This is a genomic window from Streptomyces sp. NPDC059740, assembly GCF_042733155.1.
Taxonomy (GTDB): domain Bacteria; phylum Actinomycetota; class Actinomycetes; order Streptomycetales; family Streptomycetaceae; genus Streptomyces.
Map to the genome: position 1 here is coordinate 55,748 of NZ_JBHWGP010000018.1, position 57,040 is coordinate 112,787.

Annotated in this window: 45 protein-coding genes and 2 pseudogenes (2 of these 47 cut by a window edge); 13 read left to right on the top strand and 34 right to left on the bottom strand. The window is 74.4% G+C overall.

Annotated elements, in window-relative coordinates; translation table 11 throughout:
• From ACFV3R_RS21035 to ACFV3R_RS21055, 5 genes are all read right to left on the bottom strand, one after another.
• A protein-coding gene (locus ACFV3R_RS21035; RefSeq protein WP_385585013.1) for an XdhC family protein crosses the window boundary here: on the bottom strand, positions 1-240 show its 5' portion. It extends 1,008 nt beyond the left edge of the window; the window shows 240 of its 1,248 coding nt (coding positions 1-240); it begins with the start codon at positions 238-240; the stop codon falls past the left edge of the window.
• A 107-nt stretch (positions 241-347) separates the two neighbouring features.
• The gene (locus ACFV3R_RS21040; protein WP_385585016.1) at positions 348-1,805 is read right to left on the bottom strand and encodes an NCS2 family permease; all 1,458 of its coding nucleotides are present in this window, start codon (positions 1,803-1,805) and stop codon (positions 348-350) included.
• 213 nt (positions 1,806-2,018) lie between these two features.
• Entirely contained in the window at positions 2,019-4,454 is a 2,436-nt protein-coding gene (pucD, locus tag ACFV3R_RS21045) for a xanthine dehydrogenase subunit D (protein WP_385585018.1), read from the bottom strand.
• Positions 4,455-4,456: 2 nt separating this feature from the next.
• Entirely contained in the window at positions 4,457-5,053 is a 597-nt protein-coding gene (locus ACFV3R_RS21050; RefSeq protein WP_385585020.1) for a (2Fe-2S)-binding protein, read from the bottom strand.
• Positions 5,044-5,943, bottom strand: a complete 900-nt coding sequence (locus ACFV3R_RS21055) for an FAD binding domain-containing protein (RefSeq protein ID WP_385585023.1) — start codon at positions 5,941-5,943, stop codon at positions 5,044-5,046. The genes ACFV3R_RS21050 and ACFV3R_RS21055 overlap by 10 nt, the downstream gene beginning before the upstream one ends.
• Positions 5,944-6,342: 399 nt before the next feature.
• Here ACFV3R_RS21055 and ACFV3R_RS21060 point away from each other — a divergent pair, with 399 nt between their 5' ends.
• Both ACFV3R_RS21060 and ACFV3R_RS21065 read left to right on the top strand, forming a co-directional pair.
• Positions 6,343-8,064 carry a PucR family transcriptional regulator gene (locus tag ACFV3R_RS21060; RefSeq protein WP_385585026.1) on the top strand — a complete coding sequence of 574 codons (1,722 nt, stop codon included), beginning with the start codon at positions 6,343-6,345 and terminating at the stop codon, positions 8,062-8,064.
• 300 nt (positions 8,065-8,364) lie between these two features.
• A complete protein-coding gene (locus ACFV3R_RS21065) occupies positions 8,365-9,219 on the top strand; it encodes a hypothetical protein (protein WP_385585029.1) in 855 nt (284 codons plus the stop codon).
• Positions 9,220-9,243: 24 nt separating this feature from the next.
• On the opposite strand, the gene ACFV3R_RS21070 is transcribed toward ACFV3R_RS21065, so the two are convergent.
• Complete coding sequence (locus ACFV3R_RS21070; RefSeq protein ID WP_385585032.1) at positions 9,244-9,957, bottom strand: GntR family transcriptional regulator; 714 nt, start codon at positions 9,955-9,957, stop codon at positions 9,244-9,246.
• 342 nt (positions 9,958-10,299) lie between these two features.
• Here ACFV3R_RS21070 and ACFV3R_RS21075 point away from each other — a divergent pair, with 342 nt between their 5' ends.
• Complete coding sequence (locus ACFV3R_RS21075; RefSeq protein WP_385585035.1) at positions 10,300-11,184, top strand: (2Fe-2S)-binding protein; 885 nt, start codon at positions 10,300-10,302, stop codon at positions 11,182-11,184.
• Between the two features lie 60 nt (positions 11,185-11,244).
• Here ACFV3R_RS21075 and ACFV3R_RS21080 read toward each other — a convergent pair whose 3' ends face one another.
• Both ACFV3R_RS21080 and ACFV3R_RS21085 read right to left on the bottom strand, forming a co-directional pair.
• Complete coding sequence (locus tag ACFV3R_RS21080) at positions 11,245-11,793, bottom strand: GNAT family N-acetyltransferase (RefSeq protein WP_385585038.1); 549 nt, start codon at positions 11,791-11,793, stop codon at positions 11,245-11,247.
• Positions 11,794-11,846: 53 nt separating this feature from the next.
• Complete coding sequence (locus tag ACFV3R_RS21085) at positions 11,847-12,578, bottom strand: TioE family transcriptional regulator (RefSeq protein ID WP_385585040.1); 732 nt, start codon at positions 12,576-12,578, stop codon at positions 11,847-11,849.
• Positions 12,579-12,636: 58 nt separating this feature from the next.
• Between ACFV3R_RS21085 and ACFV3R_RS21090 the strand changes: the two genes are divergently transcribed.
• Together ACFV3R_RS21090 and ACFV3R_RS21095 are read left to right on the top strand one after the other, a co-directional pair.
• Complete coding sequence (locus tag ACFV3R_RS21090; RefSeq protein ID WP_385585043.1) at positions 12,637-13,845, top strand: erythromycin esterase family protein; 1,209 nt, start codon at positions 12,637-12,639, stop codon at positions 13,843-13,845.
• Positions 13,846-14,219: 374 nt separating this feature from the next.
• On the top strand, positions 14,220-16,130 hold the full coding sequence (locus tag ACFV3R_RS21095; protein ID WP_385585046.1) for a rhamnogalacturonan lyase: 1,911 nt from the start codon (positions 14,220-14,222) through the stop codon (positions 16,128-16,130).
• Positions 16,131-16,240: 110 nt separating this feature from the next.
• Here the strand turns inward: ACFV3R_RS21095 and ACFV3R_RS21100 are convergent, their stop codons facing one another.
• The 9 genes and pseudogenes from ACFV3R_RS21100 to ACFV3R_RS21140 all read right to left on the bottom strand — a co-directional run bounded on the left by ACFV3R_RS21100 (position 16,241) and on the right by ACFV3R_RS21140 (position 24,598).
• Complete coding sequence (locus ACFV3R_RS21100) at positions 16,241-17,575, bottom strand: polysaccharide lyase family 1 protein (RefSeq protein ID WP_385585049.1); 1,335 nt, start codon at positions 17,573-17,575, stop codon at positions 16,241-16,243.
• Between the two features lie 157 nt (positions 17,576-17,732).
• Positions 17,733-17,966, bottom strand: coding sequence for a hypothetical protein (locus ACFV3R_RS21105; protein WP_385585052.1), 234 nt, complete (start codon positions 17,964-17,966; stop codon positions 17,733-17,735).
• On the bottom strand, positions 17,963-19,306 hold the full coding sequence (locus ACFV3R_RS21110) for an ABC transporter substrate-binding protein (RefSeq protein WP_385585055.1): 1,344 nt from the start codon (positions 19,304-19,306) through the stop codon (positions 17,963-17,965). The genes ACFV3R_RS21105 and ACFV3R_RS21110 overlap by 4 nt, the downstream gene beginning before the upstream one ends.
• A gap of 73 nt (positions 19,307-19,379) precedes the next feature.
• Positions 19,380-20,348: pseudogene (locus ACFV3R_RS21115) on the bottom strand (pectinesterase family protein); the annotation flags it as partial.
• A 171-nt stretch (positions 20,349-20,519) separates the two neighbouring features.
• Entirely contained in the window at positions 20,520-20,735 is a 216-nt protein-coding gene (locus ACFV3R_RS21120; RefSeq protein ID WP_385585058.1) for a hypothetical protein, read from the bottom strand.
• Complete coding sequence (locus tag ACFV3R_RS21125; RefSeq protein WP_385585061.1) at positions 20,732-21,583, bottom strand: PmoA family protein; 852 nt, start codon at positions 21,581-21,583, stop codon at positions 20,732-20,734. The genes ACFV3R_RS21120 and ACFV3R_RS21125 overlap by 4 nt, the downstream gene beginning before the upstream one ends.
• Entirely contained in the window at positions 21,580-22,764 is a 1,185-nt protein-coding gene (locus ACFV3R_RS21130; RefSeq protein ID WP_385585064.1) for a Gfo/Idh/MocA family protein, read from the bottom strand. The genes ACFV3R_RS21125 and ACFV3R_RS21130 overlap by 4 nt, the downstream gene beginning before the upstream one ends.
• On the bottom strand, positions 22,761-23,630 hold the full coding sequence (locus tag ACFV3R_RS21135; RefSeq protein ID WP_385585187.1) for a carbohydrate ABC transporter permease: 870 nt from the start codon (positions 23,628-23,630) through the stop codon (positions 22,761-22,763). The genes ACFV3R_RS21130 and ACFV3R_RS21135 overlap by 4 nt, the downstream gene beginning before the upstream one ends.
• A gap of 26 nt (positions 23,631-23,656) precedes the next feature.
• The gene (locus ACFV3R_RS21140; protein WP_385585067.1) at positions 23,657-24,598 is read right to left on the bottom strand and encodes a carbohydrate ABC transporter permease; all 942 of its coding nucleotides are present in this window, start codon (positions 24,596-24,598) and stop codon (positions 23,657-23,659) included.
• Positions 24,599-25,099: 501 nt separating this feature from the next.
• On the opposite strand from ACFV3R_RS21140, the gene ACFV3R_RS21145 reads away from it, so the two are divergent.
• Together ACFV3R_RS21145 and ACFV3R_RS21150 are read left to right on the top strand one after the other, a co-directional pair.
• Positions 25,100-26,059, top strand: a complete 960-nt coding sequence (locus ACFV3R_RS21145) for a polysaccharide lyase family 1 protein (RefSeq protein WP_385585070.1) — start codon at positions 25,100-25,102, stop codon at positions 26,057-26,059.
• A gap of 196 nt (positions 26,060-26,255) precedes the next feature.
• Positions 26,256-29,750, top strand: coding sequence for a substrate-binding domain-containing protein (locus tag ACFV3R_RS21150; RefSeq protein ID WP_385585073.1), 3,495 nt, complete (start codon positions 26,256-26,258; stop codon positions 29,748-29,750).
• 28 nt (positions 29,751-29,778) lie between these two features.
• Here ACFV3R_RS21150 and ACFV3R_RS21155 read toward each other — a convergent pair whose 3' ends face one another.
• From ACFV3R_RS21155 to ACFV3R_RS21170, 4 genes are all read right to left on the bottom strand, one after another.
• Positions 29,779-29,997, bottom strand: coding sequence for a PLDc N-terminal domain-containing protein (locus ACFV3R_RS21155; protein WP_385585075.1), 219 nt, complete (start codon positions 29,995-29,997; stop codon positions 29,779-29,781).
• 34 nt (positions 29,998-30,031) lie between these two features.
• Positions 30,032-30,661, bottom strand: a complete 630-nt coding sequence (locus tag ACFV3R_RS21160; protein ID WP_385585078.1) for a DUF3887 domain-containing protein — start codon at positions 30,659-30,661, stop codon at positions 30,032-30,034.
• Positions 30,662-30,745: 84 nt separating this feature from the next.
• On the bottom strand, positions 30,746-32,599 hold the full coding sequence (locus ACFV3R_RS21165; RefSeq protein ID WP_385585081.1) for a glycoside hydrolase family 76 protein: 1,854 nt from the start codon (positions 32,597-32,599) through the stop codon (positions 30,746-30,748).
• 233 nt (positions 32,600-32,832) lie between these two features.
• Entirely contained in the window at positions 32,833-36,090 is a 3,258-nt protein-coding gene (locus tag ACFV3R_RS21170; RefSeq protein ID WP_385585084.1) for a carboxyl transferase domain-containing protein, read from the bottom strand.
• Positions 36,091-36,130: 40 nt separating this feature from the next.
• Between ACFV3R_RS21170 and ACFV3R_RS21175 the strand changes: the two genes are divergently transcribed.
• Both ACFV3R_RS21175 and ACFV3R_RS21180 read left to right on the top strand, forming a co-directional pair.
• A complete protein-coding gene (locus tag ACFV3R_RS21175) occupies positions 36,131-36,757 on the top strand; it encodes a TetR/AcrR family transcriptional regulator (RefSeq protein ID WP_385585087.1) in 627 nt (208 codons plus the stop codon).
• A gap of 16 nt (positions 36,758-36,773) precedes the next feature.
• Entirely contained in the window at positions 36,774-38,444 is a 1,671-nt protein-coding gene (locus ACFV3R_RS21180; protein ID WP_385585089.1) for an AMP-binding protein, read from the top strand.
• A gap of 502 nt (positions 38,445-38,946) precedes the next feature.
• Here the strand turns inward: ACFV3R_RS21180 and ACFV3R_RS21185 are convergent.
• Complete coding sequence (locus ACFV3R_RS21185; protein WP_385585092.1) at positions 38,947-39,252, bottom strand: hypothetical protein; 306 nt, start codon at positions 39,250-39,252, stop codon at positions 38,947-38,949.
• Between the two features lie 507 nt (positions 39,253-39,759).
• Complete coding sequence (locus tag ACFV3R_RS21190; protein WP_385585094.1) at positions 39,760-40,635, bottom strand: SAM-dependent methyltransferase; 876 nt, start codon at positions 40,633-40,635, stop codon at positions 39,760-39,762.
• A gap of 247 nt (positions 40,636-40,882) precedes the next feature.
• On the opposite strand from ACFV3R_RS21190, the gene ACFV3R_RS21195 reads away from it, so the two are divergent.
• Complete coding sequence (locus ACFV3R_RS21195; protein WP_385585097.1) at positions 40,883-41,929, top strand: enoyl-CoA hydratase/isomerase family protein; 1,047 nt, start codon at positions 40,883-40,885, stop codon at positions 41,927-41,929.
• A gap of 251 nt (positions 41,930-42,180) precedes the next feature.
• The gene (locus ACFV3R_RS21200) at positions 42,181-42,549 is read left to right on the top strand and encodes a 5-carboxymethyl-2-hydroxymuconate Delta-isomerase (RefSeq protein WP_385585100.1); all 369 of its coding nucleotides are present in this window, start codon (positions 42,181-42,183) and stop codon (positions 42,547-42,549) included.
• A gap of 52 nt (positions 42,550-42,601) precedes the next feature.
• On the opposite strand, the gene ACFV3R_RS21205 is transcribed toward ACFV3R_RS21200, so the two are convergent.
• Positions 42,602-44,332 (bottom strand): thiamine pyrophosphate-binding protein, encoded by a 1,731-nt coding sequence (locus ACFV3R_RS21205; RefSeq protein ID WP_385585102.1) that lies wholly within the window; start codon positions 44,330-44,332, stop codon positions 42,602-42,604.
• A 55-nt stretch (positions 44,333-44,387) separates the two neighbouring features.
• Complete coding sequence (locus ACFV3R_RS21210) at positions 44,388-45,878, bottom strand: sodium:solute symporter (RefSeq protein WP_385585105.1); 1,491 nt, start codon at positions 45,876-45,878, stop codon at positions 44,388-44,390.
• 205 nt (positions 45,879-46,083) lie between these two features.
• Here ACFV3R_RS21210 and ACFV3R_RS21215 point away from each other — a divergent pair, with 205 nt between their 5' ends.
• A complete protein-coding gene (locus ACFV3R_RS21215) occupies positions 46,084-47,595 on the top strand; it encodes a PucR family transcriptional regulator ligand-binding domain-containing protein (protein WP_385585108.1) in 1,512 nt (503 codons plus the stop codon).
• Between the two features lie 347 nt (positions 47,596-47,942).
• Here ACFV3R_RS21215 and ACFV3R_RS21220 read toward each other — a convergent pair whose 3' ends face one another.
• The 3 genes from ACFV3R_RS21220 to ACFV3R_RS21230 all read right to left on the bottom strand — a co-directional run bounded on the left by ACFV3R_RS21220 (position 47,943) and on the right by ACFV3R_RS21230 (position 51,459).
• Complete coding sequence (locus ACFV3R_RS21220) at positions 47,943-49,325, bottom strand: MFS transporter (RefSeq protein ID WP_385585111.1); 1,383 nt, start codon at positions 49,323-49,325, stop codon at positions 47,943-47,945.
• A gap of 122 nt (positions 49,326-49,447) precedes the next feature.
• Complete coding sequence (locus ACFV3R_RS21225) at positions 49,448-50,389, bottom strand: amidohydrolase family protein (RefSeq protein WP_385585114.1); 942 nt, start codon at positions 50,387-50,389, stop codon at positions 49,448-49,450.
• A gap of 44 nt (positions 50,390-50,433) precedes the next feature.
• Positions 50,434-51,459 carry an amidohydrolase family protein gene (locus tag ACFV3R_RS21230; RefSeq protein WP_385585117.1) on the bottom strand — a complete coding sequence of 342 codons (1,026 nt, stop codon included), beginning with the start codon at positions 51,457-51,459 and terminating at the stop codon, positions 50,434-50,436.
• A 325-nt stretch (positions 51,460-51,784) separates the two neighbouring features.
• Here ACFV3R_RS21230 and ACFV3R_RS21235 point away from each other — a divergent pair.
• A pseudogene (locus ACFV3R_RS21235) lies at positions 51,785-52,400 on the top strand (GntR family transcriptional regulator).
• 117 nt (positions 52,401-52,517) lie between these two features.
• Here the strand turns inward: ACFV3R_RS21235 and ACFV3R_RS21240 are convergent.
• The 6 genes from ACFV3R_RS21240 to ACFV3R_RS21265 form a co-directional block, all read right to left on the bottom strand.
• Positions 52,518-53,246, bottom strand: coding sequence for a family 16 glycosylhydrolase (locus ACFV3R_RS21240; protein WP_385585119.1), 729 nt, complete (start codon positions 53,244-53,246; stop codon positions 52,518-52,520).
• Between the two features lie 404 nt (positions 53,247-53,650).
• On the bottom strand, positions 53,651-54,232 hold the full coding sequence (locus ACFV3R_RS21245; protein ID WP_385585122.1) for an acireductone dioxygenase: 582 nt from the start codon (positions 54,230-54,232) through the stop codon (positions 53,651-53,653).
• Positions 54,233-54,374: 142 nt separating this feature from the next.
• The gene (locus ACFV3R_RS21250) at positions 54,375-54,743 is read right to left on the bottom strand and encodes a tRNA-binding protein (protein ID WP_385585125.1); all 369 of its coding nucleotides are present in this window, start codon (positions 54,741-54,743) and stop codon (positions 54,375-54,377) included.
• A gap of 64 nt (positions 54,744-54,807) precedes the next feature.
• Positions 54,808-55,743 (bottom strand): DMT family transporter, encoded by a 936-nt coding sequence (locus ACFV3R_RS21255; RefSeq protein WP_385585128.1) that lies wholly within the window; start codon positions 55,741-55,743, stop codon positions 54,808-54,810.
• Positions 55,730-56,572, bottom strand: a complete 843-nt coding sequence (locus tag ACFV3R_RS21260; protein WP_385585131.1) for a Rossmann-like domain-containing protein — start codon at positions 56,570-56,572, stop codon at positions 55,730-55,732. Before ACFV3R_RS21260 ends, ACFV3R_RS21255 begins: the two co-directional genes overlap by 14 nt.
• 28 nt (positions 56,573-56,600) lie before the next feature.
• A protein-coding gene (locus ACFV3R_RS21265; RefSeq protein ID WP_385585134.1) for a B12-binding domain-containing radical SAM protein crosses the window boundary here: on the bottom strand, positions 56,601-57,040 show its end. 1,501 nt of this gene lie beyond the right edge of the window; 440 of the gene's 1,941 nt are visible here — the last part of the coding sequence; its start codon lies off the right edge, out of view — the gene reads right to left on this strand; it ends in the stop codon at positions 56,601-56,603.

Below are 57,040 nucleotides of genomic sequence, written 5' to 3' on the forward strand. Positions count from 1 at the left end.
GCTGTAGCCGAAGCTCGCGCCGGCGGACTCGCCCGTGCGCAGCGCCTCCTGGCACAGCTCGTAGACGGCTCCCTCGACGCAGCCTCCGGAGACCGAGCCGATCGCGGTGCCGTCCTGGTCGACGGCGAGCGCCGCGCCGGGCTGCCGGGGCGCACTGCCGTGGGTGGAGACGACGGTGGCGACGGCGAAGGCGCGTTGCTGCCGGGCCCACCGGTGGAGCTCCTCGGCGATGTCCAGCATGTGCGGGGTCCCTTCGGTCGGAGGCGGTGGTGGTCGGGGGTGCCCCGCACCGCGCGCACTCTCACGCGGGGTGCGGGGACCGGGCCCGTTCGGGGGGCCGCCCGGCGTCACCTGACGCCCAGCAGGCCTTCGATGGGGTGGAGGGCGAAGTAGACGAGGAAGACGACGGTCAGCCCCCACATGAAGGCGCCGGGTTCCCGCACCCGGCCCTGGGCGGTCCTGATGGCGGTGTAGGCGATGACGCCCGCGCCCACGCCGGCGGTGATGCTGTAGGTGAACGGCATCAGCGCGACGGTGAGGAAGACGGGGATGGCCACGGACCGGTCGCTCCAGTCCACGTGTGCCGCGGTGCTCATCATCATGGAGCCGATGACGACGAGGGCGGCCGCGGCTACCTGGCTCGGCACCAGCGCCGTCAGCGGGGTGAAGAAGAGGCAGGCGGCGAAGAACAGGCCGGTGACGACGGCGGAGAGGCCGGTGCGCGCCCCCTCCCCCACGCCGGTGGCGGACTCGATGAAGACGGTCTGGCCGGAGCCGCCCGCCACGCCGCCGATGGCGCCGCCGGCCCCGTCGACCAGGAGCGCCCGGGACAGCCCGGGCATGCGGCCCTTGGAGTCGGCCAGGCCCGCCTCGGTGCCGACGCCGATGATGGTGGCCATGGCGTCGAAGAAGCCGGCCAGGACCAGGGTGAAGACGATCATCGTGACGCCGATCGCGCCCATCTGGCCCCAGCCGCCGAAGTCCACGTGGCCGAAGAGCGAGAAGTCGGGCATGGAGACGGCGCTGCCGTGCAGGGCCGGGGTCGTGCCGCCCCAGTCCTTGTCGGTGAGTCCGGCGACGTTCGTGACCACGATGGAGGCGAGGGAGCCGACGACGATGCCGATGAGGAGGGCGCCGGGAACGCGCCGGGCCTGGAGCATGAAGATCAGCAGCAGGGTGAGGCAGAAGAGCAGTACGGGCCAGCCGGTGAGCTGCCCGCCGAGCCCCAGGGTGACCGGCGAGCCCTTGCCCACGCCGACGAACCCGGCCTTCACCAGGCCGATGAGGGCGACGAACATGCCGATGCCCATGGTGATGGCGTGCTTGAGGGGCAGCGGGATGGCGTTCATGATCATCTCGCGGAGGCCGGTGACGACCAGCAGCATGATGACCACGCCGTAGACGACGCACATGCCCATCGCCTGCGGCCAGGTCATGTTCGGCACGACCTGGGTGGTCAGCGCGGCCGAGACGTTCAGGCCGGCGGCGAGCGCCAGCGGTACCCGGCCGACGATGCCCATGAGCAGCGTGGACACGGCGGCGGCCAGCGAGGTGGCGGTGACCAGGGCCGCGTGGTCGAGGGTGTGGTGCTCGACGTCCGGGGTGCTGAGGATGAGGGGGTTGAGCAGCAGGATGTAGCACATCGCCATGAAGGTGGTGATGCCGCCGCGCACCTCTGCGGCGAGGGTCGAGCCTCGCGCCGATATGTGGAAGTAGCGGTCGAGCCAGCCGCGGCCGGCGGGCTGACGCGAGCCGCGGCCCGCCTCCTCCGCCGTCGCGCCCGGCTCGGTGGTCTGCTGGGTCATGGTGCCTTCTCCCAAGGTTCACAGGGACACCCGCACGCCGAAGGGCGGGATTTGGGATGTGATTGACGGCCGCACGACCCGGGGGACGGCCCGAGACGAACGTGGGCGCGCAGGGCGCCTGCCGCCGGTACCGCGCTGCGGCAGGTCCGGCGGGGTGGGCCGGTGGGGCCCGTGCTCCGTCGTCCCCCGGAGAACGGGCCCCACCGGGGCGGGTCAGACGCCTGTCAGGTGTTCGGGCCTGACGGGCGTCCGGTTCAGCTCCAGCCCGGTCGCCGCGCGGATGGCGGCCAGGACGGCGGGCGTGGAGGACAGTGTGGGTGCCTCACCGATGCCGCGCAGCCCGTACGGGGCGTGGTCGTCGGCGAGTTCGAGCACGTCGACCGGGATGGTCGGGGTGTCGAGGATGGTGGGGATGAGGTAGTCGGTGAAGGAGGGGTTGCGCACCTTCGCCGTCTTCGGGTCGACGACGATCTCCTCCATCACGGCGACCCCCAGGCCCTGGGTGGTGCCGCCCTGGATCTGCCCGACGACGGAGAGCGGGTTGAGCGCCTTGCCGACGTCCTGGGCGCAGGCCAGTTCGACGACCTTGACCAGGCCGAGGTCGGTGTCGACCTCCACCACCGCGCGGTGGGCGGCGAAGGAGTACTGGACGTGGCCGAAGCCCTGGCCGGTACGCAGGTCGAAGGGCTCGGTGGGGCGGTGGCGGAACTCCAGCTCCAGGTCGACCGCCTCGTCCTCCAGGACGTCGACGAGACAGGCCAGTACCTCGCCGCCGTCGGTGACCACCTTGCCGTCCTCCAGCAGGAGTTCGGCGGTGGCCCACGCCGGGTGGTAGGTGCCGAACTTCCGCCGGCCGATCTCCAGGACCTTCTCGCGCACGGCCTCGCAGGTGTTCTTCACCGCGCCGCCCGTCATGTACGTCTGGCGGGAGGCCGAGGTCGATCCGGCAGACCCGACCTGGGTGTCGGCGGGTTGGATGGTGACCTGCTGGACGCCGAGTTCGGTGCGGGCGATCTGGGCGTGGACGGTGACGCCGCCCTGCCCGACCTCCGCCATGGCGGTGTGCACGGTGGCGACGGCCTCACCGCTGAGGACCTCCAGGCGGACCCGGGCGGTGGAGTAGTCGTCGAACCCCTCGGAGAAGCCGACGTTCTTGATGCCGACGGCGTAGCCCACACCGCGCACCACGCCCTCGCCGTGGGTGGTGTTGGACAGTCCGCCGGGCAGGGCCCGCACGTCGGCCTCGGCGCCGGCGCTCTCCCACTGGCGCTCGGGCGGCAGCGGGCGCGCCTTGACGCGGCGCAGCAGTTCGGCGACCGGGGCGGGCGAGTCCACGACCTGTCCGGTGGGCAGGTGGGTTCCCTGTTCCATCGCGTTGAGCTGCCGGAACTCCACCGGGTCCATGCCGAGTTCGGCGGCCAGCTTGTCCATCTGCGCCTCGTAGGCGAAGCAGGCCTGGACCGCGCCGAAGCCGCGCATGGCGCCGCAGGGCGGGTTGTTGGTGTACAGGGCGATGGCCTCGATGTCCACGTCGTCGATCACGTACGGGCCGGCGGAGAGGGAGGCGGCGTTGCCGACGACCGCGGGTGAGGCGGAGGCGTACGCGCCCCCGTCCAGGACGATGCGGCACCGCATGTGGGTGAGCTTGCCGTCGCGGGTGGCGCCGTGCTCATACCAGAGTTTGGCGGGGTGGCGGTGGACGTGGCCGAAGAAGGACTCGAAGCGGTTGTAGACGATCTTGACGGGTTTGCCGGTGCGCAGCGCCAGCAGGCAGCCGTGGATCTGCATGGAGAGGTCCTCGCGCCCGCCGAAGGCGCCGCCGACGCCGGAGAGCGTCATGCGGACCTTCTCCGGCGGCAGGCCGAGGACCGGCGCGATCTGCCGCAGGTCGGAGTGGAGCCACTGGGTGGCGACGTACAGGTCGACGCCGCCGTCCTCGGCGGGCACCGCCAGGCCCGACTCGGGCCCGAGGAAGGCCTGGTCCTGCATTCCGAAGACGTACTCGCCAGTGACGACGACGTCGGCACGCTCGGCTGCCGCCGCGGCGTCGCCGCGGACGATGGGCTGGCGGTGGACGATGTTGGGGTGCGGCACGTGGCCGGCGTGGTGGTCCTCGCGGCCGGGGTGCAGCAGCGGCGCGTCCTCGGCGGTAGCGCTCGCCTCGTCGGTGAGGACCGGCAGTTCGGCGTACTCGACGCGGATCTTGGCGGCGGCGCGGCGCGCCGTCTCGGGGTGGTCGGCGGCGACCAGGGCGACCGGCTCCCCGTGGTGGCGGACCCGGCCGTGGGCGAGGACGGGGGTGTCCTGGATCTCCAGGCCGTAGTTCTTCACCTCGGTGGGCAGGTCGTCGTAGGTCAGCACGGCGTACACGCCGGGCATGGCCAGCGCCTCGGAGGTGTCCAGGGAGCGGATCTCGGCGTGGGCGACGGTGCTGCGCAGGGTGTGGCCCCACAGCATGTCCTCGTGCCACATGTCGGAGGAGTAGGCGAACTCCCCGGTGACCTTGAGGGTGCCGTCGGGCCGCAGCGTGGAGGCCCCGATGCCGGCGTCGGCGCGGCCGCCCTGGGTGAGTTTGGTGGGCACCCGGCCGGGTGCGGTGGCGGCACGGGGCCCGGTGGCCCCGGTGGTGCGGGTGGTTTCGGTCGCCATGGTCAGGCCCCCTGTCCGGCGGCGGCGCGGCCGGCGGCGAGCCGGACGGCGTCGAGGATCTTCTCGTAGCCGGTGCAGCGGCACAGGTTGCCGGAGAGCGCCTCCCGGATGTCGGCGTCCGAGGGTTCGGTGTTGCGCTCCAGCAGTTCGTCGGCGGCGACCAGCAGGCCGGGGGTGCAGAAGCCGCACTGCACGGCTCCGGCGTCCACGAACGCCTGCTGGATGGGGGAGAGCCGGACGCCCTCGCCGGTCTGTCCGTCCCCTCCCGTGCCGGGACGGGCCTGCCAGCGGGCCGCGGCCTCCGGGGAGGTGCCGCGGGCGGCCTCGGCGTCGGCCGTGCCCTCGCGCTGCTGGGCGAAGTCGGCCAGTCCCTCGACGGTCACCACCTCGCGGCCCTCGGCCTGGCCCGCGGCGACGAGGCAGGAGCAGACCGGCACGCCGTCCAGACGGACCGTGCAGGAGCCGCACTCGCCCTGTTCGCAGGCGTTCTTGGAGCCCGGCAGCCCCATGCGTTCACGCAGGACGTAGAGCAGGGACTCGCCCTCCCAGACGTCGTCGGCGCTGTGCTGCCGGCCGTTGACGGTGAGGTTCACGCGCACTGGGCGCCTCCTTCGGTGACGTGGTTGCCGGACCGGTAGGTCTTCCAGGTCCAGCCGAGGGTGCGGCGGGCCATGACGCCCACGGCGTGGCGGCGGTAGGCGGCAGTGCCGCGGACGTCGTCGATCGGGTTGCAGGCACCGGCGGCCAGCTGGCCGAACTGCCGTACCAGGGAGTCGGGCAGGGCACCGCGCGACTCCCACAGCCCGGCCTCGTCGAGCGCGGCGGTGAGGAACTCCTCGGCTGCGGTGGCCCGTACCGGGGTGGGCGCGGCGGAGCCGATGCCGGTGCGCACGGTGCGGTCGGCGGGGTGCAGGGCGATGCCGAACGCGCAGACCGCGATGACCATCGCGTTGCGGGTGCCGACCTTGGAGAACTGCTGCGGCCCGTCGGCCTTGGGCAGGTGCACGGCGCGGATCAGCTCGTCCGGCTCCATGGCGTTGCGCTTGACGCCGACGTAGAAGTCGTCGATGGGGATCATGCGCCGCCCGCGGACGGACTCGACCTCCACCTCGCAGCCGGCGGCGAGCAGCGCCGGGTGGGCGTCACCGGCCGGGGAGGCGGTGCCCAGGTTGCCGCCGACGCCGCCGCGGTTGCGGATCTGCGGTGAGGCGACGGTGTGGGACGCCAGGGCCAGGCCCGGGAGTTCGGCGCGCAGGTGCTCCATGATGCGGCTGTAGGGGACGGACGCGCCGAGCCGGACGGTGTCCTCCCCCACCTCCCATTCGGTGAGGTCGGTGATGCGACCGAGGTCCATGAGGTGTTCGGGACGGCGGTGGTCGAAGTTGATCTCGACCATGACGTCCGTCCCGCCCGCGATCGGCACAGCCGTGGGATGCTCGGCCTTCGCGGCGAGCGCCTCCTCCCAGCTGGCGGGGCGAAGGAAGTCCATGTGCGGCTCTCTCCTACGAGGTCGGTGTCGTGAACGGTCGGCGCTCGGCCGGTGGGTGCACCGGCGGTGACCGGCTGCGGGAAGGGCTCGGCGGTGGAGCGGTGGTGCGGGCGCGGCGGGTGGGCGGAACGGTGGCGTCGCCCCGGGGAGGCGGCTGGGCCGGTCGGTGCGCGGCGGGCCACCCCGGTCGGGGAGAGGCTCCGGCACTTGGCTTGGTTCATGCGCTGTTCACTTGGTGGCCACCAGTGAACGCGCCCCGGCACCACCTGGTGCAGTCACCGAAACCATGAAGCGGTTGGCTGGTCTCCGGGCGCGTCTTGTAGATTCGAACGAAAGGCGGGGGTAGGGACACCTCGCGGTAATCCACTGGACTCCTGAGCACAGATCGGCTGGCAGGTCATGCGGCTGCGCGCACTTTTGGACACCGACTCGCTGGGCCTGCGTCTGCTCGGCGGCGAGGACGAGCTCGACCGCACCGTGCGCGGCGTGATGACCACCGACCTGCGGGACCCCAGCCGCTACCTCTCCGGCGGGGAGCTGGTCCTCACCGGGCTGGCCTGGCGCCGCTCCCCCGCGGACTCCGAGCCGTTCGTGCGCATCCTGGCGTCGGCGGGCGTGGCCGGGCTCGCGGCGGGCGAGGCGGAGCTCGGCTCGGTCCCGCAGGATCTGGTCGAGGCCTGCGCCCAGCACCGGCTGCCGCTGTTCTCCGTGGTGGAGGACGTCTCCTTCGCCTCGGTGACCGAGTACGTGGTGCGCCGCGTCTCCGGGGAGCGGGCGGGCGACCTGGCGGCCGTGGTCGACCGGCACCGCCGGCTGATGACACCGGGGCCCGCCGGCGGCCCCGAGGTGGTGCTCGACCTCCTGCACACCGACCTCGACCTGCGGGCCTGGGTCCTCTCCCCCACCGGCCGCCATGTGGCGGGCGCGGCGGCGCCCGGCAGCGCCGACGCGCTTCCCCCGCAGGTCCGCGGGGTGCTGGCCGGGGAGCACCTGGCCGCCTCGCGGTCGGGGCGCCGGGGGCCGCACCGGGTGGTCACCGAGGGCCGGGTGTTCTCCCTCTTCGCTGTGCGCAGCGACGGCCGGGCGGCCGGCCGGGAGCGCCCGCTGGCCCGGTTGTCTGAGTGGCTGCTCGCGGTGGAGGCGGACGCCGGGGACTGGCCCGCGCCCCGCGTCGACCTGGTGGAGGGCGTCACCCAGCTGATCGCGGTGGAGCGGGAGCGGCGGGAGGGCGCCCGGGCGGTGCGGCGGCGGCTGGCGGGCGAGGTGCTGGAGCTGGTGCAGGCCGCGGCCCCGCCGGCGGAGATCGCCGCGCGGCTGCGGGTGACGGCACCGGTGCTGCTGCCCGGGCTGCCCGCCCTTCCCGACTGGCAGCTGGTGGTGGCCAGGGTCGAGCGGGAGGAGGGCGGCGAGGGCGACGACGGGCTGGAGGGGGCGGTGGCCCAGGCCGTGCTGGAGGAGGTCCTCGCCGGCCAGGAGGCCGGTGCCGCGGGCGGCCCGGACCCCTCCGACCGCATCGCCGTCTCCCATTCCGGCGGCGAGGCGGTGGCCCTCGTCCCGCTGCCCCCGTACCAGGAGCCGGCCGGTGCGGCGGAGGAGGACGCGGCGCAGGCGCCGTCCGGGGGCGCCGGGGTGCGGGCGGCCTCCCTGCTGTCGGCGATGGCAGAACCCCTGACCCGGGGCCTCGCGGGTGAGGGCCGGCTGACGGTCGGGGTGAGCGCTCCCGTGCACTCCGCCGAGGGGTTGCGCGGCGCCCTGGAAGAGGCGCGGCACGCCCGGCGGGTGGCGGCGGCCCGCGGCGGCCGGGTGTGCGCCGCCGGCCACGAGGAACTCGCCTCCCACGTGCTGCTCCTTCCGTTCGTCCCGGACGACGTGCGGCGCGCCTTCACCGCCCGGCTGCTGGACCCGCTGCGCGACTACGACCGCCGGCACCGCGCGGAACTCGTCCCGACGCTGGAGGCGTTCCTGGCCAGCGACGGCTCGTGGACCCGGTGCGCCTCCCGGCTCCACCTCCATGTCAACACCCTCCGTTACCGGGTCGGGCGCATTGAGCAGTTGACCGGCCGTGACCTGTCCCGGCTGGAGGACAAGCTGGACTTCTTCCTGGCGCTGCGGATGAGCTGACGGGGCGCCGGGCCCTGGTCCGCGCAGGACGGCGACGGGGCGCCCACCGGGGTCCGCGTCGGCTCCGCCCCGGTCACCGGCCGGCGCCCGGGCCCCTGCACGGCCCGGCCCGGTGCCGGGCGCGGGGAGGCCGTCACCCGTCCGGCGCGCCGGCCACCCGTTTGTGAAAAGTTTCACCCACCCCCTTGGCGCCCGCCCCACTTCGTGCTGAGATGCGCCCACAGCTTCCTGTTCCGGCTCGACGGCGCGCTCGGGGAGGGCCATGTGGCGGAATCCGCCATGCCAGATTCTGGGAAGACCGTGACACCGAACGGTCGGTCACGACGGGCCGCAGAGGCCGCCGCCGGGTCCCGCACCCCGGGCATCCCCGTGCCGGCGCCCCCGCCGGAACCCTGGCCGTCCGAGGCGGTGGCGGAGGGTTCGCTGGGCCGCGCGGTGTGGCGCCTGCGGTCCCGGGGCTGCTGGGACGACGCGGCGGCCCTGCTGGAACCCTTCGCCGGCCGCGACGCCCGGGCCGCGCTGCGCCGCACCGAACTCCTGATCGAGCGCTGCGCCTTCACCGGGCAGGGCTGGGCCGCCGCGGAGGACGCGCTGCGGCAGGCCGAGGCCTTGGCGGGGGACGACGACGAGCGGGGCGGGGCGGCGTGCGAGCGCGGCCACCTGGCGTACACCGCGACCGCGCTGCACGTCCGGGACCGTTCGGACGAGGCCAGCGCCGCACTGGGCCGGGCGGCGGCCCTGCTGGCCCCCACCTCCCGGGGACGCGCCGCCCTGGACTACCGGCGGGGCCTGCTCGCGGAGCAGTCGGCGAGCCCCCAGTCGGCGCGCGCCGCCTTCCGCAGGGCGCACGCCGCTGCCACCACGCACGGCGACGCCCTGCTGCTCTCCAGCACCTGGCGCCACCTGGCGGGGCTGGCGCTGGCCGAGGGCGAGAAGGCCGAGGCGCGCCACGGCTTCTCGGAGTCGCTGCGGCTGCGCGAGGAGCTGGGCTTCGTGGTCGGCATGGCACCGGCACTGGTGGCCCTGGCCGAGGTGGTGCCCGCGGCGGAGGCCGACCGGCTGCGCGCCGAGGCCGCCCGGCTGTTCCGGCTGATGGGTGGGGTCCCCACCTGGTTGGGCGAGGAGTTGCCCTCCTCGCCGGCGCCGGCGGCGTGAGCACCCGGCGCCCGCGGGCGGCCCTCAGACCGGCGTCGGAACCGTGGCCAGGTGGGCGCGGGCGACCCGCTCGGCGGCCGCGGGGTCCCCTGCGGCGAGGGCATCGAGCAGCGCCGTGTGGTGGTGGGCGTGGGAGAGCAGGTCGGCGCGGTGGGTAGGGGGCGCACCGGTGACCGGCCACTGCGAGCGCCGGTGCAACTCGCCGGTGACGCGCAGCAGTTGGCGGTTGCCGGTCAGCTCGACGAGCGCGTGGTGGAAAGCGAGGTCGGCGTGGGCGTAGCCGCTGCGGTCACCGCGGACGGCGGCGTCGATCCCGGCCTCGGCCAGCGGCCGCAGCTCCTCCCAGGTGTCCGGGGGCAGCGTGCGGGCGAGTCGTACCACGGCCGCCACCTCCGTCATGGCGCGGACCTCCAGCAGGTCCGCGAGGTCCTCGGCGCTGTGTGCCGCCACCCGGAAGCCCCGGTTGGGCACCACCTCGACCGCCCCCTCCCCGGCGAGCTGCTGCATCGCCTCGCGGACGGGGGTGGCCGACACCCCGAACCGCTGGCCCAGCGCCGGGGCGGAGTACACCTCACCAGGCGCCAGGTCCCCGCTGACCAGCGCGGCGCGCAGTGCCTCCAGCACCTGACCGCGCACCGAGTGGCGCCGGGGCCGGAACGCCTGCGCCCGCACCTCCGGGGCGCCGGTGCCCCCACCGGCCCACCCGCTCCCGGGCTGCTCCCGCCCACCCTGTTCCACCACGACCTCCTGCTGCCTCGACCAGCACCCTAGGCCGTGTCTTCAAAGTCCCGCCTGCCCGGCGGTGTCTGGCACGCACGCTCGCCGCGTTGTCGGTCGTCAGCGCAGCCCGCTGCGCTTTCCTCCCTCCGCCTTGCGATCGCACGCACCAGACACCGCCGGGCCCGCCCTTCGGGCGAACGACGCTACTTTGAAGACACGACCTAGGTCCTCCCGTCCGGGCCGGATCGGGCGCACCTCCCCCGAACGCCTGAGCCCGGGCCCCCTCCGCAGGCCGCGGCCGGTGACGTCCGCTAAGGTGAGGCTTACCTGCCAACGCGCACGATTCGGTGGTGTCCCGCAATGCCCGCTGCAGTCCTGAGCTCCCCCGCGGTCCGCCGCCGGGCGACGGCCACGCCCGCGTCCCCGTCGGCCCCCACCACGTCACCGCTTGCCGCCGCCTACGCGCGACTGGCCGAGGTCTTCCCCGGGCTCCGGCTGGCCCAGATGGCCAGGGCCCCGCAGGGCGAGGGCTGGGTGACCGGCGCCTCGCTGGCCGCCGGCGGACCCGCGCTGGAGGACTTCGTCGCCGTCGACGCGGCCCAGGCGCTCGCCGACCACGGCAGGCCCGCCCGCCCCGACGTCGCCGCGACGTTCGCGCTGCACCGCTACGCCTGGCCGGCGGCTCTCGCAGTCACGCTCCCCTGGTTCCTGCTGCGCCGGGTGCCGCGTACGTCCCCGCAGCACGTCTCCTTCCACCGCGGGAGCGGGCGGCTGGCGGTGACGGCCAAGGAGTTCGCCTGCCTGCCGGACGACGAGGCGGCCGGCCTGCCGGGCGCTGTCGTGGTCCGCGACGAGGAGGCGCTCCGCGCCGAGGTGCGGTCCGCCGTCGCCACCCAGCTGGAGCCGGTCCTGGCCGCCTTCCGTCCCCTCCTGCGACGCGGCCCGCGCGGCCTGTGGGCGATGGTCACCGACGAGATCGTCGAGGGCCTCTGGTACACCGGCCACCTGCTGGGCGAGGAGGCACGCGCCAAGGCGGAACTGGCCCGGCTGCTGCCGGGCACCGTGCAGCCCTTCGTGGGCGGCCCCGCCTTCCGCACCCTCACCGGCCCGGACGGCGCCGCACTGCCCACCCGCGACCGGGCGAGCTGCTGCATGTACTACACGATGCGCCCCGAGGACACCTGCATCACCTGCCCCCGCACCTGCGACGAGGAGCGGGTGGCCCGTCTGACGGGCGCCGCCTGAGACGTCCTGGGAGCGCCGCTCGGTGGCCGCCGGGCCCCCGCCCCCTTTCCGGGCACGGCCTCAGGCGGGCCGCGTGACCGGGGACCACACGCCCCGCCACTGCTCGGCGCCCCACGCCTCGTACCGTTGCACCTCGGTGAACCCCAGCTTCGCCGCGAGGCGCATCGAGCGGCTGTTGGCGGTCTGGGTGCAGAGCACCACCGGCTCACCCGGGCGCGCCGCGGCGAACCAGCCGAGCACCGCCCGGCACGCCTCGGCGGCGTAGCCGCGTCCCCATGTCTCCGGCAGGAGCAGGTAGCCCAGTTCGGCCTCCCCGGTGTCCGGCAGGACCCCGCTCCGGCGCTCCGGATCGCGCCGGTTGAGTTCGACGGTGCCGATCATCGCTCCGTCGAGTTCGATCACGAAGAGGCCCGGGCGTCGCTCGGGTGTCTCAGGCAGCGCCCGCTCCAATTCCTCGCGTGGTCGCGGTCCGCCCAGGTAGGCGCCCACCTCCGGCGAGGCGAGCAGCTCGACGAAGACCGCACGGTCCCGTGCCTCCGGCTCGCGGAGCACGAGGCGCTCGGTCCGTATCGGGGCCGGCGGCCGGGCGGCGGGCCCGGGTTCAGTCATGGCGGGGAACCTACCGCACGCCGGCCCCGCGCAACCTTCGGGCACCCGGCCCCTCAGTCCCGCTCCCGCAGATACGCCTCCAACGCCGCGGCCCCGGTCAGCATCGCCCGTCCGCGGGCGGTGAGCCGGGCACGCCAGTCGCTCAGTGCGGCCTCCAGCGGCTCCAGACCGCCGGCCGTCCGCACCTGGGCGATCAGCGGGGTGATCTGCTCCAGCAGGTAGCCGCCGCGCCGGAGTTGATGGACCAGCCGGGCATCGCGTACGTCGGCCTCGGTGTAGACGCGGTACCCGGTCAGCGGGTCGCGGCGCGGGCGGACCAGCCCGGCGCGCTCCCAGGTGCGCAGCGTCGCAGGCCGGATGGACAGCTTCTTTGCCAGCGGCCCGATGAACGTCTCGCCGTGACCGGGGACGGCAGCCGGCTCGGACGCCGGACCGCGCTCCAGGTCGCGCAGGGCGCGTTCCACGGCCTGGAGGGTCTGCCGGTCGTCGAGGAGTTGGGCGTGGCTGACGTCGATCAGGCGGAACGCCTCCGGCACCGCCCCCTGGTTGACGGCCTGCATGATCGACGTCGCCCCCTGGTGGCCGTGGCCGGGCACCAGGGCGAGAAACGCCCGGAGAGCTCCTGCGTGCAGCGGGGTGTAGGCGCGGTAGCCGCTCGGGGTGCGCGCGGCCACCGGAAGGATGCCGGCCTCCTCGTAGTTCCGGACGGCCTGGGTGGACAGCCCGTGCCCGCGCGCCAGGTCGATCGGTCTGAGCCGACCACTGCTTTGAAGGTTTTGCCGCATGATGCCGACGTTATCGCGCGAAAGTCTCCACCGGGGCTTCAACGATAGCGTGGAAGGCATGGTTACCGACATCAAGGGCGCCACCCGTACCGTCGAGGCTGCCGCCGTCATGGGGCTGCTCCCGGCGCGGCCCCGGCTGCTGGCCCTGGGCGAACCCACCCATGGCGCCGATACGCTGCTCGACCTGCGCAACGAGCTCTTCCGGCAACTCGTCGAGCAGGAGGGCTACCGGACGATCGCGCTCGAGAGCGACTGCCTGCGGGGCCTGGTCGTGGACGCGTACGTCACCTCCGGCACCGGCACGCTCGAAACGGTCATGGAGCGCGGGTTCAGCCACGGCTGGGGCGCCTTCGAGGCCAACCGCGAGCTCGTGCGCTGGATGCGCGCCCACAACGACGGCCGGCCCACCTCCGAGCAGCTCCGCTTCGCCGGCTTCGACGGCCCGTTGGAGATCACCGCCGCCGCGAGCCCCCGCCAGGCCCTCACCGCACTCCACGGCTACCTCGCGGCCCGGGTGGACGCGGACCTGCTGCCCTGCACCGCCGCGACCCTGGAGCGCCTGCTCGGCACCGACGAGCGGTGGACCGACCCCGCCGCGATGACGGACCCGGCCCGGTCCGTGGGGCGGTCGACCGAGGCCGGGGAGTTGCGGCTGATCGCCGACGACCTGGTGACGCTGCTCGACACGCAGGCGCCGCTGCTCGCGGCGGCCTCGCGGGAGGACTGGGACCGGGCGTGCCTGTTCGGGCGCACCGCGGCCGGCCTGCTGCGCTACCACCACTGGATGGCCGACCCCTCACCTGCCCGGATGACGCGGCTGTGCGCCCAGCGGGACGTGATGATGGCCCACAACCTCCTTGCCGCAGCCGCGCGGGGGCCGGCACTCGTCCACGCCCACAACTCCCATCTGCAGCGGGAGCAGAGCACGATGCAGACGTGGGAGGGGCCGGTGCGGTGGTGGAGCGCCGGTGCGCTGGTCAGTGCCCGGCTCGGCCGGGAGTACGCCTTCGTGGCCACCGCGCTCGGGACGCTGCGGCACCAGGGGGTGGACGTCCCGCCCCCGGACTCCGTCGAGGGGCTGCTGTACGCGCTCGGGGCGGACCGCTGCGTCGTCGACGCCCCGCGGCTGGTCACCGCTCTCGGTGACGTGCGCCTCGCACCCCGCACGTCCCCGTGGTTCGGTTACGCCCCGCTCGATCCGGCTCACCTGGCGGAGAGCGACGGCCTCGTGTTCGTCAGGGATGCCCTGGGGAGCCAGCCGCGATGAAACGACTCAAGATCCACGGTCAGCCGGCCTCCGGCGGAAGGACGTACGGACGCCGCAAGCCGCGCCCCCAGCCGCGACCGACGACCCCAACCTGGCTACCAATCTGAGCAGTTGACCACTTCGCCGACCCCGCGCACGCCTCTTGTCGCGCGGAACGGCGCCCTCCTACAGTGGCTCGCGGGGATCGGGTGCCACCCGGCCTACGACCTGAATCGTTCCAGGTTCACTCCGTCCCCGGCCCGCAGTCACCCCCGGCCCGAAGGCTCCGCCGACTGCTTCGGCGGGGCCTCTGGCGAGGGACGTGCGCCCCCCGTGCGGGCAGTTCCCGCCACCCACCACGGACGGCGGTCGACTCGACCCTCGGGAGACGCAGGATGCACCCCTCGACCAGCAACGGATTACCGAAGGCCGGCTCAGCACCGGCGCGGGCGGGGAGGCGGACGCGCAGGCGCCTCGTCCCGCTCGCGGCCCTCGGCGCCCTCGCCCTCGGCGGCACCGCCCTCGTCCCCGCCGCGCCGGCCGCCCCCGTGCCCGGGTCCGCGGTGCGGGCGGCCGCCCGTACGTCCACCGCCTCGGCCGGGCACCTGGACCGGGCCCCCGTCAGCGTGCACAGCACCGCGGGCAACCTTGTGACCTGGCGCCACTTCCCCGACGACCCGGCCGGCCTGGCCTTCGACGTGTACCGCTCGGGAACGGCGAGGAAGCTGAACGCCGAACCGCTCACCGCCACCGGCGACTTCTTCGACCGGGGTGCCGCCGCCGAGGCGCGGTACACCGTCCAGCCGGTGACGAACGGCGTCGCGGCGGGCGCGGCCGAGGCGGCGCTGCCGTTCGCCGACGGCTCCATGGACGTGCCGATCTCCCCGCCCCCCGCCGGGGACGGCTACACCTACGAGGCCAACGACGCCTCGGTGGGCGACCTGGACGGCGACGGTTCCCTGGAGTTCGTCCTGAAGTGGCAGCCGACCAACGCCAGGGACAACTCCCAGAGCGGCGTCACCGGCGACACCGTCCTGGACGGGTACAAGCTGGACGGCACCCGGCTGTGGCGCATCGACCTGGGGCGCAACATCCGGTCCGGCGCCCACTACACGCAGTTCCAGGTGTGGGACTACGACGGTGACGGCCGCGCCGAGGTGGCGGTGAAGACGGCGGACGGCACGGTGGACGGCACCGGCAGGGTCATCGGTGACGCCTTTGCCGACCACCGCAACTCCGCCGGCTACGTCCTGGACGGGCCCGAGTACCTGACGGTGTTCGACGGGCGCAGCGGGGCGGCCCTGGACACCGTGGACTACGTGCCGCCCCGGGGCAACGTCGCGAGCTGGGGCGACTCCTACGGCAACCGCGTCGACCGGTTCCTCGCGGCCACCGCGTACGTCGACGGCTCCCACCCCTCGCTGATCGAGGCGCGCGGCTACTACACCCGGACGGTGATCTCGGCCTGGGACTTCACCGGGGGGAAGCTGAAGCGGCGCTGGACCTTCGACACCGACAGCAGCACCAACAAGGGCAAGGGCTACGACGGGCAGGGCAACCACAACCTGGCGGTGGCCGACGTGGACCAGGACGGCCGCGACGAGGTCGTCTACGGCGCCATGGCCGTGGACGACGACGGCTCGGGGCTGTGGACCACCCGGCACGGCCACGGGGACGCCATGCACGTCGGCGACCTGGACCCGTCCCGGCCGGGCCTGGAGGAGTTCAAGGTGGACGAGGACTCCACCCAGCCCTCGTCCTGGATGGCGGACGCGAGGAGCGGCCAGGTCCTGTGGTCCACGCCGGCCAGCGGCGACAACGGGCGGGGCGTCAGCGACGACGTCTGGGCGGGCAGCCCCGGCGCCGAGTCCTGGTCCTCGCACGACGACAGCCTGCGCGATCCCCAGGGCAGGGCACTGGGCCGCCGCAAGCCGAGCAGTGCCAACTTCACGCTCTGGTGGGACGGTGACGCCACCCGTGAACTGCTCGACTCCACGTCGATCACCAAGTACGACCCCGACCGGTCCTCGGACCCCGTGCTGCTGAGCGCGTCCGGGGTGCACTCCGACAACGGCACGAAGGCCACGCCCGCGCTGTCCGGTGACATCCTCGGCGACTGGCGCGAGGAGGTGGTCTGGCCGACCTCGGACAACCGGGCCCTGCGGATCTACTCCACGCCCGACCCGACCGGCCTCGCCCACCCGAGCCTGCTGGCGGACCGCCAGTACCGTGAGGCGCTGGCCTGGCAGAACAGCGGCTACAACCAGCCGCCGCACCCCAGCTTCGCGCTGGGCGCCGGCGGCTGACCCCGCCCCCGGCAGCAGCCCTCCCCCTGCGGGAGGCCCCGCCCCCGCCACCGGGTTCCCGGCGGCGGGGGCGGGGCGTGCGGGCTCCGGTACGGAGGCCGGGGCCGTCGTCATCCGAGCTTTCCGGCCCCGGCACCGCGGTCCACGGCGGCGGCCACCGTCTCCGGCCGGTCGACGTGGGGCCGCAGGACGGGCGTCCAGCCTGCGTCGGCGCCCAGGGTGTCGGAGGGGTTCGCGGCGTTGTAGGCGGCGAGGAGGTCCACCGTCCGGCCGTTGACGAGGTTGTGGTCGGCGGTCAGCGCGGTGCCTCCCCACTTCCTGACCACCCGGGCCGGGTCGACGGTGGCCGGCAGGGTGAAGGCGTTGGCCTCGGCGACGACGTGGGAGTCGACGCCGATGCCGAGGCTGTACTCGTAGTCCTGGCCGGAGCCGACCACGTAGTGGTTGTTGTAGGCGTCGACCTGTCCGAAGCGGACGCGGGGGGCGCGCTCGACGATGCCGCTCACAAGGTTGTGGTGCAGGGTGACGCGGAGCCGGCCGGCGTCGGTGGCGGCGGCACCGTCGCTGTTGCCGAAGAGCAGCGTCTTGTCGTGGTCGGTGAAGGCGTTCCAGGAGAGCGTGACCTGGTCGGCGCCCTTGACGACGTCCAGCTCGCCGTCGTGCTGCTGGTAGAGGCGGTCGTAGTAGGTGGGCTGCGCGGCGTCGGGGCGGCGGCCGTCGGTGAAGGTGTCGTGGTCGACCCAGACGTGGGTGGAGCCCTGGACGACGAGGTTGTCGTACTCGGAGTTCCAGTTGCCGCTGTCGCCGTCGGTGGGGTCCCACTGCGGGAAGCAGTCGTAGGCGTCCTCGAAGGTGAGGTTGCGGACGATGACGTTGTCGACGCCCTTGACCTGGAGGTCGCCGCCGAGGATGCGGGCGTCGCCGCCCACGCCGATGACGGTGGTGTCGGCGGGCACCTTCAGTTCCACGCGGGCGGCCTGGCGGGCGGCGGAGGCGGCCCGGGCGTCCTCCTGGGCACCGCTGGGGAGGCGGTCGCGTCCCCAGGTGGCCGGGTCGTAGGCGGCCAGGTAGGCGTCCCGGCTGTACCCGTCGGTGGCGTAGTCCTCGCAGGTCAGCGGGGAGCCGTCCGCGGCGGTGTTGACGTCGATGGTGCCCTTGACGCGGATGATGCGGGGGCCGCCGCCGGCGGCGAGCGCCGCGGCGAGTGAGGCGCGGTCGGTGACGGTGAAGACGTGGGCGGCGTCGGCGGCTGCGCCACCGGTGGTCCCGGTGCCGGCGGCGGCCCAGCCGTCGCCGGCCGGCAGGGTGGCGCGCGCGGGGTCGGAGACCGGGTGGCGGCCGTGCGCCTGGGCGACGGGCGCGGCCAGGGCGAGCAGCAGGGCGGCGCAGCCGGCGGCTGCGGCCCGGTGGGCGGATCGGTGGACGGGGCGGTGGTGGGCGGGCACGGTACGGCTCCTGTCGGTGGGTCGGGCGGGCGGCCGTGGGCGGGCGGGCAGTGGTGGACGTACGGGGCACCCGGGCGCGCGTTGCGGGGCGCGGGCGCGTTGCGGGGCGGGGGCGGTGGCCGGAGGGCTGTGGGCACCGCCCCCGCACGCGGGCCGGTCAGGCCGGCACAGTGCCTTCGGGCCGGGCGGCCCGGCCGGCGGGGGCCTCCTGGTGCAGCCGGTGCTCCGGGCGGGTGTTGAGGGCACCGTGGTCCGGCAGGGTGGCGGTGGAGTCGCCCGCGGGGTGGTGGACGGGGCCGCGGCGGCGGGTGCCGGGGTGGGCCGCGGCGGCCGCCGGGCGGGAGAGCGGTCGGGCGGGGGCGGCGACCACCGTGCGGCGGGTGGGGCTCACCCGTTCTGCTCCTGCCACTCCTGCTGGGCCTTGTTCAGTTGCCCGGCGAAGGAGTCCAGGAAGTCCTTCGCGCTCTCGCGGCCGAGCAGGACCTTCTGGAAGGCCGGCTCGTTGTCGGCCTTGGAGAGGGTGTTCCAGTCGGGCAGGTAGTAGGGGAGCTCGACGATCCTGGTGCTGCCGCTGCTCAGCGCCTCGGCGGCCAGGCGCGTCGGCTCGGCGCGCTGCACCCAGGCGTCCTGCGCCGCCTCGGTGTTGGCGGGGATGGCGCCGGCCGACTCGTTCCACCGGCTGTTGGAGCGGTGGGACGCGGCGAACTCGATGAACTTCCAGGCGGCGGCCTTGTTGTGGCTGGTGCGGAAGAGGCCGAGTCCGTCGACCGGGTTGGAGACCTGTACCCGGGTGCCGTCGGCGGTGGTCGGGTTGGGCAGGCCGCGGAACTTCCCGGCGCCGAGCGCGGTGACGTGGTCGGTGTAGGAGCCGAGGTTGTGGCTGAGCATGCCGATGTCGCCGCTGTCCCACTGGGCGACCATCTTGGTGAAGTCGTTGTTGACGTCGGCGGCGGGGGTGTCCTTCTTGTACAGGGCGGCGTACTTCTTCAGGGCGGCCACGTTCCTGGGGTCGTTGACGGTGGTCCGCCTGCCCGAGGAGTCCCAGAAGCTGGTGATGCCGCTCTGGCCGTACATGGCGTCCAGCGCCTGGGCTATCGACCCGGCGCCGCCGCGGATGGTGTAGCCGAACCGGTTGTGGGCGCGGTCGGTGAGTTCGGCGGCGGCCCGGTAGAACCTGTCCCAGGTGGTGGGGGCTGGCAGGTGGGCACGGGCGAACAGGTCGGTGCGGTAGTACAGGACGCCGTTGCTCGCGGAGGTGGGGACGGTGAAGAGCTTCTTCTGCCCGCCGGCGGAGCGCACCGAGTCGACCATGGACCGGTTGAGGTGGCCCTTGAGGGAGCTGCCGGCGATCCGGTCGTCGAGGGGCTCCAGCGCGCCCTGGGCGGCGACCCCGGCGAGCATGGCGGCGCCGACACCTCCGACGTCGGGCAGCGCGCCGCCCTGGATGGCGGTGTCGTACTTGGACTGGACGCTCTCGGCGGGCACCCCCACGTACTTGACGTGGATGTCGGGGTGGGCCTTCTCGAAGTCCTGGATGATCTCCTTCCAGACCTCGCGGCGGACGGCGGTGTTGTTGTCCCAGAAGGTGATCTCGCCCTTGCCCGAGCCTTCTTCGCCCTTGCCACCGGCGAGGCCGCTGCCGTCGTCACCGCAGGCGGTGGCGGTCAGGGCGAGGACGGCGGCTAGGGCGAGGGCGGTGGCCGTGCGGCGTCGGCGGATGCGGGTGGTCATGTCGGCTCTCCTTCGCCGGGTCTCGTCCGGATCCGGCTGCGGGTCGGTGGCGGGAGCGGGGTGCGGCGTCGGTTCAGCGGGTGTGCTGCGGGGCCCAGCCGTCGGTGCCGGTGAGGTAGTCGGCGACGGTGTGCCGGGCGGCTTCGGCGTCGGAGAGCTGCGGCCGGTCGGCGTTCACGGCCGCGCCGGGGCCGGAGTTGTGGTATTCGGCGAGCCGGGCGTCGCGCCAGGAGAAGCCGCTCATGTCGGCCCAGGGGGCGGCCTTGACCGCGGCGGGCAGCTCGCTGTCGCGGATGAGGGCCTGCCCCACGGCGTCCGGGTTGCCGCCGGGGTGCCAGGGGCGGCCCAGGTGGAAGGTCCCGGCCGGTGCGTCGCTGGTGATGCGGGAGTCGGTGACGAGGATGCCGTAGGGGTTGCCCTTCCAGGTCGAGGGCGCGGTGACGTAGCCGTTGTTGCTGTTCGAGCCGCGGCTGAGCGCCCGGATCTCGCAGTGGTCCAGGACGGTGGTGGCGCGGCCGTAGAGGAAGTCGACGTCGCCCTCCAGGTAGGAGTCGTGGACGTAGACGCGGCTGACGGCCTGAAGGGCCGGGCTGTCGGTCATCAGCGTGTCCTGGTTGCCGAGGAAGGCCACGTCGTCGAAGACGAGCCGGTCGCCGGTGGTCTTCACCGCCAGCGCCTGCTCGTTTGCGAGGTCGTGGGCGGCTTCGTCGAAGTCGTTGACGAAGGTGAGGTGGCGGGCGGTCACGTCGTCGGCGGCGATCAGCACGGTGGCGCTGCCGCTGGAGCCGCCGTACTCGTTGGGGGTGTCGTGGACGATGACGGTGTCCGAGCGGTCGTTGCCGGTGCCGCGCAGCGTGAGGTGGGGCTTGGTCGCCGGGATGCGGACCTGTTCGCGGTAGGTGCCGGGAGCCACCGCCACGGTCGCCACCGCGCCCTCGGGTGCCGCGTCCACCGCGGCCTGCACCGTGGGGTAGTCGCCGGGCACGTTCAGGACGGTCTCGGCGGCCGGCTGCCGGTGGTGGCCGGCGGCCGGCGCGGCGGCCAGGGCCCCGGGGGCGGGCAGCAGCACGGTGGCGAGTGCGAGTGCGGCGGCCAGGGCCCCCGGCCGGCGGGCGCGCCCGGCGCTCGCTCCGGCACCGGCCGGGCGGGGGTGGTGCGGCGGGTGGTCGGGGACGGTCGGGCGCTCGCGGTGGAAGTGCGGCATTGCGGCTCCTCACGCGGTCACGGGGCGGGGCTGACGGGGCGGCGGGGTGGCGGTCCTCGGGGAGTGCGGCGGCGGGCCCGGGGTGCGGCCGAAGCCGGAGGCGGTGCCGTGGTGGTCCTCGCCGGCGCGCACCACGCTCGGGTCGGACCAGTCGGCGTCCAGCACCGGGTTGCGGTAGGGGGTGGCGCGCGGGGCCACGCCGCCGGGCGCGGGGTGGCGGCTCACCGGGCCACCGCCCGCGAGGCCAGGTCGGCGGCCTCGCGCCGGCCCACGGGTCCGTCGGCCACCACGGTGACCACCCGGCGGGTCAGCCGGGCGCCGGGGGGCAGCGGCAGGCGGGTGGCGGCGGCGAGCGAGGAGCCGACGCCGGGGTACTCGGCGGCCCGTACGAACCACGGGTCCCCGCACGTGGTCTCGTCGCCGGCGGCGAAGACCAGCGACCAGTCGGCGCCGGTGAGCGCCAGCCAGGGTGCGCGGCGGCCGTGGACGGCGTCCTCCCCCGCGGCGTCCGCGGTGAACACTCGGGGCGCCTCGGCGCTCCGGCGGGCGCGCCAGAAGAAGCCGCCGTATCCGGCGCCGGGACGGCCGTTGGTGGCCGGGGAGCCGAGGGAGAGGCGGCTGCCGCAGGTGTTGGTGAGGGTGAAGGCCAGGTCCAGTGCCCAGGCCTGGTCGGTCAGGGGGCGGGCGGTGACCGTGCGCTGCTCGGCGAGGAGTTCCGCGCCGCCCGCCCGCCAGCTCAGCTCCTCGGTGAACGTGTCCGGGCGCAGCGTGGTGAAGCGGGTGTGGTGCTGGACGCCGTGGTCGTCGAGCTCGGTGGGGCCGGCACCGCGGACGAAGGTGCGGCCGCCCCAGAAGTTGTGGTGGCCGACGTCGGGAACGGCGACGCAGACGCCGAGGTGGTGACGGTGGTCGGCGGGCCCCGACTCGGTCACCGCCACTCCGGCCCGGGTGGTGACGGGGTGCAGGTGGGGGCGGGGCACACAGCGGCCGGGGACCCGGGGACGCACCACGAGGGTGGCGACGGTGCGGTCTCCGCAGCGCAGGGCGTGGGAGGCGGGGACAGGCGTCGTCACGAGGGGATCACCTCGCCGGGCAGCGGCCAGGGGGCGCCGAGTTCGGAGAAGAGCCGCAGGTCCTGCGCGGCGGCGGCGACGAGCCGGTCCACGCCGTGGACGACGCGGCGCGGTGCGGCGCCCGGGCCGGAGCCGGGCTCGGTGTGCCAGCTCCCGGTGGGCAGTGCGGTGGGGGCCGGCGCGGTGCGGACCGCCTCGACGACCCGCATGAAGGCGCCGGTGGCCGCCGGGGGCACCAGCAGCGGGATGCCGGTGGTGAGGTGTTCGACCAGGTTGTGGAGCAGGTCGGCCCGGCCGTGGCGGGTCTCGCGCGGCGGGTGGCCGGGGCGGTGGAGGACCACCCGGTCCTGCTTGTACCAGAAGGTGATGCGGCCGGCGGTGCCGTGGACGTGGACGTAGGGCTCGCCGGGTTCCTCGGCGCACAGGGTCGCGGCGACGGTCAGCGGGGGCCCGGTGCGGGGGGTGACGCGTACGCAGGAGGTGTCGTCGGCCTCGATGGCGTTGGCCCGCCACAGCTCGGTGGCGACCTCGGCCACGTCCTGGGCGCGGGTGGTGCCGTGCAGGGCGAGGGCGGTGGCCACGGCGTGCGCCAGCGGGTTGGTCAGCACGCCGTCGACCACGTCCGCGCCGTCCAGCCGGCGGCGGCCCGCCCAGGGCGAGCGCCGGTAGTACGCCTCGTCGCGGGACCAGGCACCGGCCGCGCCGACGCCGGTGACCTCGCCGACGGCGTCGGCGGCGAGGAGCCGGCCGATGGCGGGCAGGGCGTGGGAGCCCAGTGACTGGAACCCGATCTGGCAGGCCACCCCGGCGGCGGCGGTGGCGTCCGCGATGGTGCGGTAGGCGGCCAGGGAGGGTGCGGGCGGCTTCTCCAGCAGCAGGTGGACGCCGTGGCGGGCGGCGGTGAGGGCGAGTTCGGCGTGGGTCGGTATCGGGGTGCAGACGACGGCGACGGCGGCGCCGGTGGCGTCCAGCAGGGCGTCCAGGTCGTGGCTGTGCGGCAGCGGCGCCGGCCACCGCGCGGCCTCGGCCTCGGTGAGGGGGGTGGTGTCGCAGATGCCGGCCAACCGCACCAGGCCGGCGTCCTGGAGGCGGCGGATGTTGGCCAGGTGCCAGCGGCCGTGGCCGTGGGCGCCGACGAGGACGACGGGCAGCGGGGTTCGGGCCCCGGTGGCGGCGCTCATCCCTTCACCGCGCCGGCGCTGAAGCCCGTGATGAGCCACTTCTGGACGTAGGCGAAGACGAGCACCACGGGGACGGCGGCGAGGATGCCGCCCGCGGCGAGGGCGCCGAGGTCCACGCTGTCGGCGCTCATCAGGGTGTTGAGGCCGACGGGGACGGTCTGCTTGTCCTCGTCGCTGAGGAACATCAGGGCGAACAGGAAGTGGTTCCAGGCGTGGACGAAGGCGAAGGAGCCGACGGCGACCAGGCCGGGGCGCAGCAGGGGCAGGACCACCACCCGGAAGGCGCGCATCCGGCCGCAGCCGTCGACCCAGGCGGCCTCCTCCAGGGAGGCGGGAACGTTCTTGACGAAGCCGCTCACCAGCATGACGGAGAGCGGGAGTTGGAAGACCGTCTCGGCCAGGACGACGCCGGCCAGCGAGTTGATCAGATGGAGGCCGGCGAAGATCTGGAAGAGCGGGACCAGCAGCAGGGCGCCGGGCACGAACTGGGAGCAGAGCAGCGCCAGCAGGAACAGGCGCCGGCCGCGGAAGGAGAAGCGGGCCAGCGCGTACCCGCCGGACAGCGCCACGACCGTGGTGAGCACGGTGGTGAACACCCCGACCAGGACGCTGTTGCCGAAGTAGGTGCCGAAGCTGCGCTCGGTCCACACCTGCCCGAAGTGCTCGAAGGTCAGGGGCCAGGGCACCAGCGAGGTGGAGCCGTCGGGGCGCAGCGCGAACAGCAGGATCCAGTAGAACGGGACGAGGGTGAACAGCAGGTAGAGGCCGAGCGGCAGGTAGATCTGCCAGCGGGGCACCTGGTCGAAGGGGCGGCGGCCGCGGCGGGGGCGGGCGTCCGGGCGCCAGGTGGCGACGGGGCCGCGCAGCGCGGGGCGGGTGTCCTCTGCGGTGCTCACTTCTCCTCCTCCTGTCCGCCGAACCTGCTCAGCCGCAGGTAGCCGATGGAGCAGAACAGGAGGATCACGAAGGCCACCGTGGTCAGGGCGGAGGCGTAGCCGAAGTCGTGGGCGTCGACGCCGGTGTTGGCGATGTACAGCGGCAGGGTGGTGGTCTCGCCCGCGGGGCCGCCGCCGGTGAGGGTGTAGAGGAGGTCGACGTTGTTGAACTCCCACACCGCGCGCAGCAGGGTGGAGAGCACGATGGCGTCCCGCAGGTGCGGGAGGGTGATGTGCCGGAACTGGCGCAGCCGTCCGGCGCCGTCCACGCCGGCCGCCTCGTACAGGTCGCGGGGGACGGACTGGAGGTCGGCCAGGAGGAGGATGGCGAAGAACGGCACGCCCCGCCACAGGTCGGCGACGACGGCGGCGGGGAAGACGGTGGCGGTGTCGGAGAGCCACGAGGTGCCGTAGTCGCCCATCCCGAGGTCGGCGAGGTAACGGCTGATGCCGGTCTGGGAGTTGTAGAGCAGCACCCAGATGACGGAGGTGAGGACTCCGGAGACGGCCCACGGTGAGAACACCAGCGCGCGGCCGACGGCCCGGCCGACGAAGGTCTGGTTGACGAGCAGGGCGAGGCCGAGGCCGAGGAGCAGTTGCAGCGCCACCTCGACGAGCACCCACTTGAGGCTGAAGGTCAGGGAGTCCCAGAACTGCGGGTCGGCGGTGAAGGCGTGGGTGAAGTTGCCCAGTCCCGCGAACCCGTTGCGCCAGGGCTTGGTGGGGTTGTAGTCGCGCAGGCTGTAGTAGAAGACGCTGAGCAGGGGGTAGGCGATGAAGGCCAGCATCAGCAGCGCCCCGGGGGCGATGAGCAGGTAGGGCAGCCGGCGGGAGGTGCCGTCGGTGCGTCGCCGCCGGGTGGGCGGGGGTTGCTGCGCCACGGCTGCGGCTTGGGCCATGACTGCTCTCCGTTCTCGGTCGGTGCGCTCGGGCGGGTGCGGTCCCGTCGGCGGACGGCGGGGCGGGCGGGGCGTGGCACCGGTGGGTGCCGGCCGGCCCGGCGTGAGGTCCGGACGTATGGGGGCGGCTTCCCCGGGGGACGTGCCCCGGCCACTCGGACGTCAGGGGTGCACCTCGGCTCCTCCACGGGGTGGACCGGTTCGGGGCGGGTTGAATGTAGGAGGCGGTTCCGGGCTCGTCAACGGGACGTTCGGGGGCCCGAACACCGGGCCGGCGGGCGCCCGCCGGCCCCTTGCCCACAGCCCGCACCGTGACGTTAGGAGTGATCGTCCGGCCGGGCGAGGGGCGCGCGGAATAGTCCACACGGCGCCCCCCATCGTCCACATCGGGCGCCCTAGCATCGTTGCTGAGCCGGCCGCGCGGCCCCCACTCATGCCAAACATGTCAGGTGCATGGCATGAGATTCCGCATGCCCATCCCCCTCACGGACGGAGATCCCCATGCGCAGGACGAGCGCACGGTACGAACTGGTCGGCGCCGCGGTGACCCTGGTGGCCGCTGTGACCTTAGGCGGCGCGGCCGCCGCCGACGCCCGGCCGGCCGCCCCCCGGGCAGCCGCCTCCTCCCCCATCGGCTACGGCGCGGGCACCACCGGAGGTGCGGGCGGCGACACCGTCACCGTCTCCGACGCGGACGCCTTCACCGCGGCCGTCCAGAGCGACGAGCCGCTGACCGTGAAGGTGGCCGGGACCATCAAGTTGGACGACATGACGAAGGTGGCCGGGAACAAGACGGTCGTTGGCGTCGGCACCTCGGGGAAGATCACCGGATCCGGCCTGAACGTCAGCAAGGTCTCCAACGTCATCATCCGCAACCTCACCGTCAGCGGCTCGGACGACGACGACATCAACGTCCAGTACTCCAGCCACGTCTGGATCGACCACAACGACGTCTCCGACGCCTACGACGGCGGCATCGACATCAAGCACGGCTCCGACCTGGTCACCGTCTCCTGGAACCGCATGCACGACCAGGACAAGAACATGCTCCTGGGGCACTCGGACAGCAACGCCTCGGAGGACACCGGGAAGCTGCACGTGACCTACGACCACAACTGGTTCGAGGGCACCACCCAGCGCAACCCGCGGGTCCGGTTCGGCAACCCGGTGCACGTGCTCAACAACTACTTCTCGGACATCGGCTCCTACGGCGTCGCCTCCACCGAGAACGCCGGCGTGCTGGTGGAGGGCAACTACTTCGAGAACACCGAGGACCCCTTCCACCGCGGTGAGGCGGCCTCCGACCCGGGCGCCCTGGCGGCGAGGAACAACTACTTCGTCAACTCCGGCAGCGGTGAGGCCGGCGGCACCGTCGCCGCCATCCCCTACAGCTACACGGCGGACAGCGCCTCCACCGTCAAGTCGCTGGTGACCGCGGGCGCCGGGGTCGGCAAGATCTGACCTGCGACCGGGACCGGCCGGCCCGCCCCGCCCACGCGGGCGCGCGGCCGGTCCCGGCCCGCGGCGGCCCGGCCGCCCGGCGAACCGGTGGTTCACCGGCTCTTGTCCGGGCGGGCGGGCGCCGTTATCGTTCACGGTCCCACGGGAGCCGGGAGGCGGCCCGGAACCGCACCGCACCGGACGGACGAGGCGGCAGATGGCGGACCCCAGCACCGCCCCCGGACGGCAGGGGGCCGCGCAGCCCCCGCACCGCCCCAGGCTGGGCCTGGTCACCGACAACATCCACTTCGGAGTGGGCGTCACCCTGTGGGCCGGGACGGTCGCCGCCGCCGAGCGGGCCGACGCCGACGTGGTGGCCTTCCCCGTCGGCCAGTCCCCCGCCGGGCCCCGCGGCGCCCTGGCCGAACTGCTCGCGGCCGGCGCCCTCGACGGGGTGATCTGCTGGACCTCCACCCTCGGCCTGACGGCCGCCGGCCGCGCCACCGAGGAGCTGCTGCACCGCCTCGGCCCGCTCCCCGTGGTCAGCCTCAACCAGGCCCTGGGCGACCACGAGACGCTGCGCATCGACAGCGACCCGGGCGTGCGCGAGGCCGTCGGCCACCTGGTCGAGGTGCACGGCCGCACCCGCCCCGCCTTCCTGCGCGGCCCCTCCGACAACCCCGTGCCGCTGGACCGCTACCGCGCCTACACCCGCGCCCTCTCCCGCCACCGCATCCCCCTGGACCGCTCCCTGGTCGTCGGCGGCCCGGGGTTCGGCGGCGGCGCGGGGGCGTGGGCGGTCCGGGCCCTCCTCGACGTGCGCGGGCTGCGTCCCGGACGGGACTTCGACGCCCTCGTCGTCTCCAGCGACGTCCTGGCCGCCGACGCGCTGCGCTCCCTGACCGAACGCGGGGTGCGGGTGCCCGAGGACGTCGCGGTGGTCAGCTTCAACGACTCCCCCGAGGCGCGGCTGGCCGACCCGCCGCTCACCTCCGTCTCACTGCCCTTCGCCGACCTCGGGGCACTGGCCGTGGACACCCTGCTCGCCCGGTTGCAGGGGGCGCCGCCGCCGGCGCGGACCGTGGTGCCCGGCCGGCTCGTGGTGCGCCGCTCCTGCGGCTGCCACCCGGCGCTCGCCGCCCGCGGCGGGCAGGTGGCCAGGGGCACGACGGACCGTCCCGCCCCGCCCGGTTGGCCACCGCCGAGGAGTGGACCGGACTCGCTGCGGGCGGTGTTCGCCCGCTGCCCGGCCTCCGCCGACGCCCTTGCCGACGCCTTCCGGGCCGACCTGACGCTGCAACCGTGGGTGCCGCCGGGCGGGTTCCTGCCGCTGCTGGAGAGCGTGGTCGGCCGTGCGGTGCGGACCGGGGAGGACGCCCGCCGCTGGGACGAGGCACTGCTCGCCGTCCGCTCCACGCTGGCCCGGGTGGTGCCGGCCGAACGGCTGCTGTCCGCCGAACGACTGCTGGCCGACGCCCGGTCGGCGGTGGCCGAACGGGACCGGCGGAGGCTGGAGTACGAGCGCTGGGCCGACGAGCAGGACGCCCGCCGGCTGCGTGCCCTGGGGACCGACCTGACCACGGTGGTGGACGTGGACGGCCTGGTGGCGGCGCTGACCCGCCACCTGCCCCGGACCGGGGTGCGCGGCTGCCGCCTGGCGCTCTACCCGCCCGGCACCTCCGGCGGCCCGCCGCTGGTGCACGAGGTGCCGGGCGAGGAGCCGACGGCGCCCACCGCGGCGACACCGCCGCACCCCGGCGCCCTGCTGCCGGACCGCGACCGGCCCGCCGTCACGGTCGCCGAGGACTTCCGGCTGGGCCCGGAGCACCTGGGCTTCGCCCTCTTCGACGTCACCGGCCACCCGGCCGCAGGCCGGCGCGGCGGAGCGTGCCGCGCCCTGGGCGACCAGGTCGGTGCGGCCCTGAAGGGGGTCCGCGGCTACGAGGAGCTGCGCCGGGCCCGGGACGCGGCCGAGCAGGCGAACCGGCTCAAGTCCCGGCTCCTGGACAACGCCACCGACGAACTACGCACCCCCGTCGAGCGCATCCTGCACCACGTCCGGGCGGTGGAGGGCGACGCCGCCTCGGCCGCCCGGCGCGAGGCGGCCCGGCTGCTCGACCTCGTCGACGGACTGCTGGACCTCTCCCGGTCCGAGATCGACGCGCTGGACCTGGACCGTGAGCTGCTCGACCCGCGCCCCCTGCTGGTGACGGCGTTCGAAGCGGCCCGGCAGGGCCACCGGGAGCCGGAGGCGGCACCCGCCGCCGCACCGGCCACCGGCGACGGGGCGCTGCGGGTGCCGTCGAGGCTCCCGGCGATCTGCGGGGACGCGGCCCGGCTGCGGCAGATCCTCCTGCATCTGCTCGCCGCGGCGGCCGGCTCGGACGCGGAGGCGGCGGCCCGCTGCTCCCTGACCGCCGAGGTGCGGCCGCCCGTACTGTCCGTCCGGATCACCGGCCCCGCCCTGCGGCTGCCGGCCGCCGCGCCGAGCGGTACGGACGAGGACCTCTTCGAACCGTTCCTGGCCGAAGCCCCGATGATGCGCTGGGGGCCTGCCGTCGCCCGCCGTCTGGCCGTCCTGCACGGCGGCTCGGTGTCGCTGTGCCGCTGTGCCGGGGCGCCGGCCTTCCGCCTCGACCTGCCGCTGCCCACGCCCGCCGAACCGAGCTGCCACACCCTTGCCGGCGGCGGCCGGCCGCTGCTCGCGGTGGGCGCCGAGGTGCCGGCAGAGGTCGCCGAGGTCGGGCGCGCCCAGGGCCTGGCCGTGCACCGGCTGCGGCCGGAGGAGGACCCGGCGCCGCTGCTGGACGGGGCGCCGCCCTCCGCCGTCGCCTGGGACGCCGCAGGACCGGTGCCGCAGCCCTGGACCGTGCTGCACCGGCTGGTCGGCCGACCCGCCTACCGGCACACGCCGTTCCTGCTGTACGGGCCGGTGTCCGGAGCCGGGCTGGCACAGGCCGTGGAGCGGCTGCGCCCGCCACCGGACCTGGCCCGTCCGGTGGTGGTCGCGCTGGGGCGGGAGGCGGAGCGGGAGCGGATGCGCCGGCTGGTGGCGGCGGCGCTGCCCGCCCGCGTGGTGCGCACCGTCTCCGACGGCGCCGGCGCGACCGACCTGGTCGGCGCGGAGGAGCCCGGCCTCCTGGTGGTGGGCAGGGAACTGCCGGGCGCACCGGGCTTCGACGTGGTGGAGCGGCTGTACGCCGGGGCCCGGCCCGACCGCCCGGCGGTGCCGGTGCTGATGGTCAGCAGCCGCGGCTTCACGGCCGAGGACGCCCGGCGCGCGGACGCCTACCCGGCGCTGGTGCTGCTGGGGCTCGGCATCCTCTCCGACCAGGAGCTGAGCGGACTGGTCGCGGCCATGGTCCGGGAGCACGGTGAGGCGGCCACGCACCGCGCCCACGACCCGGTGCGGCACGCCCTGGTGTACCTGGAGCGGCACTACCGGCAGCAGGTCTCCCGCGGCCAGATCGCGCGGGCGGTGGGCGTGAGCGAACACCACCTCGGCCGGCTCTTCCACCGCAGGCTCGGGGTGACGCTCTGGGAGTACCTGACCCGGCTGCGGGTGCAGCGGGCCAAGGAACGGCTGCGGGAGAGCGACGACAGCGTCCAGGCCGTGGCGCGCGCCGTCGGCTTCCAGGACCGGGCGTACTTCAGCCGGGTGTTCCGCAAGGTGACGGGGGTCGCGCCGCACGTGTACCGGCGCGCCTCCTGAGGCGCGTCGCGCCGCCGCGGACACCGGCCTACCGGTCCTCGTCCCGCCCGAACCTGAGGTAGGCCAGGAGTCCGAAGACGTTCCCGAACGCGCAGAGGGCGAGCCAGACCTGCGGGGTCAGGTTCCGCGTGCCGGGGTGCCGGGCGATGTCGGCCATGCAGCAGACGGCGGGGAGGAGGGCGATCAGCGGCACGATCGCGAGCCACGGGGTGGACGGGTCGGGACTGAGGGCGTCGGCCGTCGTCATGCGGGGGCCCGGCCTGGCGCGGGCGGTGCCCAGTTCACGGGGTCTCGGGTGGGACGACGAAGACCCCGGCGACCTTCTCGTCGGCGTCGAAGGCGACTCGGGCCTTCATCTCGCCCGCCTCGTACCGCAGGGGGATGTCGACGACCGTGAAGTCCCCGACCCGCCGGACGAACGGCTCCCCCTCGGCGAAGCCCTCATAGGCGCCGACGAGGCCGGCGACGGTGGCCATACCGCTGTCGCGCACCTCGTCGGTGAAGGCCTCCAGGACCTGGTCGTTGAAGGACGGCCTGGCCTCGTCCATGCGGCCCTCCAGTACCGCGGTGACGATGTCGGCGGCGCGTTCCGCGGCGTCGGCCATGTGCACCGTCTTGTCCATGGGTTCTCCCGTCCGGGGGTCGATGGGCTTGCCGAACCGCTGGAAGGCGGCCTGGCGGGTGACTCCCAGCAGGTCCCCGATCTCCTGCCAGGTGTGGCCGGCGTCCCGGCACTGCTGCACGCTCAGCCTGAGGACCTGCTCGGCCAGGCCGTCGACGTCCCGCGAGCGCCGGACCAGGGCCAGGTAGTCGGGCGGCGAGAGCGGGTCGCCGATCGCCTGTGCCAGGTCCGCGGCGCGTTCGGCCAGCAGAACACTCAGTGCGCTCAGGGTCCTCGGTGCGTCAGCCACACGTAAACGATGCCTTTACAACCTCGCCGCGTCAAGGTTTCCTTGACAGGCCTTTCGGGCGCCGGAGCTGCGGGCGCCCCTGCCTCACTCCGCGGCGAGCAGCGCGCTCAGGGCGCTCGCCTGGGTGCGCCAGTCACGGACGTTGGGGTGGTCGGTGGAGGACTGGCCGGACCAGCGGACGCCGAGCCGGTTGAGGGAGTCGCGGTCCTTGGTCCACACGGCCTCCGCCTGGCGGGTGGCGAAGTCCCGGTAGGCGCCACCGGTGACGCTGTCGAGGTCCTGGAGATAGCGCAGGAAGACGCCCTTGAACTGCTTGGCGTTGTCGTCGCAAGTAGCGGTGGGCCGGTCGCAGGACTCGGTGAGGACGCCGTCGGTGGTCAGCTGGGGCGAGGCGAGGGCCGCGTCGGCGAGGTGACGGGTGGTGGCCAGGACGCTGTCGTCCCTGGTGGCGCGCCAGACCTCGACGCCGGCGCCGATCGCCAGGCCCTGGTTGTAACTCCACACCGTCTGGCCGTTGTTGGTGCAGGAGGAGGTCAGTCCGTCGTTGACCAGCCCGGAGGAGTTGATCAGGCCGGAGGAGGTGAACCAGTTCCAGCCGGTGCGCGCCCGGTCCAGCCACTGGGTGTCGCCGGGGATGCGGTTGTGGAGCTCCGCCGCGATGCGCAGGTAGAGACCGCTGGTGACCGCGTTCTTGTAGGTGCGTTCGCGGTCCCACCACACTCCGCCCCCGCAGGTGCCGGTGTCCCAGTAGCCCTGGACGTAGTCGGCGATGGTGCGGGCCTCGTCGAGGTAGGCGGTGTCGCCGGTGAGGTCGTAGGCGTCGATCCAGGCCAGCGCCCACCACTCGGAGTCGTCGGTGGCCCGGCTGATGAAGTCGCCCTCGATCGGGTCGGAGCTGCGGGCGCCGGCCGGGAAGGCCGCCTTGTTGACGTCGAAGGTGCGGCGGACGATCCAGGAGTAGCGGGTGTCGCCGGTCTGCCGCATGTAGTCCACGACGGTGGCCAGGGCCACGGCGGAGTTCCACCAGCTGGAGTCCCAGTAGGCGGTGTCCGGGTCGTAGGACCACATCAGGGCGTCGGCGGCCGCGGCGCTGCGGGAGGTGGCGGGCCGGGCCCAGGAGGTGCAGCTGCCGTTCTGCCCTGTCACCGCACGCCCGCAGGCCCGCACCGCGCCGCCGTAGAGCAGCCCCCGGGCGTCGTCGGTGGCGTACTCGCCGGTGGTGGCGGAGGCCGCGCCGGCGGGGACGGCGGTGCGGCCCAGCGAGGAGCCGTCGGGCCAACTGGTGCCGGCGTCCCAGGAGCGGTCCAGCCAGACCTCGTCCCCGGGTGCGCCCTGGGCGAGCGTGGCCCAGGCCATGCCGTCGCCGTCGACGTGGAGGGCGATCTCCCGCCCCTGGAGCGTCGTCGCGGGCACGGGCCGGGTGTCGCCCCGGCCGGTTCCCGCCGCGGCCCCGTCGCAGCGGGCGCCGCACACCTTGGGGTAGGCCCACTGGGTGCAGGCGACCCCCTGGGCGTCACCGCAGGCCCGCAGCAGGGCCCGGCGGTGGTGGGCGGGGTCGTAGAGGTTGTACATGAGGGTGCGCGTACCGGTCCAGGTGGCGGGCACGGACGCCTTGCCCAGCAGGCCCTCCCAGGTGGTGCCGCCGTCCCAGGAGCGGTCCAGCCACACCGCCTCACCGGTCGCCGCGTCGTCGATGCTGGCCCAGCCCATGCCGTCGGCGTCCGAGACGTGCAGGCGGATGCTCGCGCCGTTCTCGGTGACGGTGGGTACGGGGAAGCCTTCCTGCCCGGCCCGGGAGGGGTCGAGGGTGTCGCAGTGGAGGGAGCAGACGGTGGCGGCGGTGGCGCGGGGGCGCGTCGCGGCCCCGGCGGGAGCGGCCACCGCCAGCAGCAGGGCGACGGCGACGCCCAGGGCGAGCAGGACTCTTCGGTTCCGCAACGGTCAGCTCCCGTCGTCCCGAGGTGGCCCGCGTGGCGCACGCCCCGGTGGCTCCTCGGGCGGGTCGCTGCGGTGTCCCCGGCATTGAGACACCGTTGTCATGTCCCGTCAATCCCGCGCGCGCGACATGACGGGACGGACGACGGGACCGCCGACCGGGCGGGCGGGGGCCACCGCGGTGGGGCGGGACGCCGTTGCGGTGCCCACCACCGCGCGTCGGCGTCCCGGGCGGCTCACCAGGTGTCGACGAAACCACGGCGGCCGGGCTCGGGGGGCTCGTCCTGCCGGTGGCCGTCGAGCGCGGCGAGGACGAAGGCCCGGGAGTCGGCCGGGTCGATGACGGCGTCGATCTCCAGCGCCTCGGCGGCGTTGACGGCCTTGCCCTGCTCGTGGAGTCCGGCGACCTTCGCGGCGAAGAGGCGGTCCCGCTCGGCGGGGTCGGCGACGGCCGCGAGCTCCTTGCGGTAGCCGAGCCGCACCGCGCCCTCCAGCCCCATTCCACCGAACTCGCCGGTCGGCCAGGCCGCGGTGGCCAGCGGCGCCCGGGTGGAGCCGCCCATCATCGCCATGGCGCCCAGTCCGTACGCCTTGCGCAGCACCAGCGCCACCAGCGGCACCCGCAGGTGCGCCCCGGCCACGAACAGCCGGGAGAAGTGGCGGACGGTGGCGGTGCGTTCGCTGTCGGGGCCGACCATGAAGCCGGGGGTGTCGCACAGCGAGAGGACGGGCAGGCCGAAGGCGTCGCAGAGCTGGAGGAAGCGCGCGGCCTTGTCGGCGGCGTCCCGGTCGACGGCGCCGCCGAGATGGCCGGGGTTGTTGGCGACCAGGCCCAGCGGGCGGCCCTCGATGCGGACCAGGGCGGTGTGCACCCCGACGCCGAACTCCGGGCGCAGCGCGAGGACCGAGCCGGTGTCGGCGATCCCCTCGATCGCGTGGCGGACGTCGTAGGCGCGCCGTCGGTTCCCGGGGACGACGTGCCGCAGCCGGCGTGGGTCGGGGGCCTGCCAGTCGGCCTGCGGCCCCTGGAAGTAGCCGAGGTAGCGGCGGGCGGTGGCGACGGCCGCCGCCTCGTCGGGCACCGCCACGTCCACCACGCCGTTGGGCACCTGCACCGAGAGCGGGCCGACCTCCTCGGGCCGGTAGCTGCCCAGGCCACCGCCCTCGATCATCGCCGGACCTCCCATGCCGATGGTCGCCTCCGGCGTGGCGATCACCACGTCGCAGCAGCCCAGCAGCGCGGCGTTGCCGGCGAAACAGCGGCCGGAGGCGATGCCCACCAGCGGCACCCGGCCGCTGAGTCGCGCCATCGAGCGGAAGGTGGTGACGTCGAGTCCGGCCACCGAGGTGGTGTCGGTGTCCCCCGGCCGGCCGCCGCCGCCCTCGGCGAACAGCACGACGGGGAGGCGGCGTTGCGCTGCCAGGTGCAGCATGCGGTCGGTCTTGCGGTGGTTGTTCAGTCCCTGCGTGCCGGCCAGGACGGTGTAGTCGTAGGACATCGCGACGACCGCCCGGCCGTCCACCCTGCCGGTCCCGGTGACCATGCCGTCCGCGGGCGTGTCGCGCCGCAGCTCCGCCAGCGGGCGGCGGCGGCGCTGGGCGGCGACGGCCAGCGCCCCGAACTCGGTGAAGCTGCCTTCGTCACACAGGTCGGCGAGGTTCTCGCGGGCGGTACGCCGCCCGGCGCGGTGGCGGCGCTCGACCGCCTCGACCCGGTGGGCGTCGAGACCGGCCGCGTGACGGTCGAGCACCTCGGCCAGGTCGGGCCGCACGGTGTCGAGGTCGACCTCCGTGACCGTGTCCTGGACGCCGGACTCGTCGCCGGTGAGGGTGAGTTCGGCCAGCAGACGGCCCTCGCTGACATTCTCCCCGACCCGGACGCACACCTCGCGCACGACCGCGGCGGCCGGTGCGGTCACCGGGTGCTCCATCTTCATGGCCTCCAGCACGAACAGCTGGTGTCCGGCGGGCACTTCCTGTCCGACCGCCACGTCGACGCCGACGACCGTGGCGGCGGTGGGCGCGGTGATCCGGCCCCCGGCCCCGGGACCCGGCGGCGGCTCGGCGGGGGCCCAGGTGGCGAGGCGGTCCTCGACGAAGTGGGTGGTGACCTGGGCGGCGGTGAACGCCGGGTCGTTCAGGACGGCCGTCAGCAGGCCGATGCCGGTGGCGACACCCTCGACCGTGCACTCGGCCAGGGCCCGCAGGGCGCGGGTGCGGAGCGCGTCCAGGCCGCCGGAGGGCGCGTGGGCGACGATCTTGGCGAGCAGCGGGTCGTAGTGGGTACCGATCTCGCTGCCCGTCCGCACGGCGGTGTCCACCCGTATGCCGGGACCACTGGGCGGCTCGAACCGGGTGAGCCGCCCCCCGGCGGGCCGCACCGTTCCGTCGGCCTGCGTCGTCTCGGCGTTGACGCGTGCCTGGAGGGCGTGGCCGCGCGGTGGCGGCGGGGGCCCGTCGAGCCCGAGCGCGGACAGCGAGTCGCCCAGGGCCAGCCGGAGTTGGGTGGCGACCAGGTCGACGCCGGTGACCTCCTCGGTGACGGTGTGCTCCACCTGCAGACGGGGGTTGGCCTCCAGGAAGTGGCACCTCTCGCCGCGGACCAGGAACTCAAAGGTCCCCACGCCCGCGTACCGGACGGCGCGGGCCATCCGCAGGGCGTGGTCCAGCAGCCTCTGGCGCACCCCGGGGTCCAGGTCGGGCGCGGGCGCGATCTCCACGAGCTTCTGGCGGCGGCGCTGGACACTGCAGTCGCGCTCCCACAGGTGGGAGACGGCCCCCGTGCCGTCACCGAGCACCTGCACCTCGATGTGACGGGCCCCGGTGACCAACTCCTCGACGTAGAGGGCGTCTTCGCCGGTCGCGGCCCTCGCCTCCGCGGCGCACCGCTCCCAGGCCGCCTCCAGCGCCCCGGGATCGCCCACCGGCCGGGTCCCCCGGCCACCACCACCGGAGAGCGCCTTGACCATGACCGCGCCGCCCGGGCCGAGACCTGCCAGGAAGGCGTGCGCCTCCTCCCGGCTCGTCGGCCCGCGGGTGCCGGGGAGGACGGGCACGCCGAGTTCGGCGGCCAGCGCCCGGGCGCGGGTCTTGTCCCCGAAGAGCTCCAGGGTCTCGGGGGACGGTCCGACGAAGGTGAGGTCCGCCTCGGCGCAGCGCCGGGCCAGGTCCGCGCTCTCGCTCAGGAAGCCGTAGCCGGGGTGGAGCAGGGTGCAGCCGGTGGCGAGGGCCGCGGAGACCAGGGCGTCGGCGTCCAGGTAGGCGGCGGCGCCCGTGCCGGGCAGGGCCACGGCCTCGTCGGCCCGCTCGACGTGGACGGCGTCCGCCTCGTCGGCGGTGTGGACGGCGACGGCGCGCAGTCCCGTCTCGGCGGCGGCGCGGGCCACCCGCACGGCCACCTCACCGCGGTTGGCGATCAGGACGGCGCTCACGCCCATGGGCTCCTCCGATGACGGGTGCGGGGCGGCTCCCTCGACGGATGCCGGCTTCGTCATGCTCATTGACACTGACGTCAACGTCAATATGCTCGCCCCCGTGACACGCACCGGGCGGGCCTGGACCACGCGCACCGCCCGCGACCGCAGCGAGACGGCGGTACGCGGGCGCCTCCTGGACGCGGCCGAGGAGGTCTTCGCGCGGCTGGGGTACGGCTCCGCGACGGTCGCCGGCATCGCCGCGGGCGCGGGCCTCTCACGCGCCGGCTTCTACGTGTACTTCGCCTCCAAGGAGGAGGTGTTCGCGGTGCTGGCGGCTCGCACCCGGGACGACTTCCTGGCGGCACAGGACGTGCCGGGGGTGGACACCGCGGACGTGCGGGCGGTCGCACGGGCGTCCACCGCAGCCTTCGTCACCGCCTACGCCGCGCACCTTCCGCTGCTGCGGCTGGTGGAGCAGCAGGCACAGCACGACGCGGAGCTGGCCGCGGTGTGGGAGGAGATCCAGGAGCGTCCGGTACGCCGTGCCGCGCGCTGGATCCGCCGGCTGCGGGACGCCGGGACGATCCGCCCCGTGGCCGAACCGCTGGCCGTGGCACGGGCGGTGGGCGGCATGAGCGTCCAGTTCGCCCGTCTGGTGGCCGCCGACCCGGCCGCGCACGAGGGGGCGGTCCGGGACGTCACCGCCATGTACCTCCACCTGCTGGGGGTGGAGCCGACACCGTGAGGAGTGGGAGCCGCACATGAGCGCACGTCACACACCGGACCTGCTGGAGGAGCACCTCGCCGACCTGCGCGTGCGCTGGTCGAGGGCGCGGGAGGGCCGTCAGCCGTCCCGCACCGGGACCCCCGCGACACCGCTGCCGGCCCTGATCGGCCACTGGGCCCGGGTCAGCCCCTCCAGGCCCGCCCTCGTCACCGGTCGCGGCACTCTCACCTACCGCGAACTGGACGAGCGGGTGGCCGCCTTGGCCGGGTGGCTGGACTCCCGCGGGGTGCGCCCGGGCGACCGGGTGGCGGTGCTGCTGCCGGGCGGCGAACGCTTCGTGGTGGCGATGCTCGCGGTCCTGCGGCTGGGCGCGGTGCACGTGCCGGTGAACCCGATGTTCCGCAGCGCCGAACTCCGCCACGAACTGCGGGACTCGGGAGCCTGCATGGTCGTCACCGACGACGCCCTGGCCCCCGGGGTGACCCGGGTGCGGGCGGACACCGGGGTGCGGGAGGTGCTGGCCGACGAGGAGTGGCCGGCCGCCCTGGCCCACCCGCCGCACCCCCGCGTCGCCGACGACCTCGACGCCCCGGCCGCCCTCAACTACACGGGAGGCACGACCGGCCTGCCCAAGGGCTGCGTCCACACCCAGCGCCACATGCTGTACACGGCAGCCGCGATAGCTGCCGGACGCGGACCGAAGCCGGTGGTCGAGCAGATGGTGGCGCTGTGCTACCTGCCGCTGTTCTGGATAGCCGGGGAGAACCTCGGCATCCTCGCGCCCCTGGTCAGCGGGGGAACCAGCGTGCTGCTGGAGCGGTGGGACGCACGCGCGGTGCTGCGGGCACTGGTCGAGCACCGGGTGACCACCATGGCGGGCACGGTGGAGAACTACCTCGAACTGCTGGCTCTCCTGGAGGGCGAGCCGGGCCCTGCCCTCCCCCACCCCGGCCTCGCCTCCTTCACCGCACCCCTGGCCGTCTCCTTCGTCCGCCGGCTGACCCCCGAGGTGCGGGCCCGGTGGCGGCAGGCCGCCGGTGCGCACAGTGTGCTGCGTGAGGCCTCGTACGGCATGACCGAGACGCACACCAGCAACACCAACACCCTGGGGTTCCAGCAGGGTGACGCCGACCTCGCGCCCGGCTCGACCTACTGCGGCCTGCCGGTGCCCGGAACCGAGGTCGTGGTGGTGGACCCCGCGACGGGCCGCCCCCGCCCCCTGGGGGAGAGCGGCGAGATCCTCCTCCGCGGGCCGTCGGTGATGTCCGGCTACTGGCAGGCTCCGAAGGCCACCGCGGGCGCGTTGCGCGGGGGCTGGCTGCACACCGGCGACACCGGACGGCTGGACCAGGACGGTGCCCTGTACTACCTGGGGCGCAGCAAGGACATGATCAAGGTCAAGGGGATGAGCGTCTTCCCCTCGGAGGTGGAGGCGCTGCTCGGCCACCATCCCGAGGTACTGGCCGCCGCCGTGGTCGCGGTCGAGGACAGCGAGAGCGGGCAGCGGCCTTATGCCTTCGTGCGCCCCAGGCCCGGCACCCGTCCCACGGCCGCGTCGGTGGAGGAGTGGGCGCGCGGGGCGATGGCTCCGTACAAGGTCCCCCGGGTCGAGGTGCTGCCCGAACTGCCGTTGACGGACACCGGGAAGGTCCGGAAGACGGAGTTGGTGCGGCGCGCCCAGGAGCGGGCGACCGAGTCCGCGTGACGGTGGGGGGCGTGGCGGTTGGTGCGGCCGGCGGGCCGGCTGTCCGCTTCCCGCCGGGCCATCCCTCCCCCTCCCTCGCGCACCGGTGGAACCGGGTCCTCGTCCCGCGTGCCGGCGGGAGGAGATCGAGCAGCGTGGCGGGACTGGCAGACCCCCGTCCTCACCGGCACGGCCTCCCGTGCGGGCCGGGCCGACCGGGGGCGGAGACCCGCAGGTGGGGCCCCAAAGGCCCGGCGGCAGCCGGCGTCGCAGCTCCTCGGACCGGCGGGGTGGAGACGGCTCGCCGGGTGCGCTATAGTTGATCTTGAGCGCGCCGCCGGGACTCCGGTGACGTCCCTCGCGTCGGTGGTCCAAGGAAGGACGCCCCGCTTCCTGCGGGGAGGTGCAGGTGCAAGGCCTGCCCGGCGCTCCCCATGACTCTGCCCCCGTCGCTTCCGGCGGGGGCAGAGCCTTTTGCCGGTCCGGAGCCCGATGCGGTCAGCCGCCCCTGGTGCGGGGTGGGTCAGCCCTCATCGCCTTCGAGGAGGGCGCGGCGGGCCGCCCGCCGTGCCGCGTGGCGCTCCCGGCGGTTGCCGGCCTTCACCATCTCCTGCCGTTCCTTGACGCAGGCGCGGACGTTGCACCCCGAACAGCAGGTGCGGCCCAGCAGCAGCATCCCCGGGTCCTCCCACCGGCAGCGGGTGGGGGTCTCCTCACCCGTCGGCTTCGGCGGCAGGTCGCAGGTGCCGTAGCGGTGGTCGTGGACCGGCTGGGGGTCATGTTCCGCGTGGCGCACCCACAACGGCTTCGTCCTGTCCGTACGGGACATCTCGTTCCCTTCGGAACCGCCGCCCCCAGCCCCGGGCCTTCCGGGCGGGCGGCCGGGTTCGCCACTTCACGGCGACACGCTCCTTCCGCTGTCCACTGCCTGCTGCCCGCGCGCCGGCCGCCGGGCCCGGGCGCTCCCGCGGTGCGGGTGCGCCGGTAACCCACCCCCGTCATCCAGGGTTCCGCGGTCGCGACGAGCATCCCGTCGTGAACCAACTCCGTTACGCCGGGCAGCCTTTCAGGCTATCGGTGGGGATGAGTCAGGAGCAAGAGGGCAGTCGGCGTCCGTGGTCCGGCGCGAGTGGGCGCCGCTCCCGCCGGCCCCACGGGCTGCGACGCAGCCCCGCAGGGCCCATGCGGACCCGGAGCCCCGGGAGACGGTGGGCAAGCTGCTGCTGGAGCCCTGGCACGCGGGCCGCCCGGCCCCGTGCGGCGACGGTGACGGCACCTCGACCCCGGCGTATCGCAGGCGTCGGCGTGGGGCGGGCCGGAGCGGGCTCCGGCCCGGTCAGCCGAGTCGGGCGAAGAGGTGGTGGGCGTGGTCGGTGATGCCGGCGGCGGACACCGGACGGCCGTGGGACGCGGCTGCCTCCGAGCCGGACACCGTGCGGGTCCGCCAGCCCAGAGCGGTCAGGAGGTCGGCGGGGCCCGGCCGGGCGTCGGTGTGGAGCAGCTCGGTGAGTTCGAGCCCCATCTCGGCTGCGGGCTGTTCGAGCCTGGGGTCGGCCAGCACGTCCGCCAGGTCGGTGAGGTACTCGGCCGCCAGATGGCTGCCCGGCGCCGAGAGGCGGTGCGTCTCCTGGAACAGGCGCTGCTCGGCACCGGCCGGCAGGTAGGGCAGCAGCCCCTCGGCCAGCCAGGCGGTCGGCCGGGACGGGTCGAACCCGGCGGCGGTCAGTGCCCGCGCCCAGTCCTCCCGCAGGTCGGCGGGGACCGGGCGGCGGTCGCACCGCGGTTGCGCGCCGGCCTGCCGCAACACCTCGCGCTTGAAGGAGAGCACCCTCGGCTGGTCGATCTCGTAGACCACCGTCCCGGCCGGCCAGTCGAGGCGGAACGCCCGGGTGTCCAGCCCTGCGGCGAGGATGACCGCCTGGGTGATGCCCTCCTTGCCGGCGCGCAGGAAGTGGTCGTCGAAGGCGCGGGTGCGCACCGCGGCGTAGTCGACCATCTCCGCCCAGGCCCCCGCGGTCGCCGTGGCCCCGTCGACCTCCCTGGACGTGGTGGGCATCGGTACGGGGGACTCGGCCGCGGTGACGAAGGAGGCGGCCCAGGGGTCCTCGACGAGCGGTGCGGGGCGGGACGTCTCCACGGCTCTGGCGGCGGCCACCGCCAGGGCCGTGATGCCCACCCCCGTCACGATGTCCCACTGCCCGTCCGTACTCACCGGCACCTCCGAGGTAAGCGCCGCGCCGGCTCCTCGTCGAGCCGGGCATCGGCCGTTGGGCATGGTAGGCACGATGCCGCTGCGCCACCAGGGGGCGGGCGGGACGGTGGCGGACCGGTCCCGGCCCCGCCGCGGCGGGGGCCCCGCACCCTGGGAGGATGGGCGGCGACCCGAAGTCCACGGACCCGGAAGGTGCTGACACGGTGAAGTGCGCCCTGGTGACCTGCAACCCGGTGGAGGCGGCCGGATGACCGCGAGCGAAGAGACCGTCCTCGTGCACACCGCGGGCCGGGCCGGCCACCTCACCCTCAACCGCCCCCGGGCGCTGAACGCCCTCACCCACGAGATGGTGCGCCTCCTGGACCGGGCACTCACCGCCTGGGAGGACGACCCCGGTGTCGAGACGGTCGTCCTGACCGGTGCCGGCGAGCGCGGGCTGTGCGCGGGAGGTGACATCCGCGCCATCCACGACGACGCCCGCGACGGGGACGGGAGGGCCTCGGCCGCCTTCTGGCGTGACGAGTACCGGCTCAACGCCCGCATCGCGCGTTACCCCAAGCCGTACGTGGCCGTCATGGACGGCATTGTGATGGGCGGGGGCGTCGGCGTCTCCGCGCACGGCGGCGTCCGGATCGTCACCGAGCGGTCGCGGATCGCCATGCCGGAGACGGGCATCGGCTTCGTCCCCGACGTCGGCGGCACGTACCTGCTGTCCCGGACGCCCGGCGAACTGGGCACCCACCTCGCCCTCACCGGCACGCACGTCGGCGCAGCGGACGCCCTGGCCTGCGGACTGGCGGACCACCACGTCCCCTCGGCGTCCCTGCCCCGCCTGGTCGCGGACCTCGCCGGGGCGCCGGCCGCCGAGGTCGTCGCCAGGTACGCCCAGCAGCCCGAGCCGGGTGAACTCGCGGGCCGCCGGCGGTGGATCGACGCCTGCTACGCCGCGGACACGGTGGAGGAGATCGTCGAGTCGCTGCTCGCCTCGGGCGAACCCGAGGCGAAGGAGGCCGCCGAGACGCTGCTCAGCAGGTCGCCGACGGCGCTGAAGGTCACCCTGGCGGCACTTCGACGGGCACGGCGCCTTGAGTCCCTGGAGCAGGTCCTGGTGCAGGAGTACCGGGTCTCGTGTGCGGCCTCGGCGGCTGCGGACCTGGTGGAGGGGGTGCGTGCCCAGATCATCGACAAGGACCGCCGTCCCCGCTGGTCGCCCGCCGACCTCGCCGAGGTCACCGACGCCGAGGTCGAGCGGCACTTCGCACCCCTGGGGAGGGACGACCTCCACTTCGGCTGAGCGCCGGCCCGCGGCACCGGAGGGAGCGCGGGGCGGGTGCGGCCGGACTCCCGGACGTGGACGGGGCCGGTGTCGCGGACAGAAGGTGGCCAACCGTGTGCATGTGGCGACGGTGGCGCCGGGCTCCCCGGGTCAGAGCCGCGCCCCGCCCTCGAAACGGGTGATATCCGGCACTCGGGTGCAGGAGGCGGGAAGCCATGGAGGATCATAGGTAGATGTAGAAACCAATCACCTGTGGCGAGAGGTCCCCCATGCCCCATATCACCGTCGACTACTCGCCGCAGCTGACCGAGGTCTTCGACCGGGCGGCGCTGGTACGGGAGCTCCATCCGGTGGTGCGGGAGACGACGGCCACGGCCGGGGTGTGCAAGACCTTCTTCCGCCCCGCCGCCGAGACCTACGTGGGGGAGGCCGACGCGGGCCGGCCGGCGTTCGTGCACGTCGAGATCGGGCTGCTGCCCGGGCGCACCGACGCCCTCAAGCAGCAGCTCTCCGAGGACGTGCTGACGCTGCTGGAGAAGCACCTGCACACCGGCGCCGGGGCGGAGGTGGTCACCTCGGTGGAGGTGCGCGACCTCACCAGCGCCTACCGGCTGCGGCACGCCGGCGGCTCCCGCTGAGCCTCGCGCCCCGGGGCAGCGCCCTCGGCGCGTCCCGCCGCCCCACCGCCCGTCACAGGTGGGTCGGGGCGAACATCTCCAGCCGGGCCGGGAGGACCACCACGTGCGGGCCCGGTGCGGCGAAGGCCGCGGCCAGGTCCTCCGCCAGGCGCTCCGCGGTGGTGCGGGTCGCCGGCACCCCGAAGGCCTGGGCCAGCGCGACGAAGTCGGGACGCGCCAGCTCCGTGGCCGTGGCCTCGCCGTACGCCTGAGTCATGTACGAGCGCAGGATGCCGTAGCCGCCGTCGTCGACCACCAGCCAGGTCACCGGCAGGTCGTGCTGGCGCAGCGTGGCCAGCTCCGCGAGGGAGTACATCGCCCCGCCGTCGCCGGAGACGGCCAGCACCCCTCCCGCCTCGCCCCGTTCGGCGCGGGCCGCCGCGACGCCCAGTGCCGCCGGCAGGCCGTAGCCGAGGCCGCCGGCGCCCTGCGCCGAGTTCATCGCGCCCGGGGTGCGGGCGTCGAACGCCGACCAGGCCCAGTACGCCAGGACGGTCATGTCCCAGCAGCTCGGTGCGGTGTCGGGCAGAGCCGTCCGCACTGCCTGGAGCACCTGCCGCTCCAGTTGCAGTCCCTGGGCGTCCAGCCGTGCCCGCACCCGCTCCAGCAGGAGGGCGGTCACCCGGGCCGCCGCCTTCGGGTCACCGGCCCAGCCGTCCCCGCCGCCCGCGCCCCTCGGTGCTGCGGGGAGGTGCGTCAGCAGCGCCGCGAGTGCCTCACGGGCGTCCGCGTGCACCCCGAGCGCCGGGTGGTTGGCTTCCAGCTTCCCGGCGTCCGCCTCGATCTGCACGATCCGGCCGCGGGGCCGGAAGGTGTGGTAGTTGGAGGAGAGTTCGCCCAGCCCCGAGCCCACGACCAGCAGGACGTCGGCCTCCCCCAGCAGGTCGGTGGTGTGGCGGTCCTCCAGCCAGGACTGCAGGGACAGCGGGTGGGTCCACGGGAAGGCGCCCTTGCCGCCGAAGGTGGTGGCGACCGGTGCCGACAGCTGCTCGGCCAGGGCCAGCAGCTCCGCCTCGGCGCCCGCGCGCACCACGCCGCCGCCGGCCAGCACCACCGGGCGGCGGGCCGACGCCAGCCGCCGGGCCGCCTCCGCCACCACCTCGGGGCGGGGCGTCGGCGTCCGGGGCGCCACCGGCAACGCGGTGACCACCGGCGCGTCCACCGGCTCGCTCAGCACGTCCTGCGGGATCTCCAGCCAGACCGGGCCGTGCGGGACGCCCAGTGCCGACTCCCAGGCGGCGGCGAGCGCGGAGGGGATCTGCGAGGCGGTGCGCGCGGTGTGCACCGACTTCACCACCTGGCGGAACGAGGCGCTCTGGTCGGTGAGTTCGTGCAGGTAGCCGTGGCGTCCCTGGTCCAGCCCGGCGCGCGGCACCTGGCTGCCGACGGCGACCACCGCAGCCGAGGCGGCCGCCGCCTCCTGGAGCGCCGCGAGGGTCGTCAGCGCGCCCGGTCCGGTGGAGACCATCAGCGCAGCCGCGCCGCGCGTCGCCCTCGCGTAACCGTCCGCCGCGAACCCCGCGTTGTTCTCCACCCGCAGGCCCACGTAGCGCAGGTCGGAGCGGCGCAGGGCGTCGAACATGCCCAGCGCGTGCTGGCCGGGGAGGCCGAAGACGGTCCGCGCGCCGAGTGCCGCCAGCGACTCCACCACCAGGTCGCCCCCGGTCCGGACGGTCGTGGCGGGGGCCGGCTGCGCGGCGAGGCGGCGGGAGTCGTCGGCCTGCGCGGCGTCGGGGGGAGTCATCTGGCGGCACCTTTCGGTCAGGTTCGGGGGCGTTGCGGTGGGTGGGTGCGGTGGCTCAGGCGTGGCTGTGCGCCACCGCCTCCGGTCCGTCGGCGCCCGTCCCGGGCTGCCCGGCGAGGCGGGCGCGCCAGGCGGCCAGGACGGCCGCGTCGGTGGGGCGGGTGCACAGGCTCACCACGACGTAGCCCACGACGGACACGCCGAGCCCGCAGTAGATCGGCTCGTTGGCGAGCGGCCCCAGGACCGCCATCAGGGTCAGCACCGTCAGCCCGCCCGCGGCCATGGACACCATGGCGCCCGCGGCCGTGCCCCGACGCCACACCAGCCCTGCCAGCACCGGCACCAGCAGTCCGCCGACCAGCAGGTTGTACGCCACGGTCAGCGCCTCCACCACGTCGTGCACCAGGATGGCAAGGACGATCACCGCGGCGCCCATCACGAGGATGAACAGGCGGTTGCCGCGCACCTCGTCCTCCTCCCCGCCGGTGGTGCCCTTCGCGGCGGCGCGGCCGGGGAGGCGGGAGCGCAGCCGGGACCAGATGTCGTTGTTGGCCACCGTCGCGCAGGCGATCAGCGCCCCCGAGGAGGTCGACATCACCGCGGACAGCGCCGCCGCCAGCACCAGGCCCCGTACGCCCACCGGCAGGGTGCCCTGCACGATCGTGGCGAACGCGTCGTCGGCGCTGCCCAGCGACGGGTAGAGCACCTTGGCCGCCGTGCCGATGACGGCGCCCCCGATCGCGTAGACCAGGCAGTAGCTGCCGGCCACGGTGCCCGCGCCGCGCGCCACCCGGTCGCTGCGAGCGGTGAAGACCCGCTGCCAGATGTCCTGCCCGATGAGCATGCCGAAGGAGTAGATCAGCACGTAGGTGAAGACGGTCTGCCCGCCGATGCTCAGGGGCGAGAAGTAGCCGCCGGGCAGCCGGTCGGCCATCGCCGCGAAGCCGCCCGCCTTGACCACCGCGATCGGCAGGAGCAGCAGCAGGACGCCGATGGTCTTCACCACGAACTGCACCATGTCGGTGAGGGTGATGGACCACATGCCGCCCAGCGTCGAGTAGGCGACGACGATGACGCCGCCGAGCACGATGGCGAGCGTGCGGTCGGTGCCGAAGAGCACGTCGAAGATGGTGGCGTAGGCGATGGTTGAGGTCACCGCCAGCATCAGCGTGTACCCCCACATCACCACCCCGGAGATCACACCGGCCGCCCCGCCGTAGCGCAGGTCCAGCATCTCGGAGACGGTGTAGACCCGCAGCCGCGCGATGCGGGCGGAGAAGAACACGCTGAGCGCCAGCAGCCCCAGCCCGATGGTGATCACCATCCAGGCCCCGGAGAGGCCGTAGCGGTAGCCCAGGCCCACCCCGCCGATCGTGGAGGCGCCGCCCAGCACGATCGCCGCCATGGTGCCCGAGTACATCGCGGGCCCCAGCCGCCGGCCGGCCACCAGGAAGTCGGCCCGGGACCGGGCCCGGCGCATGCCCCACCAGCCGATGCCCAGCATCCCCACCAGGTAGAGCACGATCACCGCGTAGTCGACAGCCATGGGCCATCCTTCCCGCCGGCCGCTCGGCGGGACGAGGGCGGCGTCATCAGGGGTCGGGGGCAACGCGTGGACGTGCGGGGTCCGTGACGGGCCGGGCCACCGGTTGCGATGGGCCGGCCCCGGAGGTCGACCCTAGGTGTGGCCGAGCAGGCCGAAGAAGTGTACGTTTCCGCCAGTTCACCGCCCGTTCCTGGAGGGTTCGCACATGCTCGGCGACCGGCCTGCGAGCCGCGACCGCACCACCGGCCCCGGCGACCCGCTCGACGACCCCGGGGTGCCGCTGGCCGACCTCCTCGCCCACCCCGGGCTGGGACTGCGCCAGGTCGCCGGCCCGCGGCGGGACGTGGCGGTGCGGCGGGTGCACACCTCGGAGATGTCCGACCCCGAGCCCTACCTCCTGGGCGGCGAACTGCTGCTGACCGCCGGGCTGCACCTCCCGGCCCCCGCCGGCCGGGAGGCCGCCCTGCACGGGTACGTGCGCAGCACCCTCGCCGCGGGGGCCGCGGTCCTCGGCTTCGGCGTCGCCCCCGTCCACGAGGAGGTGCCGCCGGCGCTGGTGGAGGCGTGCGACCGCTACGGGCTGCCGCTGCTGGAGGTACCGCGCGGGACACCTTTCGTCGCCGTGGAGAGCGCGGTGTGGCAGGCGCTCACCGCGGCCCGGCACCGGCAGCTGGTGCGGCTGGGCGAGGCGCAGCGTGCACTCGCCTCCGCCGCCGCCGGCGCGGACCCCGTCACCGCCGTGCTGCGCGCCCTCGCCCGCCACCTCGGCGGCTGGGCGGCGCTGTGCGAGGCGGGCGGCCGGGAGATCGCCGGCGCGGGGACCCCTCCCGGTCCCCGCGTCAGGGAGGGGCTGCGACGGCTGCGGGACGTGGTCGCCACCGGCGGTCCGGCCTCCGCGGGGGACACCAGCGACGGCGCCCAGCTCGCCGCCTACGCCGTCGGCGGCCAGGCCCGCGCCGTCCTCCTGATCGCCGCGGCCGACCCGCACCGCCACGCACCGACCGTGGCGGGGCTCGCCTCCGTCCTGCTCTCCCTCCTGGTGCGGCGGCCTGCTGCCCGCGTCGAGCCGGCGCACGCGGCGGCCCTGGTGCGCCTGCTGCTCGGCGCGGCACCGGACGAAGCGGTGGAACCGCTGGGCGGGAGGCGGTGGCGGGTGGTCCGGGCCAGGGGCCGCGGGGACCGCGAGGGCGGCCCGGCGGAGTTCGGGGAGGTGCTCGGCAGCGCCCTGGTGGAGGAACTGGCCGCGGGTGCGCCCTCGGACGCGACGGTCCGCGCGATCCTGCCCGCCGGGGTTCCCGTGGCGCAGGTGCCGGGCTGGGTGCTCGGCGTCAGCGAGGCCGTCCCCGCCGCGGGCCTCGCCACCGCCGACCGGGACGCCGACCGGGCGCTGCGCCGCGCGGTCGCCACCGCGAGGCCGCTGGTGCGCACCCGTCCCGTGCCGCCGGGCGGGGTCGGTGCGCTGGTGCCGCCCGAAGCGGCCAGGGAGCGGGCGGCGGCCCAGCTCGCGCCCCTGGCCGGACGTCCCGAGCTGGCCCCCACGCTCCGCGTCTGGCTCTCGCTGCACGGCAGTTGGGACCGCACCGCCACGGCCCTGGGGGTCCACCGCAACACCGTGCGGCAGCGCCTCTCGCGCATCGCGACACTGCTCGATGCGGACGTGGACGACCCCGACGTGCGCACCGAACTCTGGCTGGCGCTGCGCCATGCCGAGGGGTGAGGCGGGTGCCGGTCCCGTGAGCCGCTGTGGCCGGACGGCCCTGCGGCCGCGTCCTCCTCCCGGTCGGCTCGGCCCCGAGCAGCCCCTGCCCGCCGTGCGTACCGACGTCACCCGGCAGGAATGATCAAACGATGCTGCCCGCCGAGTCCCGGCCCCGGTCCCCCGCCCCCACCGGCACGGTGGCCCCTGCTCCCGGCCCGTCCACGCGGCAGCGGACCGACCAGCAGCCGGGCACCGGCTCCCAGGGGTACTCCCGGTCGGTCATCGCGGTGGCTTCGCCCCCGACTCCGTCGCCGCTGTCCACCACCGGCCCGTCGACCCGGCCGAGCGGGCTTGGAAGACACTGCCTAGGTGTGCGACGAAGTGCCCGCCGGCTCCGGCGTGGTGGGGGTCTGCGCTCCGGCTGCTGCCAGGCGTGCCGCTCGGGTGCGCGGGCCGAAGAGGGTGAGGGCTGCGGCGCCCAGCAGCCAGGTGGCGGCGATGAAGAGGAAGACGCTGTGGTAGCCGGTGTGGTCGTAGAGGGCGGCGATGACCAGCGGGCCGGCGGCGTTGGAGAGGCGCCCCAGGCCGTAGGAGACGCCGGTGCCCAGGGAGCGGCCGCGGGTGTCGAACAGCTCCGGCGAGTAGGCGTAGCCGAGGGCGGTGTAGCCGCGCTCGAAGAGGTTGACGAGGAAGCCGAAGACGACGATGAGGAGCGGCTGGAAGGTGAGGCCGTAGAGCAGGCCGCACACGGCGATGACGACGCCGAACGCGACCAGGCACCACTTGCGTTCGAACCGGTCGGTGACCAGCGAGGCCAGGTAGGAGCCGAGCGGGGCCCCGACCGTGGTGAGGGCGACGTAGAAGATGGACTTCTCGACGCCGAAGCCCTCCTTGGCCAGAAGGGTGGGGGCCCAGCTGGAGTAGCCGAAGAAGCCGATGGTCTGCGTCACCCACACCACCGTGAGCAGGAGGGTGGGGGCCAGGTACTTCTTCTTCAGCAGCAGCCGGAGCGGCGCCCTGGTCTGCGAGGCCTCGTCGACGGGCGGGGCGGGCTCGGGGAGCGGGCCCTTCTCCGCGCGGACCCGCTCCTCGATCTGCCGCAGCAGGGCGTCGGCCTTCGCGTGCTCTCCCCTGCTCTCGTGCCAGCGGGGCGACTCCTTGAGGTGCCGGGTGAACAGGACGAGGAGAATGCCGAGCGCACCCCACAGGTAGACCAGCCGCCACGACCAGTCGGTGAGCGGGACGACGGCGCTGGCGATGAGGTTGGTGACCGGTGTGCCGCAGATGCCGATGGTGATGGCGTAGGCCTGGTACTTGCCGCGGGCGGCCGAGGGGTACAACTCGCTCACGTAGATGACGGCGACCACGGTCATCGCGGACAGGCCCGCGGAGGTGAGGACGCGGAACACCCCGAGGGAGACGATGTCCCAGGAGAAGACGGCCGCGAAGGAGAAGACGCCGAACGCCAGGGTGGTCAGCACCAGGGCCCTCTTGCGACCCCACCGGTCGGCGGTCCAGCTCGCCGCCACCGACCCGAGGAACATGCCGACGAACGACAGCGAGGTCACGTACGCGACCTGGTCGACGGTGACGCCCCAGAGGTCCACCAGCCGGGGCGCGGTGGTCGCGAAGCTGTTGATGTCCGCGAACTCGAAGAAGTAGGCGAAGGAGACGGCCAGCAGGGTGACCTTGTGGAAGCGTGAGACCGGGAGCCGGTCGAGTCGGTGGGCCGCGTTGGAGTGCTGCATGAGGACGCCTTTGTCGGAAGCAGTGGTGCGAGGGCGGGTCGCCTTCCCGGGGCCGGGGTGCGGGGGCGGTCGGTGGTGGGCCGGGGCGGGGCCGTCTCGCGCGGCCCCGCCCGCGGGCGGTGTCAGAGCTGTTCGCCGGGCCAGTACAGCCGCATCGGGTTGGCCACCAGCAGCCGGTGCTGCTGCGCGGCGGTGACGGCCACCCGGGGCACCTGGTCGACCAGGAGGCCGTCGTCGGGCATGTGGTCGGTGAGGTTGGGGTGGGGCCAGTCGGTGCCCCAGAGCACCGACTCGGGGAACTCCTCGACGACGCGCCGGGCGAAGGGCACGACGTCGGTGTACGGGTGGCGCTCACCGTCGAGCGCCGCCGGCCCGCTGACGGAGAGCCGCTCCGGGCAGCTCACCTTCACCCAGACCTCGCCGCGGTCGACGAAGCGCAGGAAGCGGGTGAACTCCGGCCCGTCGGGCGAGTCCGTCACGTCCGGCCGGCCCATGTGGTCGACCACCGGCGGGACGGGCAGCGAGGTGAAGAAGTCCGCCAGCTCCGCCAGGTCGGCGGCCTCGAAGTAGACGACGACGTGCCAGCCCAGCGGGGCGATCCGCTTCGCCAGGGCCGCCAGGGCGTCCTTGGGGGCGGCGTCGACGAGCCGCTTGAGGAAGTTGAACCGGATGCCCCGCACGCCTGCGTCGTCGAGCCTGCGCAGCTCGGCGTCGGTGACGTCCGGACGTACCGTGGCGACGCCGCGCGCCCGGCCCTGCGAGGCCGCCACCGCGTCGAGCATGGCGCTGTTGTCCGCGCCGTGGCAGGTCGCCTGGACGATGACGTTGCGGCTCACGCCCAGGTGGTCGCGGAGGGCGAAGAGCTCGTCCCGGCCGGCGTCGCAGGGGGTGTACTTGCGTTCCGGGGCGTAGGGGAAGCGCGCACCGGGGCCGAAGACGTGGCAGTGCGCGTCGACGGTTCCGGGTGGGAGCGTGAAGGCGGGCCGGGACGGGTTCGCGTACCAGTCGAGCCAGCCGGGGGTCTTGGTGAAGGGTGCGGGGGTGGTGGGCGGGGTGGGGCTCACGGTGCTCTCCTGGGGGGCCGCCGGGGGTGGGGCTGCTCGGGGGCTCAGCGGCCCTGCCTGCGCAGCAGCGCGTCCAGGCGTGGGTAGACGGCGCGGGCGTGGTGCTCCTGGATGCCGGCCAGGTCGGCGGCGGAGAGCTGCGCGTGCTCGACGTAGCGGCGGGTGTCGTCGAAGTGGTGGCCGGTGCACGGGTCCACGGAGCGGACGGCGCCGATCATCTCCGAGGCGAAGAGGATGTTCCGCTTCGGTACGACGTCGAGCAGGAGGTCGATGCCGGGCTGGTGGTAGACGCAGGTGTCGAAGTAGACGTTGCCGAGCACGTGCTCCTCCAGCGGCGGCTTCCCCAGGGCGGCCGCCAGCCCGCGGAAACGGCCCCAGTGGTAGGGGACGGCGCCGCCGCCGTGCGGGATGACCAGGCGCAGGTCGGGGAAGTCGGCGAACAGGTCGCCCTGGACGAGCTGCATGAACACCGTGGTGTCGGCGTTGAGGTAGTGCGCGCCGGTGGTGTGGAAGGCGGGGTTGACGCTGGTGCTCACGTGGACCATCGCCGGCACGTCGTACTCGACGAGCTTCTCGTACAGCGGGTACCAGGAGCGGTCGGTCAGCGGTGGCGCGGTCCAGTGGCCGCCTGAGGGGTCGGGGTTGAGGTTGACGGCTACGGCGCCCAGTTCCTCGACGCACCGGGTGAGTTCGGGCAGGCAGGTGGCGGGGTCGACGCCCGGGGACTGCGGGAGCATGGCCGCGGGGACGAACCGGTCCGGGTAGAGCGAACTGACGCGGTGGCAGAGGTCGTTGCAGAGCGCGGCCCACTGCGAGGAGGTCGCGAAGTCCCCGACGTGGTGTGCCATGAACGAGGCACGGGGTGAGAAGACGGTGAGGTCGATGCCCCGTTCGTCCATCATCCGCAGCTGGTTGTCCTCGATGCTGCGCCGCAGCTCGTCCTCACTGATGTGCAGGTCGGCGGGGTCGGGGGCGGCGGCCGGGTCGGCCAGGGCCGCCGTCTGCCGTTCCCGCCACGCCGCGAGCGCCGGTGGTGCGGTGGTGTAGTGGCCGTGGCAGTCGATGATCATCGCTGTTCCTTCTCGGGTGTCGCGGCGGGGGGGGAGCGCCGACCGGTCGGAGACCCGGCGTGGCCGGCCGTCGCGGTCGGCGGGGTCCTCCGGGTCTCAGCGATCCAGGCCAAGCTAACCGTCAACAGGATTGTTGACAATATTCTTGATGAAAAAGTCGGCCTTCTTGCGAACACTGCGGGCCGAGGTCGTCAGAGTGCTTGCTTGCCGGTGAAGGCCCGGCACCCGCGCGGACGGCGCCGGCGACCGGGACCGGGAGAGGGGGAAGGCATGGCGGAGCGTCCGGTGACCGGGCCGGTCGGGGCGGCTCGCGGTCCGGAAGGCCGTGCGGCAGGCGCTGACCTCGGGAGATCTCGTCCCCGGCCAGCGCCTCGTCGAGCAGGAGCTCTCCGAGACCTACCGCACCACCCGCAGCGCCGTCCGGGAGGCCCTGCCGGAGCTGGCGGCCGAGGGCCTGGTCGAGCTCGTCCCGCGGCGCCGCGCCCGGGTACGCGTCGTCTCCGTGGCGGAGGCCGTCCAGATCACCGAGTGCCGGGCTTCCCTGGAGGGGCTGTGCGCCCGTCGGGCCGCCGTGCAGGCCACGGACGAGCAGCGCGCGGTCCTGCGCGGCCTGGGCGCCCGGATGCGGGAAGCCGTCGCGGGTTGGCGGCCTGGAGACCTACTCGGCCCTCAACCGCCGGCTGCACGACTACGTCGCCGAGGTGAGCGGCCAGCAGGTCACCCGGGAGCTGCTGGACCGGCTGAACGCCCGGACGGTCCGCCACCAGTTCCGGCTGGCCCTGCGGCCGGGCCGCCCCGCCCAGTCACTCCCCCAGCACCTGGCGCTGATCGACGCCGTCGTCACCGGCGACCCGGCAGCCGCCGAGGCCGCCGCCCACGCTCATCTGGAGAGCGTCATCGAGCAGCTACAGGCCGGCCCGCCCGTACCGGGCCCGGCGTGACGCAGCGGCCCCCGCCGCCTCACCGCGCCGCGGCCGCCACCACGCCGCCCGCGAGGCCCGCCCGGATGCCCCACCGCCCGCCTCCCGGCGCGGCCGCCGGCACGGGCGGCCCGCCCGTCACGGGTAGTACGGGGTGTAGGTGACCGAGGAGACCTTGAGGTACCGGGCACCGTCGGCGGTGGCCCAGGTCGAGGAGTCCGGGTTACCCGGCCAGTCCCCGCCGACCGCCGTGTCGACGATGAAGTGCATGCCGACGCCGGGCCCGGTGGTGTACCACTTGGTCCCCGTGAAGTTGCCGTCCACCGCGAAGTCGATGTGGTCGGGCCACCAGGTGAACGAGTAGGTGTGGAAGGCGTTGGTCCACGCCCCGGGGTTGTCCACGGCCCACTGGGTCTGGGCGTTGGAGGTGTCGTGGAAGGTCTGGTAGGCGGTCCCGGGGCGGGATCCGACGATCTCCGCCGCGTCCATCTCGGGCAGCCAGGGGTTGAGGTAGGCCCCCCACACGGCGGGCAGCAGGCCCTGACCGTTCGGCATGCTGGCGGTGAAGCTGTAGGTGCCGTAGCCGTAGAGGGCTTTCGACTCCACACGGCCCGACTTGTACACCCCGCCGCCCGCGTCGTAGGTCTTGATCACCAGTGTGTCGCCCTCGTACCAGACGCAGTCCGGGGTGTAGGTCTCCAGCTCGTTGTTGGCCGTCCACCTGCCGCTGACGACGTTCCACGAGGTGACGCTCTGCGGGGACCCCCAGGAGGCGGCCTGCGCGGGCGGCTGCACCAGGAGCAGCGCCAGGAAGGCCGTCAGGACGGTGCCGAGGACCCGGGACGGTCTGAGGCGTGCAGTGGGCATCGCGACTCCCTTGCGCCGGCGGGCGAAATCTTAGGAGAGGTTCTCCGTGACCGGGGTGCACCGCCGGACTGTAAGTGCGTGTTCGGTACCTGACAAGGTGCGCCGCGGACATCGCCCTCCCGCTTTCCGGCCGTGAAGACGGCGCACCGGCCGGCCCCCCGGCCGGGCCCTGCCGGGTGAGGCCGGCCCCGCGGTGCCGCTCCGGAGCCGCACCGCTCGACGTCTGCGTCCTCCGTCGGCCGGGCCAGGTGCGTCAGGTCGCCTTCGGCGTACGGCTGCGGAACACCGCGGGGCCGGTCGGCCGGAAGCCGTCCGGACCGCCCACCGCCGGACGGGGACAGCACCCCGCGCACGGGGCGGTGCCTCCGACACCGAGGGCCGCCCTCGTCACCTCGCGCGCCGCGCTACCCGCCGGCACCCGCCAGCAGGGCGTCGAGCCGGGGGAAGTTCCGTGCGAGGGGGTCGCCGGTGAAGTCCCCGACCCAGCCGTCCTCCCGCTCGAAGAAGCGCACCGCGCAGAAGTCGGGACGCGGCCCCATGTCGAACCAGTGGGTCGTCCCCGCCGGCACCGACAACAGGTCCCCCGCCTCGCACACCACCGCGTACACCTTCTGCCGGACGTGCAGGTAGAAGCAGCCGACCCCGTGGGCGAAGAACCGGACCTCGTCCTCCACGTGCCGGTGCTCCTCCAGGAAGGTCCCGCGCGCCTGGGCCGCACGCTCCCGCCACTGCGGGGTGTCCTCCGGGTGCAGCCGCACGACGTCGACCAGGCGCAGCCCCTCCTCGGCGCACAGGGCGTCCACCTCGCGGCGGTACCGGGTGAGGATCTCCTCCTCGGTGGTGCCCGGCTCGACGGGGCCGCGCATCGGCCAGTCGCGCAGCCGCACCGAGCAGGCGGCCAGAACCTCGGAGATCTCCGCGCGGTCCCGGGTGCGGAGCACCACACGGTCCGGCGCGTCCTCGGGCATGACCTGGAGCAACGTCATCGGTTCTCTCCTCCCACGCGAAATGACCGGGCACGGGCACCGGGGAGATCGACCTCCGCGGCGTCCGGTCGTGCTGAGGTGCCGAAGCCGTCGGCAAAGGCGCGCTCCCCATGGCCCGGGCCGGCCGGTCCGCGGGGACGCCTCAGCCCACGAGGTCGCCGGGCGCCGCACCCGGTGCCGGGACGAGGAGCTGGGCCCGGCCCTCGGTGTCGTACGAACCGAGCAGTAGGAACTCGCTCCGGAAACCCGCGATCCGCTTGGGCCTGAGGTTGACCACGCCGACCACCAACCGGTCCTTCAGGGCATCGCGGTCGTAGTGGGTGACCTGCGCGCTCGTGTGGAGGGTGCCCGCCGGACCGAAGTCGACAGCCACTTTGTAGGCGGGGTTCCTGGCCTCGGGGAAGTCCTCGACCTCGGTCACCCGTCCCACCCGCAGTTCGCAGCCGAAGAACTGGCCGGCGTCGATCTTCTCCGTCGTCTGCCCGTTGTCCGCGGACTCGGTGGCTGCCATGGTCGTCTTCCCTCAATTCGCTTTTCTGTTCAGCGCGTTGGGCCATACAAAACGCATCCCCACATTACTCACGATCGTCGAGGATCAGTAACCCGACACCGACCAGGACGATCCCGGCCCAGCCGAGCGCGTCCAGCTCCTCGCCCGCGACCACCACGCTGAGCACCGCGGCGGCCACCGGTTCCACCAGGATCAGGGTGGCTGCCGTGCTCGCCGTGACACGGCCCAGGCCCCGCCCGAAGAGGAAGTAGGCGAGCGCCATGGGCACCAGCGCCAGGTATCCGGCCACCAGCAGCCCCGCACGTGTGCTGAGCAGCGGCCCCCCGGTCACCACGAGCACGGGCACGAGCAGGACCCCGCCCAGGCCGAACATCACCCCCATCACCGAGCGGGACGAGGCCCCGCGGCGGATGAGGCGTCCGGCGCTGTAGGAGTACACGGCGTACGCCGCACCGGCGAGCAGGCCGAGGGCGACGCCGAGGGCGGTCTCCCCCGCGCCGTGCGGTCCGTCCGCCGGGTGCCGTTGTCCGGCGACGACGAGGGCGACGCCGACCGTGGACACCGCGCTCGCCCCCACCCATCGCACGTGGGGCAGGGCCCGCTCCCCGATCACCTCGCACAGTTTGGTGAAGGCCGGGGTCGAGCCGACGGTCACCACGGTGCCGGTGGCGATGCCCGTGAGGTGCATGGAGGTGTAGTAAGCCAGCGGGTAGACCGCCACGGCGACGGCGCCCCCCAGCACGGTGCGCCACGCACCGGCACCGCTGCGCAGCACCCGGAGCGCCGACGGGCCGGCGACGACCAGCAGGACGAGTCCGCCGATGCCCATGTTGGCCGCGCCCACCGAGAGGGCGGACGCACCGGCCGGGGCGAAGCTCGCCGCGGTGCCGGTGCTGCCCCACAGCAGTCCGGCCAGCAGGATGGGCAGGGCCCCGGAGGCGAAGCGCCCGCCCCCGGCCCCCGCGGCCACGTCGGCCGGTTTCGGTTCAGTGCTCACCATGGTGTGCGCGCCCGAGGGCGTCCTTCCGGTAGATCTCCAGCGTCGAAGGGCCCTGGAAGAGGTACTGCGGCTGCGGTTCGGCCATGACCGCGTCGACGCCGAACGTCGCGCAGTACTCCTGCGCGAAGTGGCATCCGGTGACGGCGAAGATGACCAGCCGGGTGTCGTGTTCCGCGGCGGTGGCGACCAGTTCCTCCAGGGTCCGGCTCGCCAGCGTCTCGCCGCACACCAGTGCCACGTCGCTCTCCGCGACCAGTCGCGCGCTCTCCTCCCCCGAGCACACCGGGACACCGAGGATGCCGTTCTCGATGAGGTGGGGGTCGAAGTCGCTCGCGGTGAGGTCGACGTCCTCCCGCAGGAGGTGCTGGACCAGGTTGCCCATGACCCCGATCTGGGCGACCCTGCGGCCTCCCAAGCGGTTCAGCAGCCGCATCGTCTCGCCGACGACGGTCTCCGCCCGGGCCAGCGCCTTGGCCTCCGGCGTCCCGTCGACGGTGACGACCTGCGCCGGGGTGCGGGGCAGCGCGCCGAAGGCGGCGTCCAGGATGGCGATGTCCTCTTCCAGGGTGGCGCCGCGCACCAGACGGGCGTCCTTCCCGATGAGCCCGTCACCGGTCTCGTCGAGCCGGACGGATCCGAAGTCGGCGTAGCAGCAGCCCTGCCGGACGGTCTGGGCGAGCACGAAGCTGTAGACCATGAACCGCTCGAACTCGGTGGGCTGGGACCGGTAGTCGACGCTCCACAGGCTGCGCAGCCGGAAGTCGTCGTCGGGCACGTCGCGGCTGCGCTCGGTCAGGAGGGCGCGCAGGGTTCCCAGGATGTCGTCCATGTCGTGTGTGCTCTCCCAGTCGGTGGGGTTACGGGAACTCGGGCTCGGCGGAGTTGCGGATGGTGCCCCAGCGTTTGGCCGTCGACTCGTGGATGAACCAGATGTCGTCCTCGGACAGCCGGCGTGAGACGACTCCGGGGAAGGCCTCCTCGAAGTAGATGTACGGCGGCCGGTTCTCGACGTCCGGGGAGTGGTAGTCGAGCCTGTCCTGCATGCCGTGCTCGCGGGTGATCCGGGTGGCCGGGTGGTAGGTGAGGATGTTCGGGCTGGCCAGCATGACGAGGCCGTCGTCCACGAGCCGGCCCACCTCCTCGACGGTCTCCTGGATCGTCTCGCGCGTCTCGCCCTCCAGGCCGAACAGCACGGAGCTGCCGACGGGGATGCCGGCCTCCCGGATGCGGGTCAGGGCGGTGCGGACCTTCTTCTTCCAGGGCAGGTCCGCGACGCGGCGGATGTTCTTGTGGACGT

Bases quoted from the DNA above. Each gene is read 5' to 3' on its own strand.
- ACFV3R_RS21040 (WP_385585016.1), bottom strand. From the start codon at position 1,805: ATGACCCAGCAGACCACCGAGCCGGGCGCGACGGCGGAGGAGGCGGGC.
- pucD (WP_385585018.1), bottom strand. From the start codon at position 4,454: ATGGCGACCGAAACCACCCGCACCACCGGGGCCACCGGGCCCCGTGCC.
- ACFV3R_RS21055 (WP_385585023.1), bottom strand. From the start codon at position 5,943: ATGGACTTCCTTCGCCCCGCCAGCTGGGAGGAGGCGCTCGCCGCGAAG.
- ACFV3R_RS21060 (WP_385585026.1), top strand. From the start codon at position 6,343: ATGCGGCTGCGCGCACTTTTGGACACCGACTCGCTGGGCCTGCGTCTG.
- ACFV3R_RS21075 (WP_385585035.1), top strand. From the start codon at position 10,300: ATGCCCGCTGCAGTCCTGAGCTCCCCCGCGGTCCGCCGCCGGGCGACG.
- ACFV3R_RS21080 (WP_385585038.1), bottom strand. From the start codon at position 11,793: ATGACTGAACCCGGGCCCGCCGCCCGGCCGCCGGCCCCGATACGGACC.
- ACFV3R_RS21085 (WP_385585040.1), bottom strand. From the start codon at position 12,578: ATGCGGCAAAACCTTCAAAGCAGTGGTCGGCTCAGACCGATCGACCTG.
- ACFV3R_RS21090 (WP_385585043.1), top strand. From the start codon at position 12,637: ATGGTTACCGACATCAAGGGCGCCACCCGTACCGTCGAGGCTGCCGCC.
- ACFV3R_RS21095 (WP_385585046.1), top strand. From the start codon at position 14,220: ATGCACCCCTCGACCAGCAACGGATTACCGAAGGCCGGCTCAGCACCG.
- ACFV3R_RS21110 (WP_385585055.1), bottom strand. From the start codon at position 19,306: ATGACCACCCGCATCCGCCGACGCCGCACGGCCACCGCCCTCGCCCTA.
- ACFV3R_RS21130 (WP_385585064.1), bottom strand. From the start codon at position 22,764: ATGAGCGCCGCCACCGGGGCCCGAACCCCGCTGCCCGTCGTCCTCGTC.
- ACFV3R_RS21140 (WP_385585067.1), bottom strand. From the start codon at position 24,598: ATGGCCCAAGCCGCAGCCGTGGCGCAGCAACCCCCGCCCACCCGGCGG.
- ACFV3R_RS21145 (WP_385585070.1), top strand. From the start codon at position 25,100: ATGCGCAGGACGAGCGCACGGTACGAACTGGTCGGCGCCGCGGTGACC.
- ACFV3R_RS21150 (WP_385585073.1), top strand. From the start codon at position 26,256: ATGGCGGACCCCAGCACCGCCCCCGGACGGCAGGGGGCCGCGCAGCCC.
- ACFV3R_RS21155 (WP_385585075.1), bottom strand. From the start codon at position 29,997: ATGACGACGGCCGACGCCCTCAGTCCCGACCCGTCCACCCCGTGGCTC.
- ACFV3R_RS21170 (WP_385585084.1), bottom strand. From the start codon at position 36,090: ATGACGAAGCCGGCATCCGTCGAGGGAGCCGCCCCGCACCCGTCATCG.
- ACFV3R_RS21180 (WP_385585089.1), top strand. From the start codon at position 36,774: ATGAGCGCACGTCACACACCGGACCTGCTGGAGGAGCACCTCGCCGAC.
- ACFV3R_RS21185 (WP_385585092.1), bottom strand. From the start codon at position 39,252: ATGTCCCGTACGGACAGGACGAAGCCGTTGTGGGTGCGCCACGCGGAA.
- ACFV3R_RS21195 (WP_385585097.1), top strand. From the start codon at position 40,883: ATGACCGCGAGCGAAGAGACCGTCCTCGTGCACACCGCGGGCCGGGCC.
- ACFV3R_RS21200 (WP_385585100.1), top strand. From the start codon at position 42,181: ATGCCCCATATCACCGTCGACTACTCGCCGCAGCTGACCGAGGTCTTC.
- ACFV3R_RS21205 (WP_385585102.1), bottom strand. From the start codon at position 44,332: ATGACTCCCCCCGACGCCGCGCAGGCCGACGACTCCCGCCGCCTCGCC.
- ACFV3R_RS21210 (WP_385585105.1), bottom strand. From the start codon at position 45,878: ATGGCTGTCGACTACGCGGTGATCGTGCTCTACCTGGTGGGGATGCTG.
- ACFV3R_RS21215 (WP_385585108.1), top strand. From the start codon at position 46,084: ATGCTCGGCGACCGGCCTGCGAGCCGCGACCGCACCACCGGCCCCGGC.
- ACFV3R_RS21220 (WP_385585111.1), bottom strand. From the start codon at position 49,325: ATGCAGCACTCCAACGCGGCCCACCGACTCGACCGGCTCCCGGTCTCA.
- ACFV3R_RS21230 (WP_385585117.1), bottom strand. From the start codon at position 51,459: ATGATCATCGACTGCCACGGCCACTACACCACCGCACCACCGGCGCTC.
- ACFV3R_RS21240 (WP_385585119.1), bottom strand. From the start codon at position 53,246: ATGCCCACTGCACGCCTCAGACCGTCCCGGGTCCTCGGCACCGTCCTG.
- ACFV3R_RS21245 (WP_385585122.1), bottom strand. From the start codon at position 54,232: ATGACGTTGCTCCAGGTCATGCCCGAGGACGCGCCGGACCGTGTGGTG.
- ACFV3R_RS21250 (WP_385585125.1), bottom strand. From the start codon at position 54,743: ATGGCAGCCACCGAGTCCGCGGACAACGGGCAGACGACGGAGAAGATC.
- ACFV3R_RS21255 (WP_385585128.1), bottom strand. From the start codon at position 55,743: ATGGTGAGCACTGAACCGAAACCGGCCGACGTGGCCGCGGGGGCCGGG.
- ACFV3R_RS21260 (WP_385585131.1), bottom strand. From the start codon at position 56,572: ATGGACGACATCCTGGGAACCCTGCGCGCCCTCCTGACCGAGCGCAGC.